The organism is Gordonia marina (assembly GCF_052036135.1).
In the GTDB taxonomy this organism is placed as follows: Bacteria; Actinomycetota; Actinomycetes; order Mycobacteriales; family Mycobacteriaceae; genus Gordonia.
Genome location: NZ_JBPSDN010000024.1, coordinates 1 through 56,076, shown reverse-complemented (window position 1 = coordinate 56,076; position 56,076 = coordinate 1). Strand labels below are relative to the sequence as shown.

56 protein-coding genes and 2 pseudogenes (1 of these 58 only partly in view) are annotated in these 56,076 nt (G+C 69.7%); 41 read left to right on the top strand and 17 right to left on the bottom strand.

What is annotated here, in order from left to right:
- Both ACSEEN_RS15145 and ACSEEN_RS15140 read left to right on the top strand, forming a co-directional pair.
- Positions 1–451, top strand: partial view of a TetR/AcrR family transcriptional regulator gene (locus ACSEEN_RS15145; protein ID WP_440713624.1) — the 3' portion only. It extends 197 nt beyond the left edge of the window; only the last 451 of its 648 coding nucleotides appear in the window; its start codon lies off the left edge, out of view; it ends in the stop codon at positions 449–451.
- 184 nt (positions 452–635) lie between these two features.
- A pseudogene (locus tag ACSEEN_RS15140) lies at positions 636–797 on the top strand (zinc finger domain-containing protein); the annotation flags it as partial.
- 50 nt (positions 798–847) lie between these two features.
- Here the strand turns inward: ACSEEN_RS15140 and ACSEEN_RS15135 are convergent.
- Together ACSEEN_RS15135 and ACSEEN_RS15130 are read right to left on the bottom strand one after the other, a co-directional pair.
- Entirely contained in the window at positions 848–1,528 is a 681-nt protein-coding gene (locus ACSEEN_RS15135) for a uracil-DNA glycosylase family protein (RefSeq protein ID WP_440713623.1), read from the bottom strand.
- A 295-nt stretch (positions 1,529–1,823) separates the two neighbouring features.
- Complete coding sequence (locus ACSEEN_RS15130) at positions 1,824–2,264, bottom strand: MarR family winged helix-turn-helix transcriptional regulator (protein WP_440713622.1); 441 nt, start codon at positions 2,262–2,264, stop codon at positions 1,824–1,826.
- Positions 2,265–2,326: 62 nt separating this feature from the next.
- On the opposite strand from ACSEEN_RS15130, the gene ACSEEN_RS15125 reads away from it, so the two are divergent.
- Positions 2,327–2,695 (top strand): VOC family protein, encoded by a 369-nt coding sequence (locus ACSEEN_RS15125; RefSeq protein ID WP_440713621.1) that lies wholly within the window; start codon positions 2,327–2,329, stop codon positions 2,693–2,695.
- A 17-nt stretch (positions 2,696–2,712) separates the two neighbouring features.
- Here the strand turns inward: ACSEEN_RS15125 and ACSEEN_RS15120 are convergent, their stop codons facing one another.
- Positions 2,713–3,444, bottom strand: coding sequence for a dienelactone hydrolase family protein (locus tag ACSEEN_RS15120; RefSeq protein ID WP_440713620.1), 732 nt, complete (start codon positions 3,442–3,444; stop codon positions 2,713–2,715).
- 227 nt (positions 3,445–3,671) lie between these two features.
- On the opposite strand from ACSEEN_RS15120, the gene ACSEEN_RS15115 reads away from it, so the two are divergent.
- From ACSEEN_RS15115 to ACSEEN_RS15065, 11 genes are all read left to right on the top strand, one after another.
- Positions 3,672–4,079, top strand: a complete 408-nt coding sequence (locus ACSEEN_RS15115; protein WP_371307966.1) for an OsmC family protein — start codon at positions 3,672–3,674, stop codon at positions 4,077–4,079.
- A 151-nt stretch (positions 4,080–4,230) separates the two neighbouring features.
- A complete protein-coding gene (locus tag ACSEEN_RS15110; RefSeq protein WP_247867479.1) occupies positions 4,231–4,500 on the top strand; it encodes an acylphosphatase in 270 nt (89 codons plus the stop codon).
- 60 nt (positions 4,501–4,560) lie between these two features.
- Positions 4,561–8,157 carry a chromosome segregation protein SMC gene (smc, locus tag ACSEEN_RS15105; protein WP_440713619.1) on the top strand — a complete coding sequence of 1,199 codons (3,597 nt, stop codon included), beginning with the start codon at positions 4,561–4,563 and terminating at the stop codon, positions 8,155–8,157.
- A 10-nt stretch (positions 8,158–8,167) separates the two neighbouring features.
- A complete protein-coding gene (ftsY, locus tag ACSEEN_RS15100; protein ID WP_440713618.1) occupies positions 8,168–9,619 on the top strand; it encodes a signal recognition particle-docking protein FtsY in 1,452 nt (483 codons plus the stop codon).
- A gap of 152 nt (positions 9,620–9,771) precedes the next feature.
- Positions 9,772–10,404, top strand: coding sequence for a TetR/AcrR family transcriptional regulator (locus tag ACSEEN_RS15095; RefSeq protein WP_371307963.1), 633 nt, complete (start codon positions 9,772–9,774; stop codon positions 10,402–10,404).
- Between the two features lie 12 nt (positions 10,405–10,416).
- Entirely contained in the window at positions 10,417–12,063 is a 1,647-nt protein-coding gene (locus ACSEEN_RS15090) for an acyl-CoA dehydrogenase family protein (protein WP_247867483.1), read from the top strand.
- A gap of 150 nt (positions 12,064–12,213) precedes the next feature.
- Entirely contained in the window at positions 12,214–13,548 is a 1,335-nt protein-coding gene (locus tag ACSEEN_RS15085) for an ammonium transporter (protein WP_247867484.1), read from the top strand.
- A 46-nt stretch (positions 13,549–13,594) separates the two neighbouring features.
- A complete protein-coding gene (locus ACSEEN_RS15080; RefSeq protein WP_247867485.1) occupies positions 13,595–13,933 on the top strand; it encodes a P-II family nitrogen regulator in 339 nt (112 codons plus the stop codon).
- Entirely contained in the window at positions 13,908–16,253 is a 2,346-nt protein-coding gene (locus ACSEEN_RS15075; RefSeq protein ID WP_440713617.1) for a [protein-PII] uridylyltransferase, read from the top strand. Before ACSEEN_RS15080 ends, ACSEEN_RS15075 begins: the two co-directional genes overlap by 26 nt.
- 30 nt (positions 16,254–16,283) lie before the next feature.
- Positions 16,284–17,870, top strand: a complete 1,587-nt coding sequence (gene ffh / locus ACSEEN_RS15070) for a signal recognition particle protein (protein ID WP_247867487.1) — start codon at positions 16,284–16,286, stop codon at positions 17,868–17,870.
- Between the two features lie 9 nt (positions 17,871–17,879).
- Positions 17,880–18,953 (top strand): amidohydrolase family protein, encoded by a 1,074-nt coding sequence (locus tag ACSEEN_RS15065; RefSeq protein WP_440713616.1) that lies wholly within the window; start codon positions 17,880–17,882, stop codon positions 18,951–18,953.
- A gap of 268 nt (positions 18,954–19,221) precedes the next feature.
- On the opposite strand, the gene ACSEEN_RS15060 is transcribed toward ACSEEN_RS15065, so the two are convergent.
- Positions 19,222–19,875, bottom strand: coding sequence for a hypothetical protein (locus ACSEEN_RS15060; protein ID WP_440713615.1), 654 nt, complete (start codon positions 19,873–19,875; stop codon positions 19,222–19,224).
- A gap of 141 nt (positions 19,876–20,016) precedes the next feature.
- Here ACSEEN_RS15060 and ACSEEN_RS15055 point away from each other — a divergent pair, with 141 nt between their 5' ends.
- The 15 genes from ACSEEN_RS15055 to ACSEEN_RS14985 all read left to right on the top strand — a co-directional run bounded on the left by ACSEEN_RS15055 (position 20,017) and on the right by ACSEEN_RS14985 (position 30,247).
- Entirely contained in the window at positions 20,017–20,658 is a 642-nt protein-coding gene (locus ACSEEN_RS15055) for a hypothetical protein (protein ID WP_440713614.1), read from the top strand.
- A 164-nt stretch (positions 20,659–20,822) separates the two neighbouring features.
- Entirely contained in the window at positions 20,823–21,329 is a 507-nt protein-coding gene (rpsP, locus tag ACSEEN_RS15050) for a 30S ribosomal protein S16 (protein ID WP_247867496.1), read from the top strand.
- Positions 21,326–21,568: an RNA-binding protein gene (locus ACSEEN_RS15045; protein WP_247867497.1), complete on the top strand. Its 243-nt coding sequence runs from the start codon at positions 21,326–21,328 to the stop codon at positions 21,566–21,568. Before rpsP ends, ACSEEN_RS15045 begins: the two co-directional genes overlap by 4 nt.
- A 22-nt stretch (positions 21,569–21,590) precedes the next feature.
- A complete protein-coding gene (rimM, locus tag ACSEEN_RS15040; RefSeq protein WP_440713613.1) occupies positions 21,591–22,160 on the top strand; it encodes a ribosome maturation factor RimM in 570 nt (189 codons plus the stop codon).
- A gap of 4 nt (positions 22,161–22,164) precedes the next feature.
- On the top strand, positions 22,165–22,839 hold the full coding sequence (trmD, locus tag ACSEEN_RS15035; RefSeq protein ID WP_298441902.1) for a tRNA (guanosine(37)-N1)-methyltransferase TrmD: 675 nt from the start codon (positions 22,165–22,167) through the stop codon (positions 22,837–22,839).
- Positions 22,840–22,886: 47 nt separating this feature from the next.
- A complete protein-coding gene (locus tag ACSEEN_RS15030) occupies positions 22,887–24,107 on the top strand; it encodes a hypothetical protein (protein ID WP_440713612.1) in 1,221 nt (406 codons plus the stop codon).
- Between the two features lie 165 nt (positions 24,108–24,272).
- Positions 24,273–24,614, top strand: a complete 342-nt coding sequence (gene rplS / locus ACSEEN_RS15025) for a 50S ribosomal protein L19 (protein WP_298441779.1) — start codon at positions 24,273–24,275, stop codon at positions 24,612–24,614.
- Between the two features lie 146 nt (positions 24,615–24,760).
- Entirely contained in the window at positions 24,761–25,576 is an 816-nt protein-coding gene (gene lepB, locus ACSEEN_RS15020; protein WP_371307952.1) for a signal peptidase I, read from the top strand.
- A 16-nt stretch (positions 25,577–25,592) separates the two neighbouring features.
- Complete coding sequence (locus ACSEEN_RS15015) at positions 25,593–26,252, top strand: ribonuclease HII (protein WP_247867982.1); 660 nt, start codon at positions 25,593–25,595, stop codon at positions 26,250–26,252.
- On the top strand, positions 26,249–26,560 hold the full coding sequence (locus ACSEEN_RS15010; RefSeq protein ID WP_247867507.1) for a DUF2469 domain-containing protein: 312 nt from the start codon (positions 26,249–26,251) through the stop codon (positions 26,558–26,560). Before ACSEEN_RS15015 ends, ACSEEN_RS15010 begins: the two co-directional genes overlap by 4 nt.
- A 117-nt stretch (positions 26,561–26,677) precedes the next feature.
- On the top strand, positions 26,678–27,082 hold the full coding sequence (locus tag ACSEEN_RS15005; protein WP_247867509.1) for a YraN family protein: 405 nt from the start codon (positions 26,678–26,680) through the stop codon (positions 27,080–27,082).
- A 10-nt stretch (positions 27,083–27,092) separates the two neighbouring features.
- Positions 27,093–28,604 carry a YifB family Mg chelatase-like AAA ATPase gene (locus tag ACSEEN_RS15000; RefSeq protein ID WP_440713611.1) on the top strand — a complete coding sequence of 504 codons (1,512 nt, stop codon included), beginning with the start codon at positions 27,093–27,095 and terminating at the stop codon, positions 28,602–28,604.
- On the top strand, positions 28,601–29,746 hold the full coding sequence (dprA, locus tag ACSEEN_RS14995; RefSeq protein WP_440713610.1) for a DNA-processing protein DprA: 1,146 nt from the start codon (positions 28,601–28,603) through the stop codon (positions 29,744–29,746). The genes ACSEEN_RS15000 and dprA overlap by 4 nt, the downstream gene beginning before the upstream one ends.
- Positions 29,743–30,087, top strand: coding sequence for a hypothetical protein (locus ACSEEN_RS14990; RefSeq protein ID WP_440713609.1), 345 nt, complete (start codon positions 29,743–29,745; stop codon positions 30,085–30,087). The genes dprA and ACSEEN_RS14990 overlap by 4 nt, the downstream gene beginning before the upstream one ends.
- Entirely contained in the window at positions 30,071–30,247 is a 177-nt protein-coding gene (locus ACSEEN_RS14985; RefSeq protein WP_440713608.1) for a hypothetical protein, read from the top strand. Before ACSEEN_RS14990 ends, ACSEEN_RS14985 begins: the two co-directional genes overlap by 17 nt.
- Before the next feature lie 27 nt (positions 30,248–30,274).
- Here ACSEEN_RS14985 and ACSEEN_RS14980 read toward each other — a convergent pair whose 3' ends face one another.
- A complete protein-coding gene (locus ACSEEN_RS14980; RefSeq protein WP_440713607.1) occupies positions 30,275–30,955 on the bottom strand; it encodes a DUF6891 domain-containing protein in 681 nt (226 codons plus the stop codon).
- A gap of 42 nt (positions 30,956–30,997) precedes the next feature.
- Positions 30,998–32,176, bottom strand: a complete 1,179-nt coding sequence (locus ACSEEN_RS14975; protein WP_440713606.1) for a winged helix DNA-binding domain-containing protein — start codon at positions 32,174–32,176, stop codon at positions 30,998–31,000.
- 66 nt (positions 32,177–32,242) lie between these two features.
- Here ACSEEN_RS14975 and ACSEEN_RS14970 point away from each other — a divergent pair, with 66 nt between their 5' ends.
- Positions 32,243–33,103, top strand: a complete 861-nt coding sequence (locus ACSEEN_RS14970) for a siderophore-interacting protein (protein ID WP_247867516.1) — start codon at positions 32,243–32,245, stop codon at positions 33,101–33,103.
- A gap of 12 nt (positions 33,104–33,115) precedes the next feature.
- On the opposite strand, the gene ACSEEN_RS14965 is transcribed toward ACSEEN_RS14970, so the two are convergent.
- Positions 33,116–34,570, bottom strand: a complete 1,455-nt coding sequence (locus tag ACSEEN_RS14965; protein WP_440713605.1) for an MFS transporter — start codon at positions 34,568–34,570, stop codon at positions 33,116–33,118.
- Positions 34,571–34,690: 120 nt separating this feature from the next.
- Between ACSEEN_RS14965 and ACSEEN_RS14960 the strand changes: the two genes are divergently transcribed.
- Together ACSEEN_RS14960 and ACSEEN_RS14955 are read left to right on the top strand one after the other, a co-directional pair.
- On the top strand, positions 34,691–35,584 hold the full coding sequence (locus tag ACSEEN_RS14960; RefSeq protein ID WP_440713604.1) for a tyrosine recombinase XerC: 894 nt from the start codon (positions 34,691–34,693) through the stop codon (positions 35,582–35,584).
- A 46-nt stretch (positions 35,585–35,630) separates the two neighbouring features.
- A complete protein-coding gene (locus tag ACSEEN_RS14955; RefSeq protein WP_440713603.1) occupies positions 35,631–36,512 on the top strand; it encodes a sulfurtransferase in 882 nt (293 codons plus the stop codon).
- A 12-nt stretch (positions 36,513–36,524) separates the two neighbouring features.
- Here ACSEEN_RS14955 and ACSEEN_RS14950 read toward each other — a convergent pair whose 3' ends face one another.
- Positions 36,525–37,031, bottom strand: a complete 507-nt coding sequence (locus tag ACSEEN_RS14950) for a M23 family metallopeptidase (RefSeq protein ID WP_247867520.1) — start codon at positions 37,029–37,031, stop codon at positions 36,525–36,527.
- A gap of 246 nt (positions 37,032–37,277) precedes the next feature.
- On the opposite strand from ACSEEN_RS14950, the gene rpsB reads away from it, so the two are divergent.
- The 6 genes from rpsB (at position 37,278) to ACSEEN_RS14920 (ending at position 41,747) form a co-directional block, all read left to right on the top strand.
- Complete coding sequence (gene rpsB, locus ACSEEN_RS14945) at positions 37,278–38,099, top strand: 30S ribosomal protein S2 (RefSeq protein ID WP_247867521.1); 822 nt, start codon at positions 37,278–37,280, stop codon at positions 38,097–38,099.
- A 76-nt stretch (positions 38,100–38,175) separates the two neighbouring features.
- A complete protein-coding gene (tsf, locus tag ACSEEN_RS14940) occupies positions 38,176–39,000 on the top strand; it encodes a translation elongation factor Ts (protein WP_247867522.1) in 825 nt (274 codons plus the stop codon).
- Positions 39,001–39,163: 163 nt separating this feature from the next.
- Entirely contained in the window at positions 39,164–39,898 is a 735-nt protein-coding gene (gene pyrH / locus ACSEEN_RS14935) for a UMP kinase (protein ID WP_298441760.1), read from the top strand.
- 43 nt (positions 39,899–39,941) lie between these two features.
- Positions 39,942–40,499 carry a ribosome recycling factor gene (gene frr / locus ACSEEN_RS14930; protein ID WP_247867524.1) on the top strand — a complete coding sequence of 186 codons (558 nt, stop codon included), beginning with the start codon at positions 39,942–39,944 and terminating at the stop codon, positions 40,497–40,499.
- Positions 40,496–41,338 carry a phosphatidate cytidylyltransferase gene (locus ACSEEN_RS14925; RefSeq protein WP_440713602.1) on the top strand — a complete coding sequence of 281 codons (843 nt, stop codon included), beginning with the start codon at positions 40,496–40,498 and terminating at the stop codon, positions 41,336–41,338. The genes frr and ACSEEN_RS14925 overlap by 4 nt, the downstream gene beginning before the upstream one ends.
- Positions 41,339–41,348: 10 nt before the next feature.
- Positions 41,349–41,747: a hypothetical protein gene (locus tag ACSEEN_RS14920; protein ID WP_440713601.1), complete on the top strand. Its 399-nt coding sequence runs from the start codon at positions 41,349–41,351 to the stop codon at positions 41,745–41,747.
- Positions 41,748–41,760: 13 nt separating this feature from the next.
- On the opposite strand, the gene ACSEEN_RS14915 is transcribed toward ACSEEN_RS14920, so the two are convergent.
- On the bottom strand, positions 41,761–42,183 hold the full coding sequence (locus ACSEEN_RS14915) for a LapA family protein (protein ID WP_440713600.1): 423 nt from the start codon (positions 42,181–42,183) through the stop codon (positions 41,761–41,763).
- Positions 42,184–42,214: 31 nt separating this feature from the next.
- Between ACSEEN_RS14915 and rlmN the strand changes: the two genes are divergently transcribed.
- Positions 42,215–43,321 (top strand): dual-specificity RNA methyltransferase RlmN, encoded by a 1,107-nt coding sequence (gene rlmN, locus ACSEEN_RS14910; protein ID WP_298441751.1) that lies wholly within the window; start codon positions 42,215–42,217, stop codon positions 43,319–43,321.
- A 320-nt stretch (positions 43,322–43,641) separates the two neighbouring features.
- On the opposite strand, the gene mftM is transcribed toward rlmN, so the two are convergent.
- The 8 genes from mftM to ACSEEN_RS14870 form a co-directional block, all read right to left on the bottom strand.
- A complete protein-coding gene (mftM, locus tag ACSEEN_RS14905) occupies positions 43,642–44,481 on the bottom strand; it encodes a mycofactocin oligosaccharide methyltransferase MftM (protein ID WP_440713599.1) in 840 nt (279 codons plus the stop codon).
- Between the two features lie 3 nt (positions 44,482–44,484).
- Positions 44,485–45,486 (bottom strand): acrylyl-CoA reductase family protein, encoded by a 1,002-nt coding sequence (locus tag ACSEEN_RS14900; RefSeq protein WP_440713598.1) that lies wholly within the window; start codon positions 45,484–45,486, stop codon positions 44,485–44,487.
- 70 nt (positions 45,487–45,556) lie between these two features.
- The gene (locus ACSEEN_RS14895) at positions 45,557–47,503 is read right to left on the bottom strand and encodes an AMP-binding protein (protein ID WP_440713597.1); all 1,947 of its coding nucleotides are present in this window, start codon (positions 47,501–47,503) and stop codon (positions 45,557–45,559) included.
- Entirely contained in the window at positions 47,496–48,269 is a 774-nt protein-coding gene (locus tag ACSEEN_RS14890; RefSeq protein ID WP_440713596.1) for an enoyl-CoA hydratase-related protein, read from the bottom strand. The genes ACSEEN_RS14895 and ACSEEN_RS14890 overlap by 8 nt, the downstream gene beginning before the upstream one ends.
- Positions 48,248–49,237, bottom strand: a complete 990-nt coding sequence (locus ACSEEN_RS14885) for a LysR family transcriptional regulator (RefSeq protein WP_440713595.1) — start codon at positions 49,235–49,237, stop codon at positions 48,248–48,250. Before ACSEEN_RS14885 ends, ACSEEN_RS14890 begins: the two co-directional genes overlap by 22 nt.
- 1 nt (position 49,238) lies before the next feature.
- Positions 49,239–50,138, bottom strand: a complete 900-nt coding sequence (locus ACSEEN_RS14880) for a DUF7973 family transport facilitator (protein WP_502260916.1) — start codon at positions 50,136–50,138, stop codon at positions 49,239–49,241.
- 114 nt (positions 50,139–50,252) lie between these two features.
- The gene (locus tag ACSEEN_RS14875) at positions 50,253–51,365 is read right to left on the bottom strand and encodes an NDMA-dependent alcohol dehydrogenase (protein WP_440713593.1); all 1,113 of its coding nucleotides are present in this window, start codon (positions 51,363–51,365) and stop codon (positions 50,253–50,255) included.
- Positions 51,366–51,437: 72 nt separating this feature from the next.
- On the bottom strand, positions 51,438–52,892 hold the full coding sequence (locus ACSEEN_RS14870) for an aldehyde dehydrogenase family protein (RefSeq protein WP_440713592.1): 1,455 nt from the start codon (positions 52,890–52,892) through the stop codon (positions 51,438–51,440).
- A 290-nt stretch (positions 52,893–53,182) separates the two neighbouring features.
- On the opposite strand from ACSEEN_RS14870, the gene ACSEEN_RS14865 reads away from it, so the two are divergent.
- Both ACSEEN_RS14865 and ACSEEN_RS14860 read left to right on the top strand, forming a co-directional pair.
- On the top strand, positions 53,183–54,826 hold the full coding sequence (locus ACSEEN_RS14865; RefSeq protein WP_440713591.1) for a helix-turn-helix domain-containing protein: 1,644 nt from the start codon (positions 53,183–53,185) through the stop codon (positions 54,824–54,826).
- A gap of 151 nt (positions 54,827–54,977) precedes the next feature.
- Positions 54,978–55,949: pseudogene (locus tag ACSEEN_RS14860) on the top strand (iron-containing alcohol dehydrogenase); the annotation flags it as partial.
- Positions 55,950–56,076: the final 127 nt, after the last annotated feature.

The following is a 56,076-nucleotide window of genomic DNA, read 5'->3' as shown; positions in this document are numbered from 1 at the left end:
TGCCGAGGCGGTCGCCAGCGCCCTCGACGCCTGGGGAGAGATGCGTGACCTCGCAGTAGAAGGCATCGACGATCCGGCCGAGGTGTTCGCCACCAGTTTCCGCATGCTTGGCCGCATGCAGCGCCGGCTCCCCGAACTCGTGAGAGTCGTGCTCAACCAGGGCATGTCAGTTCTGCTCACTGACCGCGGGCTGCGGCCCCGCGCGCTCGCCGACCTCGAACGAGGCATCGCCTTGCGCCGCTTCACGGTTCCGGACGCGGAGATGGCCCTGATGATGGCCGGAGGACTACTTCTCGGCCTCGTCCAGCTCCTCGACGCCAACCCCGCACTTGATGACGCACAAACCTCTGACGACTACACGCTCCACGTGCTGCTCTTGCTCGGCCTCGACGGCGAGGAGGCCAAGAGGCTCGTCAGCCGGCCACTGCCCGAGATCCCCGATCCCGACTGAGTGCTTCCGTGACGCTGACCGGTCCCCACTGCGGAGCGTTGAGAGCAGCCTCACGCAATTTGCGCCTCAGCGGCGTCGATGAGATAGGGAAAGGCCCGCCGCGGCCGGTAACGAATTGCCGCCCGAGATTCACGAACAGTTCTGATGATTCATTGCAGGCATCGAGTGCGGGCAGGTGTCAGCGTTGACCGCTGAGTCGGGGTATTTCGAGCGCGCGCTGAACGCGTACGGGCGCGAGGGCGAGCCGTGCGCGCGGTGCGGAACGCCGATGGTGCGGGAATCGTTCATGAACCGGTCGTCGTTCTTCTGTCCGTCGTGCCAGCGTCCGCCGCGCAGACGCGCGTGATTCCGCGGGAGTAGCCGTGGTCGTGCTCCGCGACAGGTGATGCGCCGGGCTCAGTGATTCCTGGCCGACTCATATGCGCGCCGGAAGGTCTCGACGATGTGCTCGCTGTTCTTCCGTCCGTCGCTGCGGTTGACGGCGTTGTAGGAGAGTGGGCTCGGGTGCGGGCAGCGGAGAATCTCGATTCCGCGCAGTAGGTCGGTGTCGAGCCTGGGAGACAGTCTGTCCCATGCGTGCTGCGCGCTCTTACCGGACAGGACGATCACCCGCGGAGGTTCATCGAGGCGGCCGATGAAATCGGCGAGGTAGGGCGCGGCGCGTGGAGCTTCTTTGCCGGCGGTTCTCTCTGGGAACGCCGGGTTGTTCGTCGACCACCATGGCACGACGTTCCAATTCAGCGTGTACGCGTACGGTACCCCGGCCTTTTCGGTCGCCTCGCAGTAGTTGTGGGCGGTCGGGTCGTTGTTGTCCCGGCTGATGAATCCGGACTCGCCGTCGGCGGAGCCGGACGGATCCTGAAAGAGCATGAGAATCCGGACGCCGTCGCTCGCCGCATCCGGGTCCAGGTACGGGACCGACTCGCCGGTGCCGTCCCGAAGCTCATCGACCCAGCGGTTGAGGTCTCCGACCTGGCCGTCATAGCGGCGCGCCATGCGTGCTTGAACGTTGAGCGGCGCATGGATTCTGCTCAACAAGCTGCCGCGTTTGTGGGCATAGTGGTTGCGGATCGTCATGCCGCGTAGCCTCTCACGGGCCTGTGACAGTCGGCGCCAGCGCCACAGGCAGTACCGTGATTCGTCCATCTCCCGGGGGCTGGTAGGCGGTACGAACCGATTCGACGCCTTCGATCGCAGCGCCGAGTCGGGGTGGCTCGACCGTGTCGGCGGGCACTGCGTCGAGTGTGTCGCGCCACCTGGTGATCCGGCGCGTGGGCGGTGGCCAAGGCGGGGAGCTCGTCGCGGTGTCTCGCTGAGGAGCGCCGGCCGGTTCATGCCATCCGCGCTGCCGATCTGATGATTCTGCGCGCTGCTACTGATCGTCGAGCGCGTCGATACACGCGTGCAGGTCCTCGATCAGCGCGGCCGTACGGTCGGGGCCGAGGCGTGCGGCCATCGCGGTCTCGGCCTGGTAGACGAGGGCCGACGCCCGGGTGAGGAGATCGCGGCCGTCGGCGGTCAGGGTCGTCGGGAGGGCGCGGCCGCCGGAGGCGCTCGACGTGCGTTCGACCAGGCCGCGTTCTTCGAGGCCACGGAGCAGGGTGTTCATCGACTGGCGGGTGACGAAGACCGCCCGGGCCAAGTCGGCGTTCGACGATCCGGGTGCGCGGTTCAGGGCTTCCAGGCAGGAGTACTGCGGCGTCGTCAGGCCGAGCGGGCGGAGCGCGTCGTCCATGTGGGCCCGGAGCGCCGACTGGGCGCGCTTGAGCGTGTAGCCGATCGATCCGCCGTACGGGAACCCCGGTTGCACCATGTCAGTATTCTGACATACCGTGGCCTATGTCAGGATGTTGACATCTACAAGGAGTGTTCGCCATGACCGTGACCGGCCCCGATTTCCTCGCCCTGCAGGTCCGCGACCTCGACGTCGCCGCGTCGTTCTACGAAACGGCACTCGGCCTGGAACGTGCGCCGTTCAGCCCGCCCGGGGCGGTCGTGTTCGCCACCGCGACGATCCCGTTCGCGGTGCGCGAGCCGTTGCCCGGCGTCGACCTCGACCAGATCAGCCCGCGGCCGGGGAGCGGAGTCGCGCTCTGGCTCAAGTGCGACTCCGCACCCGACCTGCACGCGCGGCTGGTCGAGGCCGGCGTCACGGTCGTCGCCGAGCCCGCGCCCGGCCCGTTCGGCGTGACCTTCACCTTCCTCGATCCCGACGGCTACGCCGTTACCGTGCACGACGCGTGAGCGGTCCGATCAAATGATCAGCGCAGGTGCCGCTCGAAGAAGCGCGCGGCGTCCGCGCCGGCGTACGCGGGCACACCGCGGTGCCCGCCCAGATTCGCCTGCAGCGTCTTCTCTCCGGAACCGAAGGCGTCGAAGAGATCCAGTGCCGCCTGGCGGTCGTTGAACTCGTCGTCCCACTGGAGCAGCACGTGAATCGGGATGGTGAGGCGGCGGGCGTCGTCGTACGTCGCTCCCGGAATGAAGCTTCCGGCGAACAATCCGGCGGCGACGATCCGCGGATCGACGGCGGCGAGGCGGACGCCGATGGCGATCACCCCGCCCGAGTAGCCGACGGGCCCGCTGATTCCGGGAAGGGCGAGGAGTGCGTCGATCGCCGCTTGCAGCTCCGGGATCGCCTGGTCGAGGAGCGGGAGGACGAGGCGGTCGACGATGCTGGCGGTCACCGGTTCGCCCGCCCGGACCGCCTTCTGTAGATCGATGCGCGCCGCGTCGATGTCGGGGATGCGCGGCCGGTTGCCCGAACCCGGGAGTTCCAGGGCGGCGGACGAAAAGCCCAGTGCGGCAGCGCTTCTGGCCCGGCCGAGAAGCCGGGGATACATGGAAGCGGTGCCACCGGGATGGCCTAGCAGGATCAGGGGAGTCGGGCCGGCGGCCTCGGCGGGAGTCCAGAGGATGCCGGGGACACCGTCGAGGGTGAAGTCCTGTTCGAGGAGGTCGCCGTCGAGGCGGCGCTCAGAAGTCAGATGCATGTCGTGCTCTTTCGGGAGTGCTCGTGTCGGCGCTCCCCGGACGACTCAGCGCCCGGCCGTGACTCCGCGAGGGAGCGCCCGGATCGATGCGTTCACGGGTACCACCTCCTCTGTCGTCGGCACGGCTTCTGCCACCGTACACTGGTCGCGCCGCGCGCCGGGAAGGTTCACCGGGCGGCGGGTGTTGAGCCCTGTGGAACCGACCGCGATCGAGAGGGAATGCCGCCATGACCGACCTGTGGGTGCAGCGCACCGGAAACCGCCGCTTCACCGGGCACAGCTCGCGCGGGGCGCAGGTGCTGATCGGCTCGGAGGACGTGGCGGGCGTGTTCACCCCGGGGGAACTGCTGAAGATCGCCGTCGCCGCCTGCTCGGGAATGGCCTCCGACGTGTCGCTCGCCCGCCGGCTCGGCGACGACTTCGACTCCACCATCCGGGTCTCCGGCGCCGCCGACCGCGAGAACGAGGTGTACCCGAAGATCGACGAGGTGATGGAGCTCGACCTGTCCGAACTCGATCCCGAGGCGGCGCAGCGCCTGCTCACCGTGGTCGAGCGCGCGGTGGACCGGGTCTGCACCGTCGGCCGGACCCTCAAGGCCGGCGCCGAGGTCACGCTCACCATCGATACCGAGTGATCCTGACCGTACCGTGGCGTAACTTGCCGCCCCAGGCAGTGTGACCTGCATGAACAGCTCCGATGCCGATCATCCGCGCGGAAGTACGTCACGGTCGGGGCAGACTTCGCCGGGCACCCCGCCGCGGGTGCGGGTCTGACAGAGTGGATGCATGGAACGACTGACCGCCTACGTGCACGGCATGGTCCAGGGCGTGGGCTTCCGCTGGTGGACCCGCTCGCGAGCCCTGGAGCTCGGTCTGACCGGATACGCGAAGAACCTGGTGGACGGCCGGGTGCTCGTGGTGGCAGAGGGGCCGCGGCCGGCGCTGGACTCGCTGCTCGCGCAGCTGCGGTCGGGCAAGACCGCGGGCCGCGTGGATCTGGTGGTGGAGAGCTTCGATTCGGCCCGCGGCGAATACCGGGGATTCTCCGAGCGCTGATCCGCCCGGCGGCCGGGCGGTCGCGGGAACCGGCGGGTCAGGCCGGTATCCTCGACTGCTGTGCACCTCAAGAGCCTGACCCTGAAGGGCTTCAAGTCCTTCGCGTCGGCGACGACTCTCCGTTTCGAGCCGGGCATCACCGCGGTGGTGGGCCCCAACGGCTCCGGTAAGAGCAATGTCGTCGACGCCCTGACCTGGGTGATGGGTGAGCAGGGCGCGAAGGCGCTGCGCGGCGGGAAGATGGCCGACGTGATCTTCGCCGGCACGTCCGGGCGGGCGCCGCTCGGCCGCGCCGAGGTGACGCTGACCATCGACAACTCCGACGGCGCGCTGCCGATCGACTACTCCGAGGTCTCCATCACCCGGCGGATGTTCCGCGACGGCGCCGGCGAGTACGAGATCAACGGCACCTCCTGCCGCCTCATGGACGTGCAGGAACTCCTGTCCGACTCGGGCATCGGCCGCGAGATGCACGTGATCGTCGGCCAGGGACGACTCGCCGCGATCCTGGAGTCGCGCCCCGAGGAACGACGCGCCTTCATCGAGGAGGCGGCCGGTGTCCTCAAGCACCGCCGCCGCAAGGAGAAGGCGGTCCGCAAGCTCGACGCCATGGCGGCCAACCTCGCCCGCCTGACCGACCTCACCGGGGAACTCCGCCGCCAGCTCAAACCGCTGGGCCGGCAGGCCGAGGTGGCCCGGCGCGCCGCCACCGTCCAGGCCGAACTCCGCGACGCCCGCCTGCGACTGGCCGCCGACGATCTGGTGATCCGCCGGGCCGAGATGGCCGAGCACTCCGCCGTGGAGGAGGAGATCCGCCGCCGCTCCGACGAGGTGGCCGCCGAACTCGACGCCGCCACCGAGGCGCTGACCGCCGGTCAGGAGCACCTGGCCCGGGTGATGCCCGCCGCCGCCGAGGCCGGGCGCGTCTTCTACACGCTGTCGGCGCTGGCCGAGCGAGTCGAGGGCACCCGCCGGGTGGCCAGCGAACGCGCCGCGCATCTCGCGACCCCGAACGTGGCCGCCTCCGGTCCCGACCCGGAAGAACTGGAACGACGCGCCGAGGAGGCCGCGCTCGCCGAAGCCGAACTCGGCGCCGTCGTCGAAGAGGCCGCCGATCGGCTGGAATACGCGACCGCCGCCCTGGCCGCCGCGGAACAGGCCTCCGCCGCCGCCGAACGCGCACATCTGACCGCCGTGCAGGCCGTCGCCGATCGCCGGGAAGGACTCGCCCGCCTCGAAGGACAGGCCGCGACGCTGCGCAGCCGGGTCGACTCCGTCGAGGGGGAGACCGCCCGGCTCACCGAGGCGATCGACGCCGCCCGCGCCCGCGCGGAGTCCGCGCAGACCGAACTGGATGCCGCCGCCGAACGGATGCGCGACCTGGAGGATCGCGAGCAGGGTCTGGACTCCCACCACGAGCGTTGCGTCGCCGCGTTGACCGAGGCGAGTGAGCGGGTGGTCGCGCTGCGGCAGGCCGAACGGGAAGCCGAGCAGAAGATCGCCTCGCTGACCGCCCGGATCGAAGCCCTCGCCGTCGGCCTGGAACGCGCCGACGGCGGCGCCTGGCTGCTGGAGAACCGACGCGACGGTCTCCTCGCGCCCCTCTCCGAACTGCTCACCGTGGAACCCGGCTACGAGACCGCCCTCGCCGGTGCGCTCGGCCCCGCGGTCGACGCGATCGCGACCGTCGACAAGGTGGCCGCGCTGGGTGCTCTCGAGGCGCTGCGGGCCGGTGACGGCGGCCGCGCCGCGCTCATCGTCGGCGGTCTGGCCGACCGGGCGCGCGCCGACCGTCCGCGACTCCCCGCCGGCGCCGTCTGGGCGCGTGACGTGGTGACCGCACCCGGCTCGATCACCGGTGCCATCGACGTCTTGCTCGAGAAGGTCGTGCTGGTCGACGACGCCGCGCAAGCCATGACGGTGGCGACCGATCACGCGGTGCTCGCGGTGACGCGCGCCGGAGACCGGATCTCCGCCGCCTCCGTCGAGGGCGGGGTCTCGGCCCGGCCGTCGACCCTGGAAGTGCAGTCGGCGATCGACACCGCCACCGAAGACCTGGCCCGAGCGCGCCGCGAAGCCGAACGACTGGACGCCGAGCTGACCGAGGCGCTGACCGCCGAGCGTGCGGCCGCCGACGCGGCAGAGGGTGCGCTGGCGGCGCTGGGGGAGTCCGACGCGAACGTCGGTGCCGCCTACGAACTGCTCGGCCGGCTCGGCTCCGACATCCGCGGCGCGGAGGCCGAGGCGCAGCGACTGGTCCGCCAGCGTGAGTGCGCCGAGGAGGGCCGCGCGGAGAATCTGGCCGAGCTCACCGCCGTCGACGAGCGGTTGCGGCTGGCCAGGGACGAATCGCAGGACGGCCATGACGACGACGCGGACCGCGCGCTCCGCGAGGCCGCTGCCGCCGAGGTGGCCTCGGCCCGCTCGATCGAGGTGGAGACCCGGCTGGCCCTGCGCACCGCCGAGGAACGACTCGCCTCGGTGCGCGGTAAGGCCGACGGTCTGCGGCGCAGTGCCGCCGCCGAGCGCAACAACCGGGAACGGCAGCGACGTCAGGATGCGCAGCGGCGCTACGCCGCCGGTGTCGCCGCCGCCGTCGCCGAGGCCGCGGAGCGTCTCGCCGAGGAGGTCGCGCGTGCCGCGGCCACCGGCGCCGCCGGCCGCGACGAACTCGAAGCGGTCCGCGCCGCCCGCACCGCCGAGACCGAGGAACTGCGCGCCCGCGTCGACGCGGCGACCGCTGCGCTGACCTCCCTGCGTGACGCCGGGCATCGCGACGAGGTCGCCAAGGCGCAGGCCGCGCTGCGCATCGAGCAGCTCGAGGAGCAGGTCCTCGAGCAGTTCGCGATCGCGCCCGACGATCTCGTCGCCGAGTACGGTCCGGACGTGCCGATGCCGCCGTCGGATCTGGAGGTCCGCGAATACGAGGACGCCAAGGCGCGCGGCGAGCTGGTCGTCGCACCCGCGCCGATGCCGTACGACCGGCGGACCCAGGAATCGCGGGCCAAGCGCGCGCAGAAGGACCTCAACACCCTCGGCAAGGTCAATCCGCTCGCGCTGGAGGAGTTCGCGGCGCTGGAGGAGCGCTACAACTTCCTGTCCGCGCAGCTCGAAGACGTGAAGGCGGCGCGCGCGGACCTGCTCGACGTGGTGGCCGACGTCGATGCCCGGATCCTGCAGGTCTTCACCGAGGCCTACGCCGACGTGGAGAAGGAGTTCTCCCAGGTGTTCGCCACCCTGTTCCCGGGCGGTGAGGGGCGACTGGTCCTGACCGAGCCGAACGACATGCTCACCACCGGCGTCGAGGTCGAGGCCCGCCCGCCCGGCAAGAAGGTCAAGCGGCTGTCCCTGCTGTCCGGCGGCGAGAAGTCGCTCACCGCGGTCGCCATGCTGGTCGCGATCTTCCGGGCCCGGCCCTCCCCGTTCTATGTGATGGACGAGGTGGAGGCCGCCCTCGACGACGCCAACCTGCGCCGTCTCATCAGTCTGTTCGAGCAGTTGCGCGAGCGCAGCCAGCTCATCGTCATCACCCATCAGAAGCCGACCATGGAGATCGCCGACGCCCTGTACGGCGTGAGCATGCGCGGCGACGGCATCACCCAGGTCATCTCCCAGCGCCTGCGCGGCGTCGACCTGGCTCCCGCTCCCGCGAGCTGAAAGGCCCTACGTGAACACTCAAGTCATCATCGGCATCGTCATCGCCGTCGTCCTGCTGGTCGCGCTGATCGGCGGCGCCGGTTACGCGCTGCAGCGGCGCCGCCGGATCACCCTGACGCCGCCGGAGACCCGGGAGGTCGACGGCACCCGCGAGGCCGACAAGTCGGGCGGCTATCAGGCCGGATCCGGGTTCTCGTTCAGTCAGGGCGGCACGGCCGTCGCCGAGAAGCCGGAGCCGACGCCCGAGCCCGCGAAGAAGGGGCCGGAGAGCGTCGCCGACGAGGCCGAGCGGATCCTCGCCGGCGCCGAATCCGAGCCGATCACTCCGGTCGCCGACGACCCGATCGCCCAGCTGCCCGGCACCGAGGTGGAGAGTATCGACGACGCGATGGTCGTCGAGGAGGCCGCCGAGGCCGCGCGCGTGGAGACCGGCGTGGAGCCCGGGGTACAACCGGACGAGCAGGTCGTGCCGGAACCGGAGCCCGAACCCGCCGCGGAGGAGCCCGAGGAAACCGCTCCCGCGGCCCCGGTCCGCGACGAGATCGCCCCGACCGAGGGCCGGTTGTCCCGCTTGCGCGGACGACTCGCCCGCTCGCAGGGCGCCATCGGCACCTCCATGCTGGGCCTGCTGGGCGCCGGTGACCTCGACGAGGACAGCTGGGAGGAGATCGAGGACACCCTGGTGATGGCCGACCTCGGCACCGCGGCGACCACCGCGGTGGTCGACGGCCTGCGCGCCGAACTCGCGACCGGCAAGGTCCGCTCCGCCGCCGACGCCCGCGCGGCGCTGCACCGCGTGCTCGTCGAGCAGTTGCATCCCGAACTGGACCGCTCGGTCCGCGCGCTCCCGCACGCCGGTGGTCCGGCCGTCGTGCTGGTGGTGGGCGTCAACGGGGTCGGCAAGACGACGACCACCGGCAAACTGGCCCGCGTGCTGGTCGCCGACGGACGACGCGTCCTGCTGGGCGCCGCCGACACCTTCCGCGCCGCCGCGGCCGACCAGCTGCAGACCTGGGGCGAGCGCGTCGGTGCCGGGATCGTCCGCGGCAAGGAGGGCGCCGATCCCGCGTCGGTCGCCTTCGACGCCGTGAGCACGGGCATCGACGAGGGCGTGGACGTGGTGCTGATCGACACCGCCGGGCGCCTGCACACCAAGACCGGCCTGATGGACGAGCTGGGCAAGGTCAAGCGCGTGGTGGAGAAGAAGACCCCGGTCGACGAGGTGCTGCTGGTGCTCGACGCCACCGTCGGCCAGAACGGCCTGACCCAGGCGAAGGTCTTCGCCGAGGTGGTCGACCTGACCGGCGTGGTGCTCACCAAGCTCGACGGCACCGCCAAGGGCGGCATCGTCTTCCGGATCCAGGAAGAGCTCGGTGTCCCGGTGAAGCTGGTGGGCCTGGGGGAGGGCGCCGACGATCTGGCGCCGTTCGAGCCCGGCGCCTTCGTCGACGCGCTGCTGTAGAGCCCGCGCCCATAGACCACGCCACGGACCCCGGCCGACCACGGCCGGGGTCCGTGGCGCTTGTCGTGGACGGAAGAAGTGAACTGTGATTCAATAGTTTCACCGAAGAATTGAAACCGGATTCATTCACCGGACCCGAGCAAGGAGGTCGCGTGGCCTACCGGCAGACCGAGGCGACCCGCGCCAGCGCGCAGGCCAAACGCGATGCGATGCTCGCCGCCGCCCGCGAACTGGTCGGCGAAGCGGGCTTCGCCGGGGCGACGGTCGCCGCGATCGCCGCGCGCTGCGGCGTCAGCGTCGGCTCGGTGTACTCCTACTTCGACAACCGCGACGCCCTGCTCGCCGAGGTGTTCCGGGAGTCCGCCGAATACGAGTTCGCCTGCGTGCGACGGGCCGTCGACGCGGCCGGGCCCGACGCCGGGGCGCAATTGGCCGCGCTGATCGACACCTTCGCCGACCGGGCATTGCGCGGTCGGCGCACGGCCTGGTCGCTGCTCTTCGAGCCGGTGATCCCGGCGGTCGACGCGGAGCGGCTCCGGCTGCGGCAGAGCTACCGCGACCTCGGCGAACGGATCATCGGCGACGGCATCGAGTCCGGTCTGCTGATCCGGCAGGACGTGCCGGTGGTCGCCGGTGCGGTGATGGGTGCCATCTCCGAGGCACTCATCGGCGCGCTGAACCCCGATCTGGCCGGCGTCGTCGATCGTGGCGATCAGGCCGCGCTGGTCGCCACGATCCGCCGCTTCTGCTTCCGGGCTCTCGGAGCCCGCCCGTTCCCCGAATAGAAGGTGCATCCCATGGCAGCCACCCACCACGTGTTCAACCAGGCCCCGCCCCGCGTCGGCGTCAACGAGTACACCAGCCACACCGCGCTCACCGAGGCGGTGAACGTCTACGGCGGCGGCTGGGCCACCGACGCGCTCGTCGAGGCCGGTGCGCTGGTCGGCACCGCCGGTTTCCAGCGGGACGCCGAACTGGCGAACACGATCCTGCCGAAGCTGCACACCCACGACCGGTGGGGAAACCGCATCGACGACGTCGAGTTCCATCCCGCCTACCACCGCATCATCGGCGACGCCATCGCTCACGGCGCGCACACCAGCTGCTGGTCGGACCCGCGACCGGGCGCGCACGTGGCCCGCGCGGCGATGTTCATGCAGTTCGGGCAGATCGAACCCGGCCACGCGTGCCCGGTGAGCATGACGCACGCCGTCGTGCCGTCACTGCGGGTGGACCCGGCACTGGCCGAACGGTGGCTGCCGCGCGTCTTCTCGACGGACTACCGGCACGACCTCGGCGCCACGGACCCTTCGACGGGACTCAGGGAGCCGAAACACTCGGCCATCTTCGGCATGGCGATGACCGAGAAGCAGGGCGGTTCGGACGTGCGCGCCAACACCACCAGGGCCGTCGAGCAGTCCGACGGCACCTACCTGATCACCGGGCACAAGTGGTTCTGCTCGGCGCCGCAGTCCGACGCGTTCCTGGTGCTGGCCAACACCGAGCCGGGGGTCACGTGTTTCGTGGTGCCGCGGGTGCTGCCGGACGGGACGCGCAACGTGTTCAACGTGCAGCGCCTCAAGGACAAGCTGGGCAACAAGTCGAACGCGTCGAGCGAGGTCGAGTTCGACGGCACCGTCGGCTGGCGGCTCGGCGACGAGGGCGCGGGTGTGCGGACGATCATCGAGATGGTGAACCAGACCCGGCTGGACTGCATCCTCGGCAGCGCCGCGGGGATGCGGCAGTCCGTCGCCGAGGCCGCCTGGCACGTCCGGAACCGGTCGGCGTTCGGCGCGACCCTGATCGACCAGCCGGCGATGACCGCGGTGATCGCCGACCTGCAAGTGGAGGCCGAGGCCGCCATCTGGACCGGCATGCGCCTGGCCGCCGCGTACGACGACGACTCGGCGGATTCGGCGGCCTTCCGCCGGCTCGCCACCGCGGTCGGCAAGTACTGGGTCTGCAAGCGCGGTCCCGGCCACGCCTACGAGGCGCTCGAATGCCTCGGCGGCAACGGCTACACCGAGACCGGTTTCCCGCTCGCCCGGCGCTACCGGGAGCAGCCGGTGATGGCCGTCTGGGAGGGGTCGGGCAATGTGATCGCCCTCGACGTGCTGCGCGCCATGATGCGCGACCCGCAGTCGGTGGAGGCCGTCGACGCGGAGTTCGAGCGGTCACTGGGCGTCTACCGCGACTACGACCTGCACGTCGAACGGACCCGCAAGCTCGTCGCCCAGGCCGCCGCCGATCCCGCGGGTGCTCCGGCGCTGGCCCGTCGTCTCACCGAATCGATGGCGATCGCGCTGCAGGGCGCAGTGCTGATCCAGCAGGCGCCGCCGGCGGTGACCGAGGCCTTCGTGGCCGGCCGGATCGCCGATCCCGGGCACCTGTACGGCGTGCTCGAGCAGAACCTCGATCTGGCCGCGATCGCCGCACGCGCCTGAGCGCGGCCTCACGACCTGCGGAGAAACCCAGCGTTAACCGGGGCACGGGCCGCGTAACAGTGCGGAAACCGATCAGCGCGCTCTCGGGAAACCTGATCGCGGGAAGGTCTCCTCACACGCCGGAACCGGCGCAGATGAGGAGGTTTCCCCGTGACCACGGCTTTACCCGAGAGCGTCTTCGGAACGTTCGATACCGGTGACACCGCCTGGGTGATCATGAGCGCGGCACTCGTGCTGCTGATGACCCCGGCCCTGGCCTTCTTCTACGGAGGCCTGTGCCGCGGCAAGTCGGTGCTCAACATGATGATGATGTCGTTCGCCGCGCTGGCGACCGTCTCGATCATCTACGTCCTGTTCGGCTTCTCGATGTCGTTCGGCAACTCGCTGACCGGCAGCAACGACATCGCTGGTCTGTTCTCAAACCCGTTCGCGCTGTGGGGATCCGACCAGTTGATGGCCACCAAGGTCGTCGACGGTGCGACCCACGTGGTGATGTGGGGGAGCACCGGGATCCCGGCGATCGTCTTCATGGCCTTCCAGCTGACCTTCGCGGTGATCACCGTCGCGCTGATCAGCGGTGCGATCGCCGAGCGCGCCAAGTTCTCCACCTGGGTTCTCTTCACCATCTTGTTCACCGTGATCGTCTACCTGCCACTGGCACACATGGTGTGGGGCGGCGGCCTGATGTCGAACGCCAAGACCGGCTTCGCCGCCTGGATGTTCGGAGTCACCGACGGCGAGGCGAACGTCGCGCCGATCGACTTCGCCGGCGGCACCGTGGTGCACATCAACGCCGGTATGGCCGGCCTGGTGCTGGCACTGGTGGTCGGCAAGCGGATGGGCTTCGGGCGCACCGCGTACCGCCCGCACAACATCCCGTTCGTCATGCTCGGTGCGGCGCTGCTGTGGTTCGGCTGGTTCGGCTTCAACGCCGGCAGTGAGCTCGGCGCCGACGCCACCGCAGGCCTGGTCTGGGTCAACACCACCGTCGCCACCGCGGCGGCGATCATCGGCTGGCTCGCGGTGGAGTGGTTCCGCGACGGTCACGCCACCTCGGTGGGCGCCGCGTCGGGCATCGTCGCCGGCCTGGTCGCCATCACCCCGGCCTGCGGGGCGCTGACCCCGTCCGGCTCGATCGGCCTCGGCGTCGTCGCCGGTGTGCTGTCGGCGCTGGCCATCGGCCTGAAGAACAAGCTCGGCTACGACGACTCGCTCGACGTGGTCGGCGTCCACCTGGTGTCCGGCCTGTGGGGCACCGTCGCCATCGGCCTGCTGGCCAAGGACAGCGGCCTGTTCTACGGCCACAACCCCAAGCAGCTCGCGGTACAGGTGGTGATCGCGCTGTTCGCGCTGGTCTTCACCGGAGTGCTGACCACGATCATCGCCTACGCCCTGAAGCCGCTCGGCTGGCGTGTCGACCGGGAGGCCGAGGCCACCGGCATCGACTCCGCCGAGCACGCCGAGACCGCGTACGAGCCGGCGTGATGTCGCGGCGAACTACGCTCGACCGCAGAACAGAAAGGGACCACTCATGAAGCTGATCACCGCCATCATCAAGCCGTTCACCCTGGAGGACGTCAAGTCCGCCCTGGAGGAACTCGGAATCGTCGGAATGACGGTCAGCGAGGTGCAGGGCTACGGCCGCCAGAAGGGACACACCGAGGTCTACCGCGGTGCCGAGTACGCCGTCGACTTCGTCCCGAAGGTGCGCGTCGAGGTCGTCGTCGACGACGAGGACGCCGACCAGGTGACCGACGCGATCGTGGAGGCGGCCCGGACCGGCAAGATCGGCGACGGCAAGGTGTGGGTGTCGCCGGTCGAGAAAGTGATCCGGGTGCGTACCGGTGAACGCGGCAGCGAAGCTCTCTGAGGCCCGCGCGGGCGTCCTGGCCGATTTTCCGCCCGACACGATGGCCGGTGAGGCGCTCCGCGAGCGCCTCACCGGCGCGTATGAGGACTGGATCGTCGAGCAGGCCGCCGCGCTGGGGCTGACGGAGGGCAGCGGATTCGCCGTCGTCGCGGTCGGGGCGCTCGGGCGGCGGGAGACGGTGCCCGGCTCGGACCTGGACCTGGTGCTGGTGCACGACGACCGGTATCCGGACCGGCTGGAGACCATCGCCGAGGGACTCTGGTACCCGATCTGGGATTCGGGCGTGGCGCTGGACCACAGCGTGCGGACCATCCCGGCGGCGTTGCAGGTGGCGCGGGACGAACCGACCGCCGCACTGGGACTGCTCGACGCGCGATTCATCGCGGGCGACAGCGACCTGGCCGCGCTGATGATCGCGTCGGTCCGCAACCTGTGGCGCGTGGAGGCACGACTCCGGCTGCCGGAAGTCCTCGAGCTCACCCGGCAGCGCTGGGAGCGGGCCGGGGACATCGCCCAGCACGCCACCCCGGATCTCAAACACGGCCGGGGCGGACTGCGCGACGTTCAGTTGCTGGGTGCGCTGGCGCTGGCCCAGCTCACCGACGGGCTGGTCCGGCTGCGCGCCGATCAGCCGGACTCGCCGGTCGCCGCGGCCTACCGGCGGTTGCTCGACGTCCGGACGCAGCAGCAACTCATCACCGGCCGGGCGCGGGACCGGTTGCAGGCCCAGGACGCCGAGCAGTTGGCGGCGGCTCTCGGGCTCGAGGACCGGTTCGAGCTCGCCGGCCTGCTCAGCGACGCGGGCCGGACCATCGAGTTCGCGGTCGCCACCGGGATCCGGACGGCGAGTAGTGCGGTCGGCCGGCGCGGACTCTCGCGCTTCCGGCGGCTCCCCATCCGCAAACCGCTCGACGAGGGTGTCGTGGAGCACGACGGCGAGGTGGCTCTGGCCCGCTCGGTGATTCCGAGTCAGGACGCGGGCCTGGTGTTCCGGGTGGCCGCGGCGTCGGCGCAGCACGACCTGCCGATCAACGGTCCCGCCCTGGAACGACTCGCCCGGTACGCGCCCGCACCGGAGGTGCCGCTGCGCGCCGAGCCGCTGGCCGATCTGCTGGTCCTGCTGTCGGCGGGCCGGCCGATGGCCCGGACGGTCGAGGCGCTCGACCGCATCGGGCTGTGGGGTGGGCTGTTCCCGGAGTGGGCGACGATCCGCGACCTCGCGCCGCGCGATCCGGTGCACACCTGGACGGTCGACCGCCACCTGATCGAGACGGTGATCGGTGCGGCGTCGTTGACCACCAGCGTGTCCCGCCCGGACCTGCTGCTGCTCGGCGCGCTGATCCACGACATCGGCAAGGGCCGCGGCGGCGATCACAGTGAGATCGGTGCCGAGCTGGCCGTCGACATCGGCCGCCGTCTGGGCCTGTGGCCGCAGGACGTGGCCACGCTGTCCGCCGTGGTCCGGCACCACCTGGTGCTGCCCTCGGTGGCCACGCGGCGCGATCCGACCGATCCGAAGGTGGTCGAGTCGGTCGCGCAGACCCTCGATCACGACCGGGTGCTCGTCGAACTGCTCGGGGCGCTGGCGCAGGCCGACGGGGAGGCCACCGGCACCGGGGTGTGGAGCGACTGGAAGGCCGGTCTCGTCGCGGGCCTGACGGCGCGGGTACTGGAGGTGATCGGCGGCGGCGAGGTCACGGCCCCCGAGCCGCTGACCGACGAGCAGCGGGCGCTGGCCGAGGAGGGTGGACTGCACGTCCGGCTGGAAGCCGGCGACGGGCCCACCACCTACGTCGCGACGATGGTCTCCCCGGACCGGCCGGGACTGCTGTCCCGGATGGCCGGGGTGCTGGCCGCGTCGGGCCTGGCGACCCATTCCGCGCAGGTCCGCAGCCACGACGGGCATGCGGTGAACACCTTCGTGGTGACGCCGGCCTTCGGCGACCCGCCGGACGTGCAGGTGCTGCGGCAGCGGCTGCGGAGCGCGCTGGAGAGCGGCGGCGACGTGCTCGCCTCGCTCGCCGGTGAGGGGGCGCCGCCGGTGCTCGCGCCACCGCGGGCGTCGTGGGTGGTCGATCCGGCCACCGGCTCGCTGCTGCTGGAGGTGCGTGCCGCCGACCGCGCCGGTCTGCTGGCCCGGATCGCGGCGGTGCTGGAACGGGCCGGGGCCGACATCGTCTGGGCGACGGTCACCACGCTCGGTTCCACGGTGATCGACACCTTCTGCGTCCGGCTGTCCCGAGATACGCCGGCCGTGCGCGACGATCTCGCCGCGGCGGTGCTGCGCGTCTGTCCGGCCCCGGCGGTCCCCGTGCTGTGACGGCCGCGCCGACCATGGAAAGATGGGGGAATGTTCGAGTCTCTTTCCGACCGGTTGACCGGTGCCCTCAAGGACCTGCGCGGCAAGGGCCGGCTCACCGACGCCGACATCGATGCCACCGCGCGGGAGATCCGGCTGGCGCTGCTCGAGGCGGACGTCTCGCTGCCGGTGGTCCGGGCGTTCATCGCGCGGATCAAGACGCGTGCCAAGGGCCAGGAGGTCTCCGGTGCGCTGAACCCGGCGCAGCAGATCGTCAAGATCGTCAACGAGGAACTGATCGGGATCCTCGGCGGCGAGACCCGCCGCCTGCAGCTGGCGAAGAACCCGCCGACGGTCATCATGCTGGCCGGCCTGCAGGGCGCCGGTAAGACGACGCTCGCCGGCAAGCTGTCGCACTGGCTCACCAAGCAGGGGCACACCCCGGTGCTGGTGGCCTGTGACCTGCAGCGCCCGGGCGCCGTCCAGCAGTTGCAGATCGTCGGCGAGCGGGCCGGGGTGCCGGTGTTCGCGCCGAACCCGGGCACCGCGGTCGGCGGCGAGGGCGCCCTCGGCGTCGACGGCTCCGGCGATCCGGTCGCCGTCGCGACCGCCGGTGTGGAGTTCGCCCGCGAGAAGCAGTACGACGTGGTCATCATCGACACCGCAGGCCGCCTCGGCATCGACGAGGTGCTGATGCGCCAGGCGTCGGACATCCGCGATGCCACCGACCCGGACGAGGTGCTGTTCGTCCTCGACGCGATGATCGGCCAGGACGCGGTGACCACCGCGCAGGCCTTCGCCGAGGGCGTCGACTTCACCGGCGTGGTCCTGACCAAGCTCGACGGCGACGCCCGCGGCGGCGCCGCGCTGTCGGTGCGCGAGGTGACCGGCCGGCCGATCATGTTCGCGTCGACCGGTGAGAAGCTCGACGAGTTCGACGTCTTCCATCCCGACCGCATGTCCAGCCGCATCCTCGGCATGGGCGACGTGCTCTCCCTCATCGAGCAGGCCGAACAGCACTGGGACGCCGCCGAGGCGGAGAAGGCCGCCGAGAAGATCAGCCAGGGCGAACTGACCCTGGAGGACTTCCTCGAGCAGATGCTGATGATCCGCAAGATGGGCCCCATCGGGAACCTGCTCGGCATGCTGCCCGGCGCGGGGGACATGAAGGACGCCCTCGCACAGGTCGACGACAAGCAACTCGACAAGATCCAGGCGATCATCCGCGGTATGACCCCGGCCGAGCGTGCCGATCCGAAGATCATCAACGCTTCGCGCCGCATCCGCATCGCGAAGGGCTCCGGCGTCACCGTGACCGACGTGAATCAGCTGGTGGACCGCTTCTTCGCGGCCCGCAAGATGATGTCGCAGATGTCCGGCCGGATGATGGGCATGCCCGGCGGCGGGCGGCGGAACAACCGCAAGGGCAAGAAGGGCGCCAAGGGGCGCAAGGGCAAGGGCCGCGGACCGACGCCGCCGAAGGCGATGCGCGGCGGCATGCCGGGCATGGGGATGCCGGGGATGCCGATGGGCATGCCGCCGGGCATGGATCTGTCGCAGATGCCGCCCGGGCTCGACCAGCTCCCGCCCGGCCTGGAGGGCATCGACCTGAACAACCTGAAGCTGCCGAAGAAGTAGGCCGCGATCGTGGGCGCCGAACACTACCGGGGAATCGATCCCTTCACCGGCGAGACGCTGGACCTCTGGGTCGACGGCGGACGGCTCTCGACCGAGCCGGTCGCCGGGGCCGAGACGGTGTCCGACGGCGGGTGGATCGTGCCCGGGCTGGTCGACGCCCACAACCACGTCGGCATCGCGCCCGGTCTCGGGGTGACCATCGAGCAGGCGCGCGGTTTCGCCGCGCAGGACGCCCGCGCCGGGGCGCTGCTGATCCGCGAGGTCGGCTCGCCCGTCGACACCCACCCGCTCGACGGCGACGCCCACGGTCCCCGCTTCCTGCGGGCGGGCAAGCACATCGCGCGACCCAAGCGCTACCTGCGCGACTACGGCGTCGAACTCGACGATCCCGGACTCCTGGCCGACGAGGTGCGCAGGCAGGCCGCGGCCGGCGACGGCTGGGTGAAGCTGGTCGGGGACTGGATCGACCGCGAGGCCGGCGACCTCGCGCCGCTGTGGACCCGGGCCCAGCTCGACTCGGCGGTGGCCGCGGCGCACGCGGCGGGCGCCCGGATCACCGCGCACGTCTTCGGCTACGACGCCCTGCCCGACATCATCGGCGCCGGCTTCGATTCGATCGAGCACGGCACCGGCCTCACGCCGGACCTGATCGACGAGCTGGTGGCCCGGAAGATCGCGCTGGTGCCGACGCTGATCCAGGTGGAGAACTTCCCGGGGATCGCCGACGGCGCCGACCGGTTCCCGGTGTACCAGGCGAACATGCGCAAGCTCTACGCCGAGGCGGGATCGGTGTACGCCGCCGCCCGGGAAGCGGGAGTGGCGATCTACGCGGGTACCGACGCGGGTGGCTTCGTGGAGCACGGGCGCATCGTGGACGAGGTGCAGGCGCTGACCGGGATCGGGTTCTCGCCGCTGGAGGCGCTGGCCACGTCGTCCATCGCTCCACGCCGCTGGCTGGGCGTCGACGCTCTGGATCACCGCGCGCGCGCCGACTTCCTGGTCCTGGACTCCGACCCCGCCGGGTCCGTCACCGCGCTGCGCACCCCGCGCCACATCGTCTGCGGCGGCGCCCGCCTTTCCTGACCCGGTTCCGGTCGTCCTTTCGACACGGTCTCGGCTAGCGCCTCGACCGGTGGTTCCTGAGCGAAGTCGAAGGGCTCAAGGGGCTGTCGGCCAGCTCGTCGAGCCGGGCAGGTGGACAGCCCGTTGAGCCGGACAGACCCTAGACAGCCCGTTGAGCCGGACATCTGTGCTACACGACATCTGCGAGGTCTGCCGGCGGGGTTGTGCTGGAGATACTCACGTCTGTTGGACGCACGTCGTCGCGATTCGGTTCCACGACAGGCCGCGTCTACAGCAGGCGGATGATGCCGATCACGATCAGCAGGGCCGACACGAGCCAGCCGGCGCCGCGGGCGACGACGCCCTGGTTGGCGCGGGCCGTCGCGAAGAGGCGGCCGACCCAGGAGTGCGGGAACCGCCGTACGACACCCAGGAACAGCGCGGCCAGGATCGGCAGGCTGAGGGCGACGGTGGCGAAGAGGAACAGGCCGGCGTAGCGTTCGGCGGCCGGGATGTCGCTCGCCGAGAGCACGGCCAGGCCGGCGAAGAACGGGACCGAGGTGGCCGACTGGATGCCGCCGAGGATCATTCCGACGAGCACGGTCAGCGGCGACGGTGTGCGTAGCGGTCGCAGGATCTTCTCGACCAGGTCCGAGGAATCGCCGCCGCGGTAGGTCAGCACCGCGGTGACCACGCCGGTCAGGATCAGCAGGATGCCGAACACCGGTGAGGTGACGATGTGTTTGACGAAGTCGCCGATGCCGTCGAACACGAGCAGCGTGATCGTGGCGAGCAGGAACACGCCGAGCCAGTCGCCGAAGACCAGCAGACCGGCGATCCAGCGGTAGCGGCCCGGCGGCAGCATCATCGCCAGCGCCACCAGCACGCCGATCAGCAGGACGTTCACCGCGTCCACGAAGGCGTACGCGAGGGCGTTGAGCATGGGTGTCGCTCTCCGTTCCTCGTCGTCTCGACTGCGTGCTGCGGTGCGACCGGGCGGCACACCTGTCGCGAGTCTAACCAGCCGGGGGTACCGCGCCGCGAATCCGGCAGGTGCGGCCTTGCTCGCGTTAGCCTGGCGACTGTGAGCTACGACCTCTGGATCCTGCCCGCCGAACACTGCGCCGATGCGTCCGCCGCCGAAGCCCACGTCGCCGGTGAATGGGGCCGGACCGGGCAGGCGGCGGCGCAGGCCGTGGCCGATCGGATCACCGCACGCGATCCGGGCGACGACGACTCGGGGTTCCTGTCCTGCTCGCCGCTCGACGCCGAGGGCGACGTGGTGATCGTGCCGTCACCGTTCAGCCGGATTCAGGCGGCGCGGGACGCGACGCTCACCGAGGCGCTGCCGGCGGGCTTCGCCGTGTACGACCCGCAAAACGGCGTCCTCCTCGATCCGCGCACGGCCGTCGACGGCGTGATGACGTCCCGCACCGAGGGCGACTATCCGGTGATCACACCCGCGGCCGTGGAACATCTCTGCGGGCGCCTGCGGGTGGACGACTTCCTGATCGTCGAGACCGGCCCCGAGTTCTACTGCCAGACCATGCGCCAGACCTACGACGCGTACGACGTCGAGTACCGCGACGGCTCAGCGGGACGGCACTTCCGCACGAGCGTGGATACCGCCGACCGGGTCGCCGGCCTCATGACGGCCTGGCTGCGCGGGGGACCGGCGGCCGTGCGCGAGGACGCCGCGACCGCCTGGGAGAAGCTGGATCTGTAGCCGGCGGAGCGTTTTGGCCGCGCTCGCCCGATCTGGCAGAATGGCCGGTTGGTTCGCCGGAACCGGCCACGGCCGACCGGCGGTCACCCCGTAAGAGATCGCAAAACCGGATCCGCCACTCCCGTGCGGATCGCTGAATTGCGCTGTGACATGAAGGATTTCACATGGCTGTCAAGATCAAGCTCACCCGTCTCGGCAAGATCCGCAACCCCCAGTACCGCGTCGTCGTCGCCGATGCCCGCACCCGTCGTGACGGTCGTGCCATCGAGACCATTGGCAAGTACCACCCGAAGGAAGAGCCCTCGCTGATCGTGATCGACTCCGAGCGCGCGCAGTACTGGCTCGGTGTCGGCGCCCAGCCGACCGACGCCGTCCTGAACCTGCTCAAGGTGACCGGTGACTGGCAGAAGTTCAAGGGCCTGCCGGGCGCCGAGGGCACCCTGAAGGTCGCCGAGCCGAAGCCGACCAAGCAGGAGCTGTTCGCCGCCGCGCTGGCCGCCGCCGACAACGAGCCGGTCGCCGAGGCCACCACCGCCAAGAAGAAGCCCGCCAAGAAGGGTGCCGTCGAAGAGGTCGCGGAGAAGGTCGAAGAGGCCGTCGAGGCCGCGGTCGAGAAGGCCGAAGAGGTCGTCGAGAAGGTCGCCGAGGCCCTGGCGGGCGACGACAAGTGAGTGCCGTCATTGCCGACGCCGTCGAGCACCTGGTGCGCGGCATCGTCGCCAATCCCGACGACGTGCGCGTCGAGCTCATCACCGGCCGTCGCGGCCGGATGATCGAGGTGCACGTGAACCCGGAGGACCTCGGCAAGGTGATCGGCCGCAACGGCCGGACCGCCACCGCGCTGCGGACCCTGGTCGCCGGCGTCGGCGGCCGCGGGATGCGCGTCGACATCGTCGACACCGACCGCTGACCGGCTCGCGAGGACACCGTCGATGGATCTGGTGATCGGCCGTGTGGCCAAAACCCACGGTGTGCGCGGTGAACTCGTCGTCGATGTGCGCACCGACGACCCCGGCGAGCGTTTCGCCGTGGGCACGGTGCTGCGCGGCCGCGCCCCCAAGGGCGGCGGCGAGAAGAACTACACGGTGACAGCCGCCCGGCCTCATGCCGGGCGGCTGCTCGTGTCCCTGGCGGGCGTCGGCGATCGCACCGCCGGTGACGCGCTGCGCGGCACGCTGTTCCTGATCGACGCGGCCGACGTCGACTCCGGCGACGACCCGGACGAGTTCTACGACCACGAGCTGATCGGCCTGCCGGTCAGCACGGTCGACGGTGACGCGGTCGGCGAGATCGCCGACGTCCTGCATCTGCCCGGCGGCGAGATCCTGTCGGTGGCGACGCCCGCGGGCGCCGAGGTCCTGATCCCGTTCGTGACGGAGATCGTGCCGACGGTGAGCCGCGAGGGCGTCGTGGTCGATCCGCCCGAGGGACTGCTTGACCCTTCGACGGGCTCAGGGGGCGAGACGACAGGCTCGGAGCGCGACTCGGGGAGCGCGGGGTAGCGGCGTGCGGATCGACGTCGTCACCATCTTCCCGGAATATCTGGACCCGATGCGGGTCGCGCTGCTCGGTAAGGCCGTCGACGCCGGTGTTCTCCAGATCGGCGTTCACGACCTGCGGGAGTGGACGCATGACGTCCACCGCAGCGTCGACGACCAGCCGTACGGCGGCGGCCCCGGCATGGTGATGAAGCCCGAGGTCTGGGGTCCCGCGCTCGACGCAGTGTGCCCCGACGAGGCGCTGCTCGTGGTGCCGACCCCGGCCGGGGTGCCGTTCACCCAGGCGACCGCGGAGCGGTGGAGTACCGAGGCACACCTGGTGTTCGCGTGCGGCCGCTACGAGGGCATCGACCAGCGGGTGTTCGACGACGCCGCGCGGCGTGTCCGCGTCGAAGAGGTGTCGCTGGGCGACTTCGTGCTGATCGGCGGTGAGGTCGCGGTACTCGCCATGGTCGAGGCCACCACGCGGCTGATCCCCGGCGTGATCGGGAATCCGCAGTCGCACCGGGAGGACTCCTTCTCCGACGGTCTGCTGGAGGGCCCGAGCTATACACGCCCGAAGGTGTGGCGCGACCTGGAGGTGCCGCCGGTACTGCTTTCCGGCGATCATGCGAAGGTCGCCGCCTGGCGGCACGAGCAGTCTCTCGAACGGACCCGCGAGCGTCGCCCCGATCTGCTCTGAGACCGCGTGTCATGGAACCGGATGGGCGCTCGCTGCGTCTAACCGTCATGACACCGCGCTCCGATTGGTTCGTCGAACTCGGCGCCGTGCTGGGCCGCCTCGATTCGATGGATCCGGGTGGCGCGGCCGCGGACGGCGCCGAACTCGCCAGAATCGCGTCGGCCGCCGGTCAGATCGCGGGACGGCTGGCCGGTAGATTCTCCCAGGTCGACGGGCTGGTGGGAGACGGAGCGGTCGGTGCCGACGCCGCCGGGCTGAGCCTCGGCGATCAGGTCCAGGGCGCGGCCCAGGGACTCGAACCCGCCCACGGTGCCCTCACCAGCGGTGCGCAGGCGCTCATGATGTCGACCGCATCGCGGGCCCAGATCGTGGCACTCTGGGCGTTCGGGAACCGCACCGGGCAACCCGAATTCGTCACCAAGGCCTCGGTGTCGTCCCTGATGACCGGGGTCTACAGCGAACCGATCGGCGGGCACGCGGACGGGCTGCACCCGGCCGCGCCGCCACCGGTACGCGGACTCGGGCCCGCCGCCGCGGTGCCCGGTGCGGGCGGCGTCGCACCGTCGCCCGCGACCATGATCCCGGCCGGCACGGCGCCCGCGGCCCCGGCGCCCACCGCGGGGGACCTCGTGCGCAAGACCGCGGTCACGCCCGGCACCGGTGTGCGCCGGGGCGGCGGAGACCCCACGCCCTCTCCGCGATCGGAGAACACCCCGGCCCCGACCGGCGGGGCGCCCGGACCGGACCGGCGCGGCGGCACGCGGACCACCGCGCCCCTGGCCGGTTCGGTGCCGCCGGACACGCGGCCGGTCACCTCGGGGCCGCCCGCCGGGGGTCGCCCCGCGCCGGACGGCGGCGGGGGTCGTGCGGTACCCGTCGTCGTCCCGCCGGTACCGGCCGTTCCACCCGGTTTATCGACGATGCCGCGCGGCGGCGGGCCGGTGCCGTCGACCTCGCCGTCGTCGCCGGCGGCTCCGTCGCGGACGGCTCCGCCGGTGGCCGGGCCGGGTACCGGCGGACCGGGCGGCCGGAACGGGTCGTCGCCGATGTCCCCGGCGGCCGGGCGCGGCGGCGCCCGGGAGGACGACAAGCGGCGGACACCGGACTACCTGCTCTCGGTGCGCGAGGCGGTCGGCCTGATCGGCCCGTTGCCGCTGGCCGGACCGGCGGTGCTGGGTGATACGGCCGTCGCCGCCGGGGACGCTGCTCCCGCGCCGGGCACGCCGACCAGGGACCATGACGACCAGGATCTCGACTTCACCCTCTGACACGGCGATTTCACCGGCGCGGCGTCGTCTGGCAGAATAGAGCGCTGTTGCCCGCTCCAGGTGGGCATCGACCATTGACTCGGGCACGAACCGGTCGGTCCCCGCGCGGCTTCGCCACGATCGGGGCGCCAGGTTCCTCTGCACCACTCACCGATTGGATCCACCATGAACACCCTTGACTTCCTCGACAAGCAGTCCCTCCGCGACGACATCCCGGAGTTCGCTCCCGGCGACACCGTCGACGTCCACGTGAAGGTCATCGAGGGCTCCAAGGAGCGGATCCAGGTGTTCAAGGGCGCCGTGATCCGCCGCCAGGGCGGCGGCATCCGTGAGACCTTCACCGTGCGCAAGGTGTCGTTCGGCGTGGGCGTGGAGCGCACCTTCCCGGTGCACAGCCCCAACATCGCCAAGATCGACGTCGTGACCCGCGGTGACGTGCGCCGCGCCAAGCTGTACTACCTGCGCGACCTGCGCGGCAAGGCCGCCAAGATCAAGGAAAAGCGCTGATCTTTCCCAAGACGCGTCCCGACGGCCCCGGAGCACCTCGCTCCGGGGCCGTCGTGCATCTCCGGACGCGCGTGACGCGGTGCCGGCGACCGGCCGGACCTGCGCCGATCGCGCTTCGGGCGCATCGCCCGCTAATCTGAATCCTCGTGAACGACTTCGACGGCGACAGCGCCGTGCCGGACGACGACGCCGACGCCGCGAACACGGTCCCCGCGAAAGACGAGACACCGGACGAGGAGGAGAAGGAGAAGGGCCGCAAGGGCGGGATCCTCCGCGAGATCGCCATCGTCATCGGCATCGTGCTGGCTCTGATGTTCGTGGTGAACACCTTCTTCTTCCGGCAGTACGTGGTGCCGAGCGAGTCGATGGAACCAACCCTGCACGGCTGCACCGGCTGCACCAACGACCGTATCGTCGTCGACAAGATCACCTATCGGTTCTCCGATCCGAAGCCGGGCGACGTCGTCGTCTTCAAGGCGCCGAGCGATTCGTGGGATCGCGGCTGGAATTCGCCGCGCTCGGGCAATCCGGTGATCCACAAGATCCAGGACGTGCTGTCCTGGTTCGCCCTGTCGCCGCCGAATGAGAACAACCTGGTCAAACGGGTGATCGCCACCGAGGGGCAGACCGTGGAATGCCACGCGGCGGACGGCAAGGGTGTGACGGTCAACGGTAAGTCGCTGCGCGAGCCGTACATCGACAAGAACCTGCAGAACGCGCAGTACACCGATGACGGCACCGGCGGGGGCAGCTGTTACGGCGATGACTTCGGGCCGGTCACCGTGCCGAAGGGCAACGTCTGGGTGATGGGCGACAACCGCTCGGATTCGGCCGACTCCCGGTACCACATGGACGACGAGTTCCACGGCACGGTGCCGGTCAAGGACATCCGCGGCAAGGTCCGCTTCATCATCTATCCGTTCTCCCGGTTCGGCGGTGTCGACGCGGTCGATCCGCAGTAGGCGAGTGGTGGCGACCGTGTCGGCCACCCGCTGGCCACCGCGCACGACGGTCCGCCGGGCCGCGGCGCTGCGCACCCTGGAGTTCACCCTCGACCGGTCCGGTCTCGGGCCGGTCGCCGGGGTCGACGAAGCCGGGCGCGGGGCCTGCGCCGGGCCGCTGGTGGTGGCCGCGTGCATCCTGGGGCCGACGCAGCTCAAATCGCTGGCCGACCTGGACGACTCCAAGAAGCTCAGTCCCGCCACCCGGGACCGGCTGTACGACGCGGTGCACCGCTACGCGGTCGCCACCAGCGTCGTGGTGATTGAGGCGGATGAGATCGACCGGATCGGTATCCACGTCGCCAACATCCGCGGCATGCGGCAGGCCGTCGCCGGCCTGCCGGTGCGGCCCGGTTATGTGCTGTCCGACGGCTTCGGGGTACCCGGGCTGACCGCGCCGTCGCTCCCGGTCATCGGCGGCGACGCCAGCGCGGCGTGCATCGCGGGCGCGTCGATCCTGGCGAAGGTGACGCGCGACCGGATCATGGCCGGGCTCGACGACGTGCACACCGGCTACGATTTCGCCGTCCACAAGGGCTACAGCACGGCCCACCACATGGCGTGTCTGGACCGGCTCGGACCGTCGCCGGTGCACCGGATGTCGTACCGAAACGTCCGCGATAGGCTTGTCGAATGAGCGCTGAGGACCTTGAGAAGTACGAAGCCGAGATGGAGCTGTCCCTGTACCGCGAGTACAAGGACCTGGTCGGCCAGTTCTCCTACGTCGTCGAGACCGAGCGGCGGTTCTACCTGGCCAACGGCGTCAACCTGATCCCGCGAAACAACGAGGGCGAGGTCTACTTCGAGATCCACCTGACCGACGCCTGGGTGTGGGACATGTACCGGCCGGCGCGCTTTGTGAAGCAGGTCCGGGTGGTGACGTTCAAGGACGTGAACATCGAGGAACTCGAGCGCGCCGAACTGCGTCTGCCCGACGAGCCGTAGACCCTCGGGCGCCCGGGCGCAAGACCCTCGCGTGGGGCCCTGTGGACAACCATCGTTGTCCACAGGGCCGCACGCATCGGTGGTGACAGGGCCGGTGGCCGGCCTCATCCTCGATTCATGGGGGAAATCGCAGAGCGCCGCGACCGGCGTGGACAAGTGGGTCGGCTCGGTGAGGATCTGGCCGCGGACCATGTCGCCGGGCTGGGGTGGCGGATCCTGGACCGGAACTGGCGGACGCGGTACGGCGAGCTCGATCTGATCGCCGCGGACGGGACCACGCTGGTGATCGTCGAGGTGAAGACGCGGGCATCGCGGACCTTCACCGATCCGGTGGCCGCGGTGACCGCCGACAAACTGCGGCGGATGCGGCTGCTGGCGCGGCAATGGCTCGCCGCGCAACCGCCGGGGGCGCCGTGGTGGGAGATCATCCGGTTCGACGTCGTCTCGATCCAGCTCGATCTCGACCGGCCCGGGGATCGGTCACTCGCGCGGCTGACCCATCACACCGGGCTCGTGGACTGAAGGCCGAGTCATGCGAGTCGTGGGCAACGTGCATTCGATGGGACTGGCCGGGATCGTCGCCGCGCCGATCGAGATCCAGGGCAACATCGCCTCCGGACTGCCGGGCGTGACGATCAGCGGCAGCGTCGACGGATCGCTGCGCGAGGCGAAGGACCGGGTGCGCGCGGCAGTCGTGAACTCCGGGTTCAAGTGGCCGGAGATGAAGGTCACGATCGCGCTGGCACCGGCGCAGACCCGCAAGGAGGGTTCGGGCTTCGACCTCGGGATGGCGCTGGCCGTGCTGATCGCCGACGGACTCGCCGCGGAGGTCTCGCTCGAGACGACCGTATTCCTCGGAGAACTCGCGCTCGACGGCCGGGTGCGACCGGTCCGCGGGGTACTGCCCCTGCTGCTCGCAGCGTACGACGCCGGCTTCCGGCGGGCCGTCGTCCCGGTGGCGAACACGCGGGAGGCGGCCCTGGTCGAGGGACTGGACATCGGCGGGGCGCAGTCGCTTTCGCACGTGGTGGCCTGGCTCTCCGGCGAGGCCGCCCTCGACGCCGTCGAATCCGGTGACGCCGGGTGCCCGCCGCCGGTGCCCGACATGGCCGACGTGGTGGGGCAGGCGCAGGCCCGGCACGCCCTCGAGGTGGCCGCGGCCGGCGGCCACCATGTCCTGATGACCGGGCCGCCGGGTATCGGGAAGACGATGCTCGCTTCCCGGATTCCGGGAATCCTGCCGCCGCTGGAGCCCGCCGAGGCACTGGAGGTGACCGCGATCCACTCGATCGCCGGGACGCTGCCGTCGCACCACCCGCTGATCACCGTCCCGCCGTTCGTCGCTCCGCACCACGGCCTGTCGATGACGGCGCTGCTCGGCGGCGGCACCGGGATGGCGCGCCCCGGGGCCGTCTCCCGCGCCCACCGCGGGGTGCTGTTCCTGGACGAGTGTGCCGAGATGGGGCCGAAGGTGCTCGACGGCCTGCGCCAGCCGCTGGAGGAGGGCCGCGTCAAGATCAGCCGCCGCGACGGCGACGCCGTCTACCCGTCGCGGTTCCTGCTGCTACTCGCCGCCAACCCGTGTCCGTGCGCGCCGGCGCACGACGTCGACTGCGTCTGCACGTCGATCGTCCGGCGCCGCTACCTCGGCAAGCTGTCCGGTCCACTGATGGACCGCATCGACATCCGCGTGCAGATGGAACCACCCGGCAGCACCATGCTGCTCAGCGCGCGCGGGGAGCCGAGCGCGACCGTCGCGCAACGGGTGGCCCAGGCGCGCACCCGGGCCCGGGAACGATGGCGTGAACGCGGATGGCTCACCAACGCCGAGGTACCGGGCAGTGCTCTGCGCCAGGACTTCCCGCTGGCCCGTGAGACGCTGGCGCCGATCGAGCGTTTTCTGCGCGAGGGCCGGGTGACGGCCCGCGGCGCGGACCGCGCTTTACGGCTGGCGTGGACCCTGTGTGACCTGCGCGCGGGGGAGCGGCCCGGGCCCGACGACGTCGCCCAGGCGCTGATGTACCGCGATCGGGAGTTCCGGTGAGCACGCCCGACGAGGCCGAGCGACGGGCCTGGGCGTACCTGTCGGCGGTGGCCGAACCGCCCTGCGCGCCGTTGATCGCGCTGGTCGCCCGGCACGGCGCCGTCGAGACGGCGCGGATGGTGAAGGCCCAGAGCCTGCCCGCGGGCCATGCGGCGGTGCGGACCGCCACCGCCGCCCGGGCCGCGGTGGACCGCGGCGCCGCCGACCTCGATACCGCCGCGCGGCTCGGCGCCAGGCTCGTCACGCGCGACGACGACGAGTGGCCCGCCTGGTCACTGCTCGCCCTGGACACCGCGAGCACGGCGGCCCGCGGCGGCACCCCGCTGGCCCTGTGGGTCCGGGGCGCGCCGCCGCTGGAGTCGTTCACGCAGTCGGCGATCGGCGTGGTGGGGGCGCGGGCGTCGTCGTCGTACGGCGATCACGTGGCGGGCCGGCTCGGCGGGGACCTCGCCGCGCAGCGCTGGACGGTGGTGTCCGGCGGGGCCTACGGCATCGACGGCGCCGCCCACCGGGGCGCGCTCGGCGCGGGCGGCCCGACACTCGCGGTGCTGGCCTGCGGTATCGACCGCGACTATCCGGCCGGCCACCACAGACTGCTCGCCGAGATCGCGTCGCACGGACTGGTGATCACCGAGTACCCGCCCGGCACGACCGCCGCCAAGCACCGCTTCCTCACCCGGAACCGGCTGGTCGCGGCACTGTCCGGGGCGCTCGTGGTGGTCGAGGCGGGGCGTCGTTCGGGTGCGGCGAACACCGCGGCATGGGCGCGGCATCTGGGACGGCCGCTCGGGGCGGTGCCCGGTCCGGTCACCTCGGCGACCTCGGTCGGCTGTCACCAGATGATCGCCGACGGCGACGCGGCCCTGGTGTTCGACGCGGCATCGGTGCTGGCCCTGGTCGAGGTGGACGGGCACGACAGTCACGTTCCGGCACCGCCACGCCCGACGGACGGCCTGCCACCCGCGCAGTTCGAGGTGCTCGAGGCGCTGCCCGCCCGCGCCGGCCGCACGGTCGACGAGATCGCCGTCGCCGCCGCCCGGCCCGCCGACGAGGTCCGTGTCGCGCTGGCGATGCTGGAAGTGCGGGGACTCGTCGAGACCGCCGCCGGGACCTGGCGGCTGGCGCGGGGCGGCCGGTCGTGAACGCGCAGGTGTGGGTCACGCTGATACTCGGCGTCTCGGCCACCGCCGGTGTACTGGCGACGCTCTGGCAGCGGCAACGATCCGAGGAACGCGATCGTGCCCAGCGTGCGGAGTACGACTCCCGGAGTGAATGGTGGAAACGCTACGAGTGGGCGGTGGAACAGGCGTACGGAACCGATGATCGTGGGCGGCAGTTCATGGGGCTGGATGTGCTGGGCGAACTGATCCGCTCGCCGCTGGCGACACGGAGTGAGTGGGGCCTCATCCGCGCGCTGGTGATACATCCGGACATCCGGCACACTGGGAATCGGAGAGGGGGACGACATGACGGATCTCGCTGAGAGCGCGAGGCAGCGCGCCGAGTCGGGTGAGGTGTTGTTCGGGAGCACACCAGCACTGCGCCGCAAGAGTGCGCAGCTCGTCGTCGAGATCGACCGCCTCGAAGGTAAGGAGCCACCCCGGTGGGTGCTCGATGTGGCCGAGGGGCGTCTCCCGGCCTGAGTTGGCGGCCCCGTCGCTGAACCGGTCTCAGGCCGGTGCGTTCATCGGAGCCAGGAAGTCGACGCCAGTCAGTTTGATCCGGGTGTCCAGGCTTCCGTTCCACTCGACGCCGATTCCGTGCTGCGTCAGCAGCGGAACCACCTCGTCGTTCATCAGTGCGAGGGTCCGCGCCGCATACGACTCATCCCGTTGCGCATCGGTCATGCTCTCCCATTCGGCCTGCTCGAAGTAGGCCGGCAGAAAGATCCCGTAGTTGAGATACGTGGTGCGGTCGGCGAAGATCCCGTCGGTGTCCTGCATGTGGAAGAACACGTAGCCACGCCACGTCCGGGTGTCGTCGCGCTCGTCGGCGATCTCCGCCGCGCCGCAGGTGCCGCAGCAGGTGAAGTCGCCGCGGGCGACGACGTCGATCCCGGCGAGTGCGGCGAACGCGCGTTCCAGTGACGTCTGCGGGAGCGGGAGGCCCCAGCGTGCCTGCTGGTCGCGGCGGGCCTCGATCACCGAGGTGAACCACGCGGCCGCCTCCGCCGAGGAGACCTTCGCGGTGTCGAGTTCGTCGTCGAACAGGTCCAGGTACTGATCCAGCTGATTCTCCCCGCGCAACGCGAATTGCCAGGTCTGCTCGGCGACGTACTCGGCGTCGTCGCCGAGATCCCAGCTCGTGGGCACGGCGTAGTCGGCGGGGCGCGCGTAGAGGTCCGGTGTCATGGCGCGAGAGTAGCGCGTGACCCCGACAGCGAAGCCCGTCCGTCAGAGTTCGGTCACCACGCGGACCACGGGGGTGCCACGCAACGCCGCCATCCGATGCGCGGCCGCATCCAGTTTGCCACGCACGCCGTCGTCGAACGGGGTGAACGGGGTGACCCGCAGCGTCAACGTCCGGCCCTGCTTACGGGGCCGCCAGATCCCGCGGACCCGGCCGTCGACCAGCACGGCGCCGGGTGCGCCCACCGTCTTCCAGATCGCCGCGTGAGACGCCGGCTCGGCGATCGTCGCACGGTCGCGCTGCTGCAGGTACGGATCGTGGGGCGGCAGCAATCGCAGGCCGCTCGGCTCCGGGGCGCCGCGCCACCGATCGAGGTCCTCGGTGAGGATCCAGATGCTGTCACCGGGGCCGACGGGTGTCAGTTCCCCGTCGAGCAGATCCCACCAGCCCGCCGCGTCGCCGGGCCGCACGCCCATCCACGACGCGAAGTCCCGCGGCCGGGCCGGGCCGTAGCAGCGAAGGAACCGGCGGAGCAGTTCTGCGCGCGCGGCCGGGGCGTCGCCGGGTGTCCGGTCCGGGCCCAGCCAGTCGCCGAGCAGGACGAACGGGGCGGTGTCGCCGTCTCTCGGTGCGAAGCAGAGGGCCTGTTCCAGCGTGAGGATCCGCAGGGCGAAGTGCACGACGCCCTCGCCGGCCGGCTGCCCCGGCGAATACGGGCCCTCGGCGTCCCACTCCGCGCGGCGCGCGGAGTCGAGATCGGGAGCGATCCGCGAGGCGATCTCGGTGCCGAGTGGTCCGATCGGCAGGCGCCGGTGCGACAGGACCTCGTCCAGCCGATCCCGGACCAGGGACACGACGTCGTCGAACGACATCCCGAGCCGCCGCAGCACCGGCCGGACGCCGATCACCAGTTCCTCTCGGCCGCGTGCGGTCGGCGGCAGGACACCGGTGGTGAAGACGTCCAGGTCCGCGGTCGGGAAGACCCACGGAGCGCCGCGGACACCCCAGGTGGACAGCAGGCTGCGATCGGCGAGGGCGCCGGCGAAACCCTCCGGGGTCAGCCCGGGCAGCCGCGCCGCCAGGGCGAGGAGCGCGGAGCCGGGCGGGCTGTCCTGCACCCCGATCGCGCCCGCGGCCCCGGGCAGGCCGTCGGCCGGTCCGCTCAGATGATGGGCCTGCATACGGAAGGCGATCACCCGATCGACGGTCACCGGAGAGGACATGCCGCCAGCCTAGTGGCTACTTAGGCTGACCTCACTAGCCGGAATGACAGGCGGTACGGTGGGGGAATGGCGAAGAGCTTCCACACGATGACGGTGCTGCGCACCGAATGGCTGACCGACCACATGATCCGGATCTGGCTGGGCGGTGACGGTTTCGACGGCTTCACCCCGGCCGGGCCGGGAGCGGCCGAGGGACGGCCGGACACCGACATGTACGTCAAGTTCGTGTTTCCGCCGGCGGGCGTGGAGTATCCGGAGCCGTTCGACATCGACCGCATCGCCGCCGAGTTCGCGTCCGACCAGCAGCCGGTGCTGCGCACCTACACGGTGCGCCGGTACGACCCGGTGACCCGCGAATTGGCGGTCGACTTCGTCGTGCACGGCGAGGAAGGCATCGCCGGACCGTGGGCGGCGCGGGTCCAGCCCGGCGAGACTGTCGTCTTCCGCGGCCCCGGCAGCGGCTACCGGCCCGATCCCGAGGCGCCCTGGCACCTGCTGGTGTCCGACGAGGCCGGGCTTCCGGCGCTGGCCGCGGCCCTGGAGGCGCTGCCCGGCGATGCGATCGCCAAGGCGTTCATCGAGGTCGGCGGCCCGGAGGACGAGATCGAGCTGATCGCCCCGGCCGGCGCCGAGATCACCTGGGTGCACCGGGGCGCGTCGTCTTTCGCCGCCGGGGAGGATCTGGCCGGCGACCGGGCGCCGGTCATCGCGGCGGTCCGGGCGGCGGAGTGGCTGGACGGCGAGCCGCAGGTCTTCATCCACGGCGAGGCGCAGGCGGTGATGAAGAACCTCCGCCCGTACGTGCGCAAGGAGCGGGGCGTCGGGGCGCGCCGGGCGTCGTCGATCTCCGGCTACTGGCGGCGCGGCCGCACCGAGGAGGGCTTCCGGCAGTGGAAGGCCGAGCAGCGGGCGGCCGGGCAGGCCTAGGCGCAGGCCCGGTCAGACGATCTGCTCTTCCTCGACCGGGGCGCGCCGCGGGATCGCGAGCGCGGTCAGCGCGGACACCACGCAGACGGCGAGCGGGATCGCCGCGGCCCAGGCGTAGGCGCCGCTGGTCGGTACGTGCTGGACGCGCGATCCGGCGCCGACGGCGACGGTCGACGCCGCCAGGATCATGCCGACCACGGCGGTCGCCAGCGAGGTCCCGACCGACCGCATCAGCGCGTTGACACCGTTGGCCTCACCGGTGTGGGACACCGGCACCCACTGCATGATCAGGGCCGGCATCGCCGAGTACGCGATGCCGAGGCCGGCGCCGACCAGGATGTTGATGGCGAGCAGCCATCCCCACCCGGCGCGCCAGGGGCCGGCGATCATCGTCAGCAGCAGCGTGTAGCCCAGACCGATCACCACGACGCCCGAGGCCAGGGAGACCCGCGCGCCATACCGGGCGGTCATGGCCGCCGACACGTACGAGAAGGCGAACATCACCAGCCCTCCCGGCATCAGGAGAAGGCTGGCCACCAGCATGGTCATTCCCACGCCGAGGCTGCCGGCGTCCATGGCGGCGGACGGGGCCATGAGGATCTGGATCGGGATCATCTGCATGGCGTAGAAGGCGAAGCCGGTGGCGATGGACGCGAGGTTGGTCAGCAGCACCGGCCGGAGCAGCAGGTTCAGCCGCAGATCGACCAGCGGATTGGGACTGCGCTGCTCCCAGCGCCACCACAGCAGCGCCGAGACGACGAACCCCGCGAACATCACCAGCGTGATCGGTGCGGTCCATCCCCATTCGGCGCCCTTCGACACCGGCAGCAGAAGACAGGTGAGCAGCACGGTGAGCCCGACCGCGCCGAGGGCGTCGAACCGGCCGCCGGTCGCGACCCCGCGCACCGGGACGGTGGCGACCACCGCGGCCGCGGCGACCACAGCGACGGCCGAACTGGTCCAGAACAGGGCATGCCAGCTGACCTGCTGGGCAATGGCGGCCGAGAACGGCAGACCGAGCGAGCCGCCGACGCCGAGCGAGGCGCTCATCGCCCCGATCGACGAGGCGAGCCGCTCAGGCGGCACGATGTCGCGCATCAGTGAGATCCCGACGGCGATGGTGCCGATCCCGAGGCCCTGCAGTCCGCGGCCGAGCAGGAATATCAGAAAGCCGGTCGACAGCGCGCAGACCGCGGAGCCGACGGCCACCGCGATCAGGCTGGCGACCAGCACCGTCCGCTTGCCGAACATGTCGCCCAGGCGTCCGGAGATCGGTGTGACCACCGCGCCCACCAGCAGCGTGATGGTGAGAGTCCAGGAGGAATTGGTCGCCGAAGTCGACAGCAGCGAGGGGAGCAGCGGGATCAGCGGCACGATGATCGTCTGCATCAGGGCGACGACGATGCCGGCCGCGCAGAGCACGGCGACGGCGAGCCGCGGATGCGGTTCGGCAGGGGCGGTGGTCACGGAGGCGCAGGGCTCCCATCGTGGTCGAAAGGGATATTTCGGATTACTAACTTAATTTTATGTAAGAAGGCTCGCCGCGGATGCGGCGGGGGCGAATCGGTGGCGCCGTAGACTCGGGTCATGGCCGAGGTGCTCTCCGAATTCGCCGATCACCTGCGCCTGGAAAAGGCGCGCAGCGCGCACACCGTCCGCGCCTACACCGCCGATCTGCGCGGGCTCATCTCGTTCGCGGGCGCCCGCGGGGTGCCGCTGACCGGGATCGACCTCGCGCTGCTGCGGGCCTGGCTCGCCGAGCAGACCCGGCGCGGCGCCGCGCGCACCACGGTGGCGCGGCAGGTGTCGTCGGCCAAGACCTTCTTCGCCTGGGCCGCGCGCGAGGGCATCGTGGACGACGATCCCGCAATCCGCCTGCAGGCACCGAAAGCGCACCGGGTGCTGCCCGCGGTGCTCGCCCCGGAGCAGGCCGCCGACGCGGTCGCGACGGCGGCCCCCGACGGCGCCGACACGGACGATCCGATCGCCCTGCGGGACCGGCTGATCGTCGAACTCCTCTATTCCTCCGGCATCCGTGTCGGCGAACTGTGCGGGCTCGACCTGGACGACGTCGACGACGATCGCCGGGTGCTGCGGGTGATCGGCAAGGGCGACAAGCAGCGCACGGTGCCCTACGGCACCCCGGCCGCCGCCGCCCTGGACGACTGGCGGCGCCGGGGCCGGCACGCGCTGGCGACCGCCGCCTCGGGTGAGGCGCTGTTGCTCGGTGCGCGCGGCGGGCGCCTCGATCAGCGGATGGCGCGGACCGTCGTGCACCGGGCGACGGCCGCGCAGGGGACCGAGATCGGCCCGCACGGACTGCGGCACAGCGCGGCCACCCACCTGCTGGAGGGCGGCGCGGATCTGCGCGTGGTGCAGGAGCTGCTCGGGCACTCGTCGCTGGCGACGACGCAGCTGTACACGAATGTCAGCGTGGAGCGACTGCGGGCCGTGCACGACCAGGCACATCCGCGCGCGTGACGCCGTACGGTGAACCACATCACCGAACGCACCCCCGGGAGTACCCATGACCGACGCGCTGCCGACTCCACTCGTCGACCCCGAATGGCTCGCCGGGCACCTCGGCGAACCCGGATTGGTGGTCATCGACGCGACGTCGCATCTCTCCGTTCCGGACGACGGTCGGTTCGCCATCGAATCGGGGGCGGCCACCTATCGCGCCGAACACATCCCGGGAGCGCTGTTCGCCGACCTGCTCGCCGATTTCGCCGATCCGGCCAGTGATGCGCCGTGGACCGCGGCCGATCACGACCGCTTCGCCGCCGCGGCCGGCGCGCTGGGCATCGGAGAGGGTGCCCGGGTCGTCGTCTACAGCCAGCACTGGCCGTTCTGGGCGACCCGGTTCTGGTGGCAGCTGCGGCTCGAGGGTTTCGACCACGTCGCCGTCCTCGACGGTGGACTGCCCGCGTGGAAGGCGGCGGGCGGCGCGGTCACCGGCGCTCCGTCGGTGCCGGAGCCGCGCGTCTTCACCGGTGTGCGCCGTCCCGGGCTGGTCCGCTCGACCGAACAGGTCGCCGCCGCGCTCGACGGCGAGGACACGATCCTGGTCAACGTGCTCGGCGAGGAAGATCACCGCGGCGAGACGGCGACGTACGCGCGGCCCGGACACATCCCGGGCAGCAGCAACTTCCCGGCCGCGCGGCTCCTCGATCCGGAGACGGGCCGGCTGCGTCCGGCCGCCGAACTCCGCTCCGAGCTGGCGGCGGCCGGTCTGCTCGACGCCGGGCGGACGGTGGTGACCTACCGCGGTGCCGGGATCGCGGCGACCGGGGTGGCGCTGGCCCTCGCCCAGGCGGGTGCCGACGAGGTCGGCGTGTACGACGGCTCGCTGATCGCGTGGACGGCCGATCCGGACCTGCCGATGGCGACCGGCACCGCGCCGCGCTGAGCGAGGCACTGGTCACGCCGGGACCAGCGGTTTCAGCCGAACCCGGACCGCGCCGACCAGGGCGAGCGGGTTGAGATAGCGCTCCGACGGCCCGCTGCCGCGGCGCGCGCCCCAGTGCAGGCACGCGGCGGCGGCGCAGCCCGGGTGCCCGGCGTTCAGATAGCCGAGGACCTGACCGCGGCCGACCCGGTCCCCGGCGCGCACGATCGGCCGCACCGGCTCGTAGGTCGTGGCGATACCGTCCGGGTGGAGCACCGAGACGGTCGGCCGGCCCGCCACCGTCCCGGCGAACCGGACCACACCCGCCCCGGCCGACAGGACCGCCGCATCCGGCGCGGCGGCCAGATCGACGCCGCGATGGCCGCTGAGCCAGCGCTGGGCCGGAGGATCGAACCCGCGAGTGACGGGTGGGCGCGGCACGAGCGGCCAGTCGTAGGCGGGACGCGCGGCGGCGCCCGGCGGACACAGCAGGACGGCCAGCCACAGCAGGACCAGCGCGCGAGGCGTCGTCGTTCTCATATCGGTTAGACGCGCGAGGGCCGGTTCCGGATCCCTTTTGTGTACGCGGCGTGTCGGGGCGTAGGATCGACGACTGCATCTCGTCCCGGTCAGGGACGGGGTGACTTCGCGCGTCCGCGCGTCCGGTCCCTGCGGCCGGACACCACGATCGGAGCACCGGTCCCGGGACTTCCGGGCTGCTCCGGCGGCGGACGCCAGGGCCGGCGCCGCGGTGGCGACCGGTGAAACCGACACAAAGGAATACCCATGGCAGTCGTGACCATGCGGCAGCTGCTCGACAGCGGCGCCCACTTCGGACACCAGACCCGTCGCTGGAACCCGAAGATGAAGCGATTCATCTTCACCGACCGCAACGGCATCTACATCATCGACCTGCAGCAGACGCTGACCTACATCGATCGCGCCTACGAGTTCGTCAAGGAGACCGTCGCCCACGGCGGCACCGTCCTCTTCGTCGGCACCAAGAAGCAGGCGCAGGAATCGATCGCCGCGGAGGCGACCCGCGTCGGCATGCCCTACGTCAACCAGCGCTGGCTGGGCGGCATGCTCACCAACTTCAACACCGTGCACAAGCGTCTCCAGCGCATGAAGGAGCTGGAGTCGATGGAGCAGACCGGTGGCTTCGAGGGTCGCACCAAGAAGGAAATCCTCATGCTGACGCGTGAGAAGAACAAGCTGGAGCGCACCCTCGGCGGTATCCGCGACATGGCCAAGGTGCCCTCGGCCATGTGGGTCGTCGACACCAACAAGGAGCACATCGCCGTCGGCGAGGCCCGCAAGCTGAACATCCCGGTCATCGCGATCCTGGACACCAACTGCGATCCCGACCTGGTCGACTACCCGATCCCGGCGAACGACGACGCCATCCGCAGCACCGCGCTGCTGACCCGCGTCATCGCGACCGCCGTCGCCGAGGGCGTGCAGGCTCGCGCCGGCCAGGCCGGCGGCGACGCCAAGCCGGAGGCCGCCGGTGCCGAGCCGCTCGCCGAGTGGGAGCAGGATCTGCTGGCCACCCCGGAGGTCGTCGTCGAAGAGACCGTCGTCGTCGAGGCGCCCGCCGCTGAGTGATCCTGCCGGGTCCGTTCGCGGGCTTTAGGCTGATCACGTCACCCACACCACTTCTTTCCGAAGGGAGTCGCCACACATGGCGAACTACACCGCGGCAGACGTCAAGCGTCTGCGCGAACTGACCGGGTCGGGCATGCTCGACTGCAAGAACGCCCTGGCCAACAACGACGGTGACTTCGACAAGGCCGTCGAGGAACTCCGCATCAAGGGCGCCAAGGACGTCGGCAAGCGCGCCGAGCGCGCCACCGCCGAGGGCCTGGTCGCCGCTCGTGACGGCGTGCTGATCGAGCTGAACGCCGAGACCGACTTCGTCGCCAAGAACGACGAGTTCCAGAAGCTGGCCGACGACGTGCTCGGTGCCGCCGTGGCGCTGCGCACCAACGACGTCGACGCGCTGCTGGCCGCCCCGCTGGGCGACGGCACCGTCGCCTCGGCCGTCGAGGCCCTCTCGGCCAAGATCGGCGAGAAGCTGGTCCTGCGCCGCGTCGCGTCGTACGACGGCCCGGTCGCGGTCTACCTGCACAAGCGGGCGTCGGACCTGCCGCCGAGCGTCGGCGTGCTGGTCTCGTACACCGGTGAGAGCGATGCCGCGGCCGAGGCCGCACGTGGCGCCGCCATGCAGGTCGCCGCGCTCAAGGCCAAGTACGCCTCGCGGGACGACGTGCCCGCCGACGTCGTCGCCGACGAGCGTCGTATCGCCGAGGAGACCGCCAAGGCCGAGGGCAAGCCGGAGCAGGCGCTGCCCAAGATCGTCGAGGGTCGCGTCAACGGCTTCTACAAGGACGTCGTCCTGGTGGACCAGCCGTCGGTGACCGACTCCAAGAAGACCGTGAAGCAGATCCTGGACGAGGCCGGCGCCACCGTCGTCGCCTTCACCCGTTTCGAGGTCGGCCAGGCCTGATCGCCGCCTGACCTTCGGCCCCGCCCCTGATCATCCGGCGCCGCTCCCCGAGCGGCGTCGAGGGGTGGGGCCGAAGTGTTTCCACCGGCCGGTCACCACTATGATCAGGAGAGTTTGGCCGCGATCGGTTCCGGTCCGACGGCGCGACGAGCGAAGGGAAACGATGACCGACTCGCAGGCACGACCGCAGCGTGAAGGCTTCAGCAGGGTGCTGCTCAAGCTGGGTGGGGAGATGTTCGGCGGTGGGTCGGTGGGCCTGGATCCCGACGTGCTCGGCACCGTCGCCGATCAGATCGCCGAGGTGGTCGCCAGCGGAGTCCAGGTGGGCATCGTGATCGGCGGCGGCAACTTCTTCCGCGGTGCCGAACTGCAGCAGCGCGGCCTGGACCGGTCCCGCTCGGACTACATGGGCATGCTCGGTACCGTGATGAACTGTCTTGCGCTGCAAGACTTCCTGGAGAAGCGCGGGATCGACACGCGTGTCCAGACCGCCATCACCATGGGCCAGGTGGCCGAGCCGTACCTGCCGCTACGGGCCGTCCGCCACCTGGAGAAGGGCCGCGTCGTGATCTTCGGCGCCGGCATGGGCATGCCGTACTTCTCCACCGACACCACCGCCGCGCAGCGCGCGCTGGAGATCAAGGCCGAGGCCGTCCTGATGGCCAAGGCCGTCGACGGCGTCTACTCCGACGACCCGCGCACCAACCCGGATGCCGAGCTCTTCCGCGAGATCACCCACCGCGAGGTCCTGGAGAAGGAACTCAAGGTGGCCGACGCGACCGCGTTCTCGCTGTGCATGGACAACAACATGCCTATCCTCGTGTTCAATCTTCTCGAAGAGGGGAACATCGCCCGCGCGGTGGCCGGGGAGAGCATCGGCACGCTGGTCTCCTCGTAGCTGTCTCCACCGCACCCGCCACACCCACCGATTAAGGACGACGATGATCGACGAAACCCTGCTCGACGCCGAGGAGAAGATGGAGAAGGCCGTCACCCACCTGCGTGACGACATGGCCTCCATCCGGACCGGCCGCGCGAACCCGGCGATGTTCAACAAGATCGTGGTCGAGTACTACGGCGCGCTGACCCCGATCACCCAGGTGTCCAGCATCAACGCTCCGGAGCCGCGGCTGATCGTCATCAAGCCGTACGAGCAGAGCCTGATGGGCGACGTCGAGACCGCGATCCGCAACTCCGACCTCGGCGTCAACCCGACCAACGACGGCAACGTGATCCGCGTCGCGATCCCGCAGCTCACCGAGGAGCGCCGCCGCGACCTCGGCAAGCAGGCCCGCGGCAAGGGTGAGGACGCCAAGATCGCCGTCCGCAACATCCGCCGCAAGGCCGTCGACGAGCTCAAGCGCATCCAGAAGGACGGCGAGGCCGGCGAGGACGAGGTGGTCCGCGCCGAGAAGGAACTCGACAAGACCACCCACGTCTACACCGATCAGATCGACGAGGTCGTGAAGCACAAAGAAGCCGAGCTGCTCGAGGTATGAGCGCCGACACGCCGCCGAAGACGTCCAAGGCCGGCCGCAATCTGCCGGCCGCGATCGGGGTGGGCGTCGCGCTGGGCGCCTGCCTCATCGTCGTGCTGGCCTTCGTGCCGCGCGTCTGGTTCGGCGTCGTCGCCGCGGCCATCGCCGTCGCGACCTGGGAGGTCGCCAAGCGGCTGCGCGAGGGGGACCGGCACGTCGCCCTGATCCCGCTGCTCCTCGGCGGCCAGGCGATCATCTGGACCACGTGGCCGTGGGGGCTGCGCGGGGCGCTGATCTCGTTCGCCGTCACCGCGCTGGTGATCCTGGCGTGGAAGCTGTTCGCGCAGGGGCTGTCCGAGGCGCCGCACGAGTACACCCGCGACGTGTCGCTGTCGCTGCTGATCCTGGCCTGGTTGCCGCTGATGGCGATCTTCGCCGTCGACATGGTGCAGCAGAGCGACGGCCGCTACCGGGTCTTCACCTTCCTGATCGTGCTGGTCTGCTCCGATGTCGGCGGCTACACCGCCGGTGTGCTGTTCGGCAAGCACGCGATGGTGCCCGCGATCAGCCCGAAGAAGTCGTGGGAGGGGCTCGGCGGCTCGATGCTGTTCAGCACCGTCGGCGCGGTCTGCTGCGTGCACTGGCTGCTCGGCACCCACTGGTGGATCGGCCTGATCCTGGGGCCCGTGCTGGTGATCGTCGGCACCTGCGGTGATCTGATCGAGTCGCAGATCAAACGCGACCTCGGCATCAAGGACATGGGCACGCTGCTGCCCGGCCACGGCGGCATCATGGACCGCATCGACTCGCTGCTTCCGGGTGCCCTGGTGACCTGGGGAATCCTGACAGCGCTGCTATAGGCGCGGCGCTGTGCGCAGACCGCTGCCGTGGTTCGTGGCGGGCGTCGTGCTCGTCGCCGCGGCGATGCTGACCCTGTACCTGCTGTTCCACAGCCAGGACGCGTGGAACGCCGACGTCCTCCGGCACTGTGCGGACCTGTACGGCGGGGCCTGGACGCTGCCGCCGCTGCCCGACGCGCAGCCCTACGGCGGTGTCGCCGTGGGCCTCGCACTCGGTGCGCTGGTCGCGTTCGTGGTCGCCTTCGTCGCCGCGATCCGGGCGGCGCGCCACCCGTGGATACCCGTCACCGCCGTGTGCGCGGTGATGTTCACGGTGCTGGTCGGGGGCACCGGGGCGCTGATGCTCGACGCTCCGACCGATCGCGGGCACGGGACGGACGGCAGCGGACTGCCCTGCCCCGAGGGGTAGCTCCGAACCGGTGTCAGCGGCCGTCTTCGGCGGCCTTGCGCGCCTGGTCGACCTTCTTCAGGGCGCGCCGCAGCTCCATGATGCGGGCGAAACTGATCGCGAGCGTCACGACGGCGCCGAGGATCGCCGCGATCAGCAGTGCGACGCCGACCGGCAGGTCCACCTTGCCGAAGATCAGGTTGATCTCCAGGTTCGCCTGGTTCTCCAGGATGAACACCAGCAGCAGAATCGCCGCGAGGAGGCCGAGGAACCAGCCGGCGTAGGTGGCCCGCGAACGGGTGTGCGCCACCTTGCGGACCTCGTGTTCGGCCTTGGTGAGTGCGCGGCGCTCGCGGGCCGAGAGGTCGTCGGGATCCGCGGCCGGCGGCGGATCGGCGGGCATGGCGGAGGCGGGGAGGTCGGGGTGGGCGTCGTCGCCGGGTTCTCGGGTGGTCATCAGTCCATCGTTACATGACACAATGGATGTCGTGTCCAGCCTTCCTCTCGTCTTCACCGCGCCCGCCCGCGGCAAGCCGCCGCGGCACTTCGCCGATCTCGACGAGGCCGGGCGCGTCGCGGCGGTGCAAGAGCTGGGCCTGCCCAAGTTCCGCGCCAACCAGCTCGCGAAGCAGTACTACGGCCGGCTGAACGCCGACGTCGCCGAGATGAGCGACCTGCCCGCGGGGGTACGCGACGACGTCGCCGCCGCCCTCTTCCCGCCGTTGATGACCCCGGTCCGGCACATCGCCTGCGACGACGGCACCACCCGCAAGACCCTCTGGCGCCTGCACGACGGCACCCTCCTCGAGTCGGTGCTGATGCGGTACCCGGATCGCAACACGCTCTGCATCTCGTCGCAGGCCGGCTGCGGTATGGCCTGCCCGTTCTGCGCCACCGGTCAGGGCGGCCTGAACCGGAACCTGTCGACGGCGGAGATCGTCGACCAGGTCCGGGCCGCCGCGCGGGCCCTGCGTGACGGTGACGTCGGCGAACCCGGGCGGCTGAGCAACATCGTGTTCATGGGGATGGGGGAGCCGCTCGCCAACTACAAGCGCGTGGTCGACGCGGTCCGCAAGATCACCTCGCCCGAACCGGAGGGGCTCGGCATCTCGGCCCGCTCGGTCACCGTGTCGACCGTGGGCCTGGCCCCGGCGATCCGGCGGCTGGCCGACGAGGGCATCCCGGTGACGCTCGCCGTCTCGCTGCACACCCCGGACGACGAACTCCGCAACACCCTGGTCCCGGTCAACAACCGGTGGTCGGTGCAGGAGGTCCTCGACGCCGCGCGCTACTACGCCGACACCACCGGACGGCGCGTCTCCATCGAATACGCGCTGATCCGCGACGTGAACGACCAGCCGTGGCGCGCCGATCTCCTCGGCAAGAAGCTGCACAAGGCGCTCGGCTCGATGGTGCACGTCAACCTGATCCCGCTGAACCCGACGCCCGGATCGGAGTGGGATGCGAGCCCGAAGGACGTCGAGCGCGAGTTCGTGCGGCGCGTGAAGGCGCAGGGCGTGTCGTGCACGGTGCGCGACACCCGCGGCCAGGAGATCGCCGCCGCGTGCGGTCAGCTGGCGGCCGAGGAGTCGTAGCGGCCAACTGTCGGCTATCGGCGAATAGACCTCCGCGGAGGTACGGGCCGGAGTGGGAGCCGCTGCAGGATCTTCCGCTCGTCATCAGGAATGTGAGCTGTCGCGCTGTCATCCTTGAGGTAGGACCGTAGCCGCTCGTAGAAGACCTGTTCACTGATGCCGAAGGTCACGAGGATCTCTTCACCCGGTACTGCTCCGAACGGCGCCCACCGTCTCGCGACGGTGACGATCAGTGGATCCGTCTCCCGGCTGCGGTGCCGGCCAGCGGTAGTGGGCGGGTGGTTGTCCGCCATCGACTTCCTTTCGGGTCCAGACACGCGCTAGGTCGGCTGGGGAGCGTGATGATCCAGGACCAGCCAGCCGCCGTGCTCGGTGAAGCAGCGTGCCTCCTGTTCAGGGAATCCTTCGGCCCACTCCCGGACGGTTCCCTCCGTGATCGTCGTGCGATGACCGAAATGTTCGGTTGGAGTAACTTCGAATGGAACAGCAATGACGACCCGGCGCCTGGCGACTCGAAGCGCTTCTCGAAGCGCCGCGTCGGCGGCTTCGGCATCGAGGTGCTCCAGCAGGTGGATGAGCGTCACGGTGTCGAAGGCGTCGTCCGGGTAAGGTAGGTCTGTGGCATCGCCGGGGCGGGCGTCTATGCCGAGTCCGAGGCGGTCGGCAGCGCGGCGAAGCAGCCGCACTGCCCCTGGCGAGATGTCGCATGCAGCGACCGTTCGACCGCTCCGTGCGAGTGTCAACGCGAAGAACCCGAAACAACTGCCGACGTCGAGGACGGAATCTCCACGCACCAGTTCGCGAGCTCTCCGATGGATCGGGGCGAACTCGGCGGTGCCATCCTCGAGGGATTCGATGGTGTTGTCGTAGAAGAAGTTCCAGGATTCGTCGATTGACGTACCGACCGACTCGATGAGTCGTACCGCGGCGTCTTCGAAATCATGCTGACCTGCCAGCACCCCGCGATCGATCAGATTTCCGAGGAGTGCGACCACCAGATCGTCACACAGATCCTGCGTAGCGATGCGATGGCTGAGGACGAGATTCCCGTTCGGGAAGAACTGGAAGCGGATGGCCTCCTCCTCATCGTCCACTTCGTGAGTGGGGAGCCGTTGTACGTGAATTCGCCGGCTCGAGACGTGCTGACCGAGGACGGTCACCGATCACCAGCCGACAGTCGTGTCGATCACCGCGCGTCCGGTGAAGTCACCTCGACGGAGTGAATCGACGACGTCGACGATGTCGCCGACCGTGCGATCGACACCGATCCGGTCCAGGTTGCGGGGCTTGAGTTCGGTTGCAATGCGATGCCAGAGCCGTCGGCGAGCCTCGATCGGCATTTGGACCGAGTCGATGCCGAGCAGACCGACCCCTCGGAGGATGAACGGCATGACGGTGGTGTTGAGGACGCTGCCGCCGGTCAGCCCGCTGGCGGTGACGACGCTCCCGTAGTTCATCGTGCTGAGGACATCGGCGAGGGGCGCGCCGCCGACGCAGTCGACGGCGGCGGCCCAGCGCGAGCGGCCGAGCGGCCGCGGCTTGGTGTCCGGGTCCAGGGGCAGCCGACCGATCACTTCGGAGGCGCCGAGGTCACGGAGGTGCTGTTCTGCTTCCGGCTTTCCGGACGATGCGACCACCTCGTAGCCCTTAGCCGAAAGCAGATCGATGCTCGCCGAGCCGACCCCTCCCGTGGCCCCGGTAACGACTATCGGTCCGGAGTCAGGAGTGATGCCCCAGTCGATGATCGCAGCGACGCTCATCGCTGCGGTGAATCCGGCGGTGCCGATGGCTGCTGCCTCCCGCATGCTGAGCGTCTCGTCGAGTTTGATGGTCCAGCAGGCAGGCACGACCACTTCCTCTGCGTAGCCGCCGTCCCGGGCCGTTCCGATGTCGTATCCATGTGCGATCACTTGATCTCCGATACGGAACTGATCGGATGTGCTCTCTGCAACGGTGCCGACGGCATCGATCCCCGGAACGATCGGGTACTTGCGGACGACTCCGCCGCGCGGTGTGAATGCGAGTGCATCCTTGAAGTTGACGCTCGAATAGCGAGTTCGGATCCGCACCTCGCCGGGCGCCAGATCGGCGTGGTCACGTTGTTCGACTACGGCATCGATCGCCGGGTCGTTGAGTACTGCGGTCAGTGCATGGAAGGTTGCCATGGAATGTGAATCCTTATCTGTGTCTGTGCGTGCGGTCGTATGCGGTGCGGAGCTGCGGGTTGGTCGGTAGCTAGCCTCGAGCGGTGTTTCGCTCGACCGGCGACAGGGTGCGAACCAGGTCTTCGACAACAACGGCGTTTTCGATGGTCGGCGGGACGTCGGGTGATTCGCCGTCGAGTATCTGGCGAAGACAGCGCCGGACGATCTTGCCCGACCTGGTCTTAGGCAGTGTCTCGACCACTTCTACGCCGCCGAGAGACGCGATCGGTCCGACGCGCTGGCGCACGAGTGCTTGAAGTTCGGCCCGCAGCTCGTCGACGCGGTCCAGATGGTCGATCTCCGGCACGACGATCGCATAGGGGCGCTGGCCTTTGAGGTCATCGTGAACGCCGACGACCGCGCATTCGGAGACCCCGGGATGCTCGGCAAGCGCGGTCTCGATCTGGCCCGATGACATCCGGTGACCGGCGACATTCATCACGTCATCCGCGCGGCCGAGCACGTAGAGGTAGCCGTCCTCGTCGAGGTAGCCGCTGTCACCGGAGGCGTAGTAGCCGGCATGGAAGTCCAGGTAGGACTTCCGCGCACGCCGGTCGTCGCCCCAGACCCCGATCAGGCATCCGGGCGGAAGCGGCAGCCGGAGGCAGATCGCGCCTTCGTGTCCGGGTGGGACGAGGCTGCCGTCCGGGTCCAAGACGTCGACGGTGAATCCCGGAACAGGTTTGGTCGACGAACCGGGTTTCGGTGGGAAGTAGCTGAGGCCCAAGAAGTTCGAAACTGTGGGCCACCCGGTCTCGGTCTGCCACCAGTTGTTGATGACCGGAGCCGGCTGGACTTCGCTGAGCCACTGCTGCGTGTCCGGGTCCAGCCGCTCGCCGGCCAGAAAGATCCCGCGCAACAATCGCAGATCACGGCGGGCGAGCTGTGCGGCGAGAGGATCTTCGCGGCGGATGGCTCGGATCGCGGTGGGGGCCGTCAGGAGTACGTTCACCCCGTAGCGCCCGATCACGTCCCAGAACGCTCCGGCGTCCGGAGTACCGACCGGCTTCCCTTCGAACAGAACGGTGGTCGCGCCGCGCAACAACGGGGCGTACACGATGTACGAGTGGCCGACGACCCATCCGAGGTCGCTCGCGGCGAACACCACGTCGCCGGGGCCGATTCCATACACACTCTGCATGGACCACTGCAGGGCGACGGCGTGACCGCCGTTGTCGCGCACGATCCCTTTGGGAGGTCCGGTGGTACCGGAGGTGTAGAGGATGTAAAGCGGATCGGCGGAGTGCACGGTGACGCAGTCCGCGGGGGCCGCAGCGGTCACGATGGTCGACCAGTCGTGCTCGTTGGGCATCGCCCGGCGCCCGGCCGGAGCCGGCACCGCTGGTCTCTCGACAACGACGATGTGTTCGACGGTGGTCGCGGCCTCATCGAGTGCCGCGTCGAGCAAGGGAAGATAGGAAACCACGTGCCCGGGTTCGAGACCGCCGGTCGCCGTCAGGATGACTTTCGGCTGCGCATCGTCGATCCGGGCGGCGAGTTCCGCAGAGCCGAAACCACCGAATACGACCGCGTGGACGGCACCCAGACGTGCGCACGCGAGCATGGTGATCGCAGCCTCCGGGATCATCGGGAGATAGAGGAGAACGGTGTCCCCGCGCTCGACGCCGAGCCCGGCGAGGGCGCCAGCCGCGCGCCGAACCTCATCGAGCAGTTCACGGTAGGAATAGACGCGCTCGGTTCCGGTCACCGGTGAGACGTAGATGAGCGCCCGGCTGTCGCCGAGACCGGCGCCGACGTGCCGGTCGAGAGTGTTGAACGACGTGTTCAGCGTCCCGTTGGGGAACCAGTCCGCAAGGCCGCTGGAGTTGTCCGCCCAGGCCACGGTCGGTGCGTCGGTCCAGGTGGTGTTGCGTGCCGCGTTCATCCAGAACGCGGCGGGATCTGCGGCGGCCGCCGTTGCCGCCCGGTAGCGGTCGTCTGAGAACGGCGCGGAGTGGAATGCGGGCCGGTCAGGCATCGGTGAACCTCGCTGGCCGCTTCTCCAGGAAGGCGGACATTCCCTCAGTCTGATCGTCGAATGCGAACAGCGAATGGAACCACCGCCTCTCGAACAGCAGCCCCTCCCGGAGCGAGCTCTGCTCGGCTCGGAGGACACACTCCTTCGCCGCACGCAGCGCGCGCGCCGAAAACCCCGTGAGTTGCCGGGCCACGGACATGGCCTCGTCCAGGACCGCATCGTCGGGAACCACACGGCTGACGAGGCCGATCCGGTGAGCCTCGTCGGCCCGGATCCTTCGGCCGGTGAGGATCAGGTCCATCGCGATGGCTTTGCCCGTGGCCCGGGTGAGGCGCTGGGTTCCCCCGATCCCGGGGATGATGCCGAGGGCGATCTCGGGTTGCCCGAAGGAAGCGTTTTCCGCGGCGATCAAGATGTCGCACATCATGGCGATTTCACAGCCACCGCCCAGTGCGAAACCGTTGATCGCGCCGATCGTCGGAATCGGGAGTTCGGCGAGTTGTTCCCACATCGCCAGATGCTCGGTGTCGTTCATCGATCCGAAGTCCTGGTCGCGCATTTCGGCGATGTCGGCGCCGGCCGCGAAGGCCCGTCCGCGGCCGGTGAGCACGAGCACGTGGGCGCGGGCCTCTCGGACGCGGCCGAGTGCGTCGGCGAACTCGGTCATCATCGTCGAGTTCAGTGCATTCAACGCCTCCGGGCGATCGAGGGTCGCCAGTGCGACGCCGTCGTCGATCGTGAGATTCAGAGTTTCGTAGGGGGACAATGTGTGGCCTTCTTTCGTGATTCGGAGAGAGTCGGGAGGAGCGTGTCGAGAGACCTCGATGGTGGCCGGAGGGCTTGCACGACGTGATCGACCAGCGCTGCCGTCACTGCGCCGATGCGCGCGGCGTGCTGCACCGCTATCGGTATGACGAGCCAGTACTGCTGAGCGATCTCGACCTCGGCCGGGAGGACCGGAACGAGGCCGGGATGGCGATGGGCCACATAGCTCGGCAGCAGGCCGATCCCGATTCCGCTGAGAACCGCCTGAATCTGTGCGCTGACGCTGTTGGACTGCACGGTCGGCCGCGTCCCGGGTACCAGCTCGTCGAGGACACGGAGCGTGGCGATGTCGAGGTGGCTGTCGAGGTAGTAGACGAGCCGGTGATCGCGCAGATCGGACACCTGGGTGATGGGTGCGTGATCGCAGAGGTAGCCGGACGACGCGAACAGGCCCAGGGAATACGTGCAGAGGCGCCGCGACGCCACCGCCCGAGTCGGCGGCGGCTCCACCGAGACTGCGACGTCGTATTCCCCGCTTCCCAGGTCGAGGTGCCGGGTGGTGGTGAGCAGCTCGATCCGGAGTGCGTGGTGCTTGGCCAGCGGCCTCGCCAGGGCACGCGGGGCGAGGTAGGTGCCGAACGCCTCGGGGGTGAGAAGCCGGACGGCCCCCGCCACGTCGTGCCGGGATCCACATTCGACCACGCGGTCCGCATCTTCTAGAGCGTGCTGAAGCTGCTCGGCGACGGGATAGAGCGCCTGACCGACGTCGGTCAGATCCCACCCGGCAGGTGTCCGATCGAAGAGCCGTCTGCCGATCCGCTTCTCCATGCGCCGCACATGCCGGCTCACCGTGGAGTGATCGACTCCGAGCCGCTCCGCCGCAGCGGAGATCGTTCTCGTCTGCGTGATCGCAAGGAGAATCATCAGATCATCGGACGCGATGCCCGTGTGCAGTGGTCTAGTCGCCATTTCAACTGCCTACTACTTGGACGACCGCGAGCACGGTGGACATGATGGCGATCGCGGCGGCTGGCGGATCCAGGTGCACCCGGCTCCGTTCCAGCACGAGGCGGGCCCAGGCCTCGGCGATGAGGGAGGCGGCTATGCCAGAGATGACGGCGACCAGGAGGACGACGCTGCTGGGGAAGTTCCACGATGCGGCGGCTCGAGCGCCGATCGCGGCTGGGAGAACGATGTGATGGGTCACCGGTGCCGCTGTGCCGAAGACGAGAACGAGCAGCGAGAGCGCTGACACGCCATAGAGGAACAGCCCGGACAGTGCGCGGCTGTCCTGCGGCCAGGCGAGGAAGACCGAGCCGGCGATCGCGCCACCGGCGGCTCCGAGAGTGAGTACCGCGCCGGCGCTGTGTTGCCACGGGAGCCACGGCAGCCGTTCGGCGAAGGGATTTCGGCCCCAGAGCAGGCCGCTGGCCAGACCGGTGACCACCACGCTCAGAGCGATTGCATCGATGGTCGATACTTCGGCTCCGGTCGACGTGTGCAGCGGTGGGATCTCGGCGAAGACGCGGGCGAGCAACTGCCCGAGAACACCGAACAGTGCGCCGACCCAGAGAATCCGGGTGTCGTGGAGGCCGATCAGCGGTGTCGCGATATCGCGTCCGGACTCGAGTGTGCGGCGATGTGCGGCGTAGGCTGCGGCGGCGGCACCCGCGGCGAACAGTACGTGGGGGCCGAATACCGGGCCGAAGGCCAGCCCCGTGACGAGATCCGTATCGGGCAGCGCCACCGCGATCAGTGTTACGCCGATCACGATCGTGCCCATCAGGGCGAATCCCGCGAGTGCGCCTAACGCGGCCCCCAGGGCGCCGCCGGCCGCGGCGCCGACGAACTCGCTCACCGTGAGCGTCATTGGTGTATCCGTTCTATGTGGTTGGCGGGTTGGGCATAGCGCCCAGCCCCGCGGCAGCAGTGTTCCCTTCAGGCACACTGCTGCCGTGGGCTCGGCGAGGGTTCGGTGATCGGTTCAGTGCTGGTGCTTGATGATTCCGCGGATGTTCTTGCCCGCCAGCAGGTCGGCGTAGCCCTCGTTCACCTGGTCGAGGCTGTACTCCTTGGTGATCAGCTCATCGAGCTTGAGCTTTCCGTCGACATACATCCGCACGAGTTTGGGAATGTCGGTCGTGGGATTGCAGTCACCGAACAGTGAGCCCTTGACCGTCTTGCGGAAGTAGCTCATCTCGGTGCTCGGGAGTTTCACCGTGATCTCGTCGATCCGGTTGAGGGCGGTCAGAACCAGGATCCCGCACCGGCCGATCATCGAGAATCCGTCGCTGACCTGCGTGTCCGTGATCAGGTCGGTGGTGATGATCGCGGCGTCCGCTCCCTGACCGTTGGTCAGATCGTCGATGTAGGCCTTCGCCTCGGCGGCGCCGGCGAAAGTTGCCGTCGCTCCGAGCTCGGCCGCCTTGGCACGCTTGTTCTCGAGTGGATCGATGGCGATGATGTGCTCGGCCCCCGCGTGCTTGGCGCCCTGCACGGCGTTGATGCCGATGCCGCCGATGCCGAAGATCGCGACGATGTCGCCCGGCTTGGTCTCGGCTGCGTAGACCGCCGACCCCCAGCCGGTGGGCACCCCGCAGCCGACGAGCACGGCCTTGTCCAGCGGGATGTCGTCGTCGACTTTGACGACCGAGTACTGGTTGATGACGTTGTACTGGCTGAAGGTGCCCAGCGTGCACATGGCGCCGTACTGCCCGCGCGGGCCGCTGATCGGCCAACGCGGGCCTTCGAGGTGACCTTCGAGCATGGCCGCGTTCATGTCACAGACGGACTGACGGCCGGTCGCGCAGTACTTGCAGCGTCCGCACGTCGGGGTGAACGAGCAGATCACGTGATCGCCCGGCTTGACTCGAGTGACACCGGGACCGACTTCCTGAATGATGCCGGCCCCCTCGTGTCCGAGTACCATCGGCAGCCGTGCGATGGTGTCGCCGATGGAGATGTGTACGTCCGAATGGCAGAGACCGCCGTAGAGATACTGGATCAGCACCTCGTTGGGTCCCGGCTTGTCGAGAGTGAGTTCTTCGATCTCGATCGGCTTGCCCGGCTCGATCACGACTGCTGCTTGTGTCTTCATCTGAGTTCCTTCTGGTAGTCGCCCGCTTCTGATTCGCGGGACGAATGATGGGGAGGTGACAGTCGGGCGCTGTCAGAGGTGCTTGATGTTCACGACGTGGACGTCGGTGAACTCCTCGACGCCCATCCGGCCGAACTCGGCGCCGAGGCCGGACTGCTTCACGCCGCCGAACGGGACGTCCGGGGTCAGCTGAAAGTGATGGTTGATCCACGTCGTGCCTGAGTCCAAGCGGCCCGCCACCTCCGTGGCCTGCTCGATATCGGTGGCCCACACCGAGGCGCCGAGTCCGTACTCGGAGTTGTTCGCGCGGCGGATCGCATCGTCGAGGTCGTCGTAGGCGATCACCGAGCGGATCGGTGCGAACGTCTCCTCGCAGATGAGCGGATTGTCTTCGACGATGTCCCTGACCAGGGTGGGCTCGATGAAGTAACCGGGTCGGTCGAGCGCGTGGCCGCCGATCACCACGGTGCCGTGCTCGGCAGCGATGGCGAGCGCCTCGCGGGCCTTCTCGAATTGGACCTTGTTCTGCAGCGGACCCACGTCGCTCGCGGGATCCAGACCGTGGCCGACGGTGAGTTCGGCGGTGCGCTTGACCATCGCGTCGATCAGGTCGTCGTAGATCGCCGCCGGCGCATAGATGCGTTTGATCGACACACACACCTGACCGGCGTTTGCGAACGCCCAGGTGCAGAGTCCTTCAGCGGTCTTCTCGATGTCAGCGTCCTCGAGGACGATGGCGGGATCGTTGCCGCCCAGTTCGAGTGTGACGCGCTTCAAGGTCGGCGCGCACGCGGCCATGACGTACCGCCCGGTGACCGTCGAGCCGGTGAAAGAGACCTTGTTCACGCCGGCGTGAGCGGTGAGCAGCGGACCGAGATCGCCGCCGTCACCGATGACGTTGAACACGCCGCCGGGCAGCACGTCCTTGATGAGTTCCGCGAAGTACATGGTCGCGAGCGGAGTGGTGGGCGATGGTTTGAGAACCATCGTGTTGCCGACGATCAGTGCGGGTGCGAGTTTGTAGACCGCCTGGAACAACGGGAAGTTCCACGGAGTGATCGCGCCGACGACGCCGACGGGCCGGCGGCGCAACTCGACGTACCCGCTCTCGTCGTCTCGAAGCACTTCCGGATCGAGCCGGTAGTCGGCGTAGTAGCGGGTGAAGTCGATCGACCACGACACGTCGTCCCGCGCTTGCGTGATCGGCTTGCCCTGCTCCAGGGTCGTCAACTGCGCGAGTGCTTCGTGGTGTTCGTTGAGGACATCGGCGACGGCGTGCAGGTAGCGGCCGCGCTCGGCGTACCCCAGCGCTTCCCACGCCGGCTGTGCACTCCCGGCTGCGGCGACGGCCAGATCCAGCTGCGCCAGCGAGGCGACGGGTGCGGACGCGACGTGCTCGCCCGAACCGGGATCGAGGACCGGGACGGTGGCGGCGCCGTCGATCAGGTCACCGCCGATCAGTTGCTTGAACTGCTTCGCAGCGACATCGAACCCGACCGCTGGGGCCGGACTGAGGGTCGAGGTCATCGGATTCCTCCTGTTGCTGGTGCCGATCGGCACCGAAAAGGGATGGGTGTCGGGCGGATGCCGCGAGGCCCGGGGAAGTCGACACCGGGCCGCTGAAGTCGACAGATCTCATTGTTGCGACCCAGGTCACAGGCATCTGTTCGGGATCGCTACACGCTGGTCAAGCTCTCCGGAGTCCGGTGTGAGGGCCTACGCTGGTGACCTATCTTGTGATTGCCGGCACAGATGCCCGGGGTTGAGGCTCGGTTCGCCGGATCGCTGTGACAAGCGAATCGGCAGGAGGTTCGAGAATGAGTGACAGGTCTGATTCGTCGCGGACGAGGCCGGAGCCTGCCGATGGTGTGCTCAAGGCGTCGTGGCAGCGCTCTCAGCTGGCTGGACTCGATCCCGCCAAGCCGATGGACCCGCCGGTCAGGTCGGGCATCGACGTCGAGAGCCGGTTGTTCCGGTCGGCCAAGCCCGTCTTGAAGCGGATCCGCGGTGAGATCGCCGGCGAACGGCTGTCCGTGATGCTGGTCGGCGACCAGGCAGAGATGCTGACGACTGTCAACGGGTGTTCCGAGATCGATGCCGTGGTCGAGCGGATCGGTGCTCGGCCCGGTGCCATCTGGCGCGAAGACACCACCGGGACCAACGCTCTCGCGACCCCGTTCGAGACCCGCCGCCCCTTCTTCGTGAAGGGGCGTCAGCACTATGTCGAGGGCCTTCACGAGTACAGCTGCTACGGGCGGCCGATCTTCAATCCGCTGACGAGCCGACTGATCGGCGTGCTGGACGTGATGACCGAGGCCGGTTCCGAGTCCGCGCTGATGCGTCCATTCATCGACACGGCGATCATGGAGATCGAGCGCAGTATTCGGGAAAGCGCAGGAAGCCGTACGAAAGCGGTGATCGGTGCTTTCGAAGACGCGGCAACCCACCCCGCCGCGATCGTGGTCGCCGTGTCGTCGTCGGCGGTGCTCCAGAGTGCTGCGGCGGCGAGGGTGCTCACGTCATCCGATATCACCATGCTCCGGGATCTGGCTGCGGGTCTTCGAGGACGGACCAGCACCGACGTCGAACTCGCCAACGGCGGCTCGGCCGCAGTGAAGCTGGAAGCCATTTCGGGCACGGACGGCGTGCTTGTACGGATACAGGCGCGGCAGCGGCCGTTCGTGCCGCGCTCGGCGGAGCTGCTGCGCGGGTGGTCTCCGGTGCAGCAGTGGTTCGACGAGTTCCAGGAGTCGGCGGCGTCGGCGGCGATCGTCGGCGAGGGCGGTAGCGGCCGGTCGACAGCGCTGAAGAGTGCGGTCGGGGCGCGGCGGCACTGCCGCGTCGATGGTCGTCTTCACGATCCGGCGAGAGTCGACGAGAAGCTTCGGAGTCTCGTTCGCGCCGGTGGCCGGGATCTGATCGCGATCGACGACCTCGATCAATTGTCGGCGCAGGCGTTGGCCGACGTAGAGCGGTTGCTCTCGATGGGGGCGCAGATCGTGGCGACCAGCGAGAAACCGGGGGCGGAGAACGGTCCGCTCAATCGAATCCTGGATTTGTTCGACCACAGGCAGAATCTTCCGGCGCTCCGAGAATGCCGCTCGGAGATCGTTTCGACGCTCAACGAGTTGGCCGGGCCTGGAGTGCGGTACCGATTCACTCCGCAGGCGACGCGGATCCTCGAGTCATACTCGTGGCCCGGAAATCATCGGCAATTGGCTTCTGTCACACGATCATTGGCGGCCTTGCGCGGCACCCTTATCGACGTCGCCGACCTGCCTCCGGAGCTGCGTTCGAAGGCGACAACGAAGGCGATGACCCCTTGGCAGCAGGCCAGCTGCGACGTCCTCATCAGAGCGATGGAAATCTGTCACGGAAACAAGGCTCACGCCGCCGACTATCTGGGAATCAGTCGGAGCACCCTTTATCACCACATCAAGGAGTACGGCATCGTCGTGTAGGTGCGGCCGAATGCCCACCGGTGTGCACGACTGCACAAGCATGTGGGCGATTGGGCGTTGTCGGCACTCGGTGGGCTCGGGAAGAGTGACATTCGACCGCCCAGACAGGCGGAGCACTTCTCCTTAGCAACGACACGAGGGAACCGCCAGAATGCCCACTCTCATCGCCCTGCCCCGAATCCTGCGGATCGGTGCCAACGCGCTCGCTGAGCTGCCCGCAGTGTTGACCGATGCCGGATGCCGTCGGCCGCTGATCGTCACCGATGCGTTCCTGACCTCGACCGGCGCCGTGGCGAGGGTCGTCGAACTCCTCGCCGAGGCCGGCATCGACTGCACCGTCTTCGACGATGTGGTGCCTGATCCCACCACCGAATCGCTCGGCCCGGCGATCACCCGTTTGCGCGCGAGTGGTTGCGACGGGGTGATCGGATTCGGTGGCGGCAGTTCGCTCGACACCGCGAAAGCCGTTGCGCTGCTGGCGACTACGGAGCGTCCGCTCCGGGACTTCAAGGCCCCGGCGCAGACCGACGAGCCGCTGCTGCCGATCGTCGCGATTCCGACGACGGCGGGAAGCGGTTCGGAAGCGACACGCTTCACGGTGGTCACCGATTCGCAGACCGGCGAGAAGATGCTCTGCCCCGGCCTGGCCTTCCTGCCGATCGCCGCGGTGATCGACTACACGCTCACCATGACGATGCCCGCCCGGCTGACCGCAGACACCGGTATCGACGCGTTGACGCACGCCGTCGAGGCGTACGTGAGTGCCCGGGCGAATTCCTTCTCCGACGCGCTCGCGCTGGCCGCGATCGCCACGATCGGCCGGTACTTGAGGCGCGCGTACGCGGACGGTTCCGATGCGGAAGCGCGCGAGCACATGATGCTGGCGTCGACACAGGCCGGAATCGCCTTCTCGAACTCCAGTGTCGCGTTGGTACACGGCATGAGCCGCCCACTCGGCGCGCATTTCCACATCAGTCACGGGCTCTCCAATGCGATGCTGTTCCCGGCGGTCGCCGAGTTCTCGCTCGGAGGCGCGACCGCGCGCTATGCCGACTGCGCCCGCGCCTACGGTGCCGCCGATGCTGCGGATTCGGATCTCGCCGGGGCCGGGAAGTTCGTCGAGTGAATCACCCCAGGTTTTCTGCCGCTCCTATACGGGGTGCAGCTCTCGGTTGAGGGCGGCGTAGTAGGCGGACTCGAACTCGGCGGGCGGGACCGTGCCGATGCTGGAGTGGAGCCTGTCATTGTTG

Coding starts and splice junctions, on each gene's coding strand:
- pyrH (WP_298441760.1), top strand. CDS start 39,164: ATGACCGACTCGCAGGCACGACCGCAGCGTGAAGGCTTCAGCAGGGTG.
- ACSEEN_RS14925 (WP_440713602.1), top strand. CDS start 40,496: ATGAGCGCCGACACGCCGCCGAAGACGTCCAAGGCCGGCCGCAATCTG.
- rimM (WP_440713613.1), top strand. CDS start 21,591: ATGGATCTGGTGATCGGCCGTGTGGCCAAAACCCACGGTGTGCGCGGT.
- ACSEEN_RS15115 (WP_371307966.1), top strand. CDS start 3,672: ATGACCGACCTGTGGGTGCAGCGCACCGGAAACCGCCGCTTCACCGGG.
- ACSEEN_RS14865 (WP_440713591.1), top strand. CDS start 53,183: ATGAGTGACAGGTCTGATTCGTCGCGGACGAGGCCGGAGCCTGCCGAT.
- ACSEEN_RS14900 (WP_440713598.1), bottom strand. CDS start 45,486: ATGGCAACCTTCCATGCACTGACCGCAGTACTCAACGACCCGGCGATC.
- rpsB (WP_247867521.1), top strand. CDS start 37,278: ATGGCAGTCGTGACCATGCGGCAGCTGCTCGACAGCGGCGCCCACTTC.
- ACSEEN_RS14870 (WP_440713592.1), bottom strand. CDS start 52,892: ATGACCTCGACCCTCAGTCCGGCCCCAGCGGTCGGGTTCGATGTCGCT.
- ffh (WP_247867487.1), top strand. CDS start 16,284: ATGTTCGAGTCTCTTTCCGACCGGTTGACCGGTGCCCTCAAGGACCTG.
- ACSEEN_RS15130 (WP_440713622.1), bottom strand. CDS start 2,264: ATGGTGCAACCGGGGTTCCCGTACGGCGGATCGATCGGCTACACGCTC.
- ACSEEN_RS14875 (WP_440713593.1), bottom strand. CDS start 51,365: ATGAAGACACAAGCAGCAGTCGTGATCGAGCCGGGCAAGCCGATCGAG.
- ACSEEN_RS14880 (WP_502260916.1), bottom strand. CDS start 50,138: ATGACGCTCACGGTGAGCGAGTTCGTCGGCGCCGCGGCCGGCGGCGCC.
- ACSEEN_RS15125 (WP_440713621.1), top strand. CDS start 2,327: ATGACCGTGACCGGCCCCGATTTCCTCGCCCTGCAGGTCCGCGACCTC.
- ACSEEN_RS15080 (WP_247867485.1), top strand. CDS start 13,595: ATGAAGCTGATCACCGCCATCATCAAGCCGTTCACCCTGGAGGACGTC.
- frr (WP_247867524.1), top strand. CDS start 39,942: ATGATCGACGAAACCCTGCTCGACGCCGAGGAGAAGATGGAGAAGGCC.
- ACSEEN_RS14915 (WP_440713600.1), bottom strand. CDS start 42,183: ATGACCACCCGAGAACCCGGCGACGACGCCCACCCCGACCTCCCCGCC.
- ACSEEN_RS15135 (WP_440713623.1), bottom strand. CDS start 1,528: ATGACGATCCGCAACCACTATGCCCACAAACGCGGCAGCTTGTTGAGC.
- ACSEEN_RS14960 (WP_440713604.1), top strand. CDS start 34,691: ATGGCCGAGGTGCTCTCCGAATTCGCCGATCACCTGCGCCTGGAAAAG.
- ACSEEN_RS15000 (WP_440713611.1), top strand. CDS start 27,093: ATGCGAGTCGTGGGCAACGTGCATTCGATGGGACTGGCCGGGATCGTC.
- ACSEEN_RS15120 (WP_440713620.1), bottom strand. CDS start 3,444: ATGCATCTGACTTCTGAGCGCCGCCTCGACGGCGACCTCCTCGAACAG.
- ACSEEN_RS15030 (WP_440713612.1), top strand. CDS start 22,887: ATGACACCGCGCTCCGATTGGTTCGTCGAACTCGGCGCCGTGCTGGGC.
- rplS (WP_298441779.1), top strand. CDS start 24,273: ATGAACACCCTTGACTTCCTCGACAAGCAGTCCCTCCGCGACGACATC.
- ACSEEN_RS15010 (WP_247867507.1), top strand. CDS start 26,249: ATGAGCGCTGAGGACCTTGAGAAGTACGAAGCCGAGATGGAGCTGTCC.
- ACSEEN_RS15110 (WP_247867479.1), top strand. CDS start 4,231: ATGGAACGACTGACCGCCTACGTGCACGGCATGGTCCAGGGCGTGGGC.
- ACSEEN_RS14885 (WP_440713595.1), bottom strand. CDS start 49,237: ATGGCGACTAGACCACTGCACACGGGCATCGCGTCCGATGATCTGATG.
- tsf (WP_247867522.1), top strand. CDS start 38,176: ATGGCGAACTACACCGCGGCAGACGTCAAGCGTCTGCGCGAACTGACC.
- ACSEEN_RS15060 (WP_440713615.1), bottom strand. CDS start 19,875: ATGCTCAACGCCCTCGCGTACGCCTTCGTGGACGCGGTGAACGTCCTG.
- ACSEEN_RS14895 (WP_440713597.1), bottom strand. CDS start 47,503: ATGCCTGACCGGCCCGCATTCCACTCCGCGCCGTTCTCAGACGACCGC.
- ACSEEN_RS15005 (WP_247867509.1), top strand. CDS start 26,678: ATGGGGGAAATCGCAGAGCGCCGCGACCGGCGTGGACAAGTGGGTCGG.
- ACSEEN_RS14980 (WP_440713607.1), bottom strand. CDS start 30,955: ATGACACCGGACCTCTACGCGCGCCCCGCCGACTACGCCGTGCCCACG.
- ACSEEN_RS14975 (WP_440713606.1), bottom strand. CDS start 32,176: ATGTCCTCTCCGGTGACCGTCGATCGGGTGATCGCCTTCCGTATGCAG.
- ACSEEN_RS14985 (WP_440713608.1), top strand. CDS start 30,071: ATGACGGATCTCGCTGAGAGCGCGAGGCAGCGCGCCGAGTCGGGTGAG.
- ACSEEN_RS15090 (WP_247867483.1), top strand. CDS start 10,417: ATGGCAGCCACCCACCACGTGTTCAACCAGGCCCCGCCCCGCGTCGGC.
- ACSEEN_RS14955 (WP_440713603.1), top strand. CDS start 35,631: ATGACCGACGCGCTGCCGACTCCACTCGTCGACCCCGAATGGCTCGCC.
- rpsP (WP_247867496.1), top strand. CDS start 20,823: ATGGCTGTCAAGATCAAGCTCACCCGTCTCGGCAAGATCCGCAACCCC.
- ACSEEN_RS14970 (WP_247867516.1), top strand. CDS start 32,243: ATGGCGAAGAGCTTCCACACGATGACGGTGCTGCGCACCGAATGGCTG.
- ACSEEN_RS14950 (WP_247867520.1), bottom strand. CDS start 37,031: ATGAGAACGACGACGCCTCGCGCGCTGGTCCTGCTGTGGCTGGCCGTC.